Genomic DNA, 57671 nt, shown 5'->3' with positions numbered 1-57671 from the left:
CTCCTACTTGTTTTCCGAAAGTTTTCGGATTTCCAAAAGCATCTAAATAATCGTCTTGTAACTGAAATGCTAATCCTAGATTTAAACCAAAATCATAGATTAATTTTCCGTTCTTTTTAGGAGTTTCAGCAATAATTGCACCCATTTTCATAGCCGCCGCAACTAAAACTGCCGTTTTATATTCGATCATTTTCATGTATTCAGGAATAGTTACATCCTGACGCACTTCAAAATCCACATCCATTTGCTGACCTTCACAAACCTCTAATGCCGTTTTACTAAACAACTTTGCCAGTTTTCTAAAAATAACAGGCTTGTAAAATTCGAAATATTGGTAAGCCAAAATCAACATTGCATCTCCGGATAAGATAGCGGTATTAGTATTCCATTTTTCATGAACGGTAACACTTCCTCTTCTTAAAGGCGCATCATCCATAATATCATCATGAACCAGAGAAAAATTATGAAAAACCTCAACAGCCAGCGCCGCAGATAATGCTTTTTTATAGGAAGTTCCAAAAATCTCCGCACTCATTAAAGTTAAAACAGGACGAATTCTTTTCCCGCCAAGACCTAATATATAATGTATAGGTTCATATAAATTTCTTGGTTCTTTTAATTCTATTTGTGTTTTAAGATAATCGGTTACAAATTCCTGATATTGACTTACGGAGTGCATAAATTTAATTTTCGGGCTAATTTACAGCATTCACATTGGATTACAAACTTCGTTTATGATTGAAATGTTAAATTATCAAAAAAAACAATGGAAACTATTTTGGTATTCAAAGTTTCCAATCTATATTTGCATCAGAATTTAACAATTAAATTCGGAGTCGCTCTAGAACAAAATTGATTGGAAGTTATAAAATGCACAAAGGATTATGAAAACAAAATGGAAAGTTAATTCGAACCAATCTGATGTATTAATCAGAATGAGACATTCAATAATTGCTTATTTAGGAGGAAACTTCAATAGCTTTCAAGGTCATGCCGACTTTAAGAACAATGAAATTCAGGATGCAACCATAGCATTTTCATTAGACGTAAAAAACAGGGAATCAAAACTGGAACAATTTAGTAATTACCTAAAACTAAATGATTTTTTTGATGTGAACCAATACCCTACTATTAGTTTCAAATCGACTTCTTTTCAAAAAATCAACAAAAACATCAATTTCTTAAAAGGCGATTTAACTATCAAGAATATTACTAAAACAGTAGAACTTGATGTGGAACTGATAGAAACTGATTATTTAGACGGCGAAAAAAAAGTAGCATTTGAACTTACTGCCGATATTAACCGAAAAGATTTTGGATTAGCATCGAATGCATTCAACACTAATAACGGATTAACCACAGGACAAGACATTAAACTTGTCGCTAATGTTGAATTCAGCATTTAATGCAATGCTACTTATAACAATAGAATTAAAAATAAAATGAAAGAGAAGATTATTTCTAAGGCAAGCGAAATGTTTTTAAAACTAGGTTTTAAAAGTATCACTATGGACGACATAGCAGGAGAAATGTGCATTTCTAAAAAAACAATCTACAAATATTTTTGTAATAAAGAAATTTTAATTGAACAGAGCGTACAATTAATTCACACAAAAGTTCATGAACTTATAGATGAAGTAATTTCAAAAGATTATAACGCAATTCAAGAAAATTTTGAAATCAGACGCATGTTTGGTGAAATGTTTAAATCCTCAGACACATCACCTATATATCAGCTAAAGAAACATTATCCTGAGATTTTTACCAATGCATTAAAATTTCAAATTGAAGAATGCGAGTTTTGTTTTAGACAAAATATGGAAAAAGGAATTGCTCAAAATTTATACCGAAAAGATCTAAACATTGAAGCATACGTAAAATTTTACTATTATCTCATTTTCAATATCAACGAAAACACACAATCTGAAAGAGAAGCATATCAATTAGAACTTGACGCTTTAGAATACCATACCAGAGCTATGGCTACCGCCGAAGGAATTATCGAATTAGAGAAAAATTTACTAAATATAACTAAATAATGAAGCAACTACTAATATTAACTATTCTATCATTTGTAACGATTACAAATGCACAGGAAAAAAAGACGCTTACTCTCAAGGATGCGATACAATATGCACTTGAGAACAAAGCCGAAGCGAAGAAAGCACAATTAAAAGTCGAAAACAGTGAATACCAAATTCAGGAAGTTCGCTCGAGAGCTTTACCACAAGTTTCGATAAACGGCAACATGACTTACAATCCTATTTTGCAACTAAATGCTTTACCAGGAGACTTTTTTGGAGCTCCGGGAACTACACTTTTAGCGCCATTAGGACAAAAATGGACTTCTACCGGAGGAGTTTCTTTAACACAGGCTTTGTTTGATCAATCGGTTTTTACAGGTTTAAAAGCAGCAAGAACAACACGTGAATTTTACCAAATAAACAATCAGCTGACAGAAGAACAAGTTATTGAAAGAGTAGCTAACAATTACTATCAGGTTTATGTTTTACGTCAAAAACTAGCATTGATTGAAAGTAATTTAAAAACAACTTCTAAGGTTCGTGATATTGTTAAAGGGCAATTTGATAATGGACTAGCTAAAAGAATTGATTTAGATAGAATGACGGTAAACTTATCTAACATCAATACTCAAAAACAGCAAATCATTAATTCAGTACAATTACAGGAAAATGCTTTGAAATTCTACATCGGGATGCCTATTGATACTGAAATTGATATACCTCAATCAGAATTTGAAGTAACTCCAACTGCTTTTACTGATATTCCAAATTCAGCCAACAGAAGTGAATTTTTAATTCTGAAAAAACAAGAAGAGTTATTGGTATTGCAAAAAAAATCAATACTTGCCACTTATTATCCTACACTTTCACTTTCGGCTAACTATAACTACATTGGTCAGGGACCTCAAATGCCTTTGTTTGCAAAACCTGCTGATGGAGTATATTGGTCTGATTTCTCATCTATAGGATTGAATTTAAGAATTCCGGTTTTTACAGGATTTGGAACCAGAGCTAAAGTAAGACAAGCTGATATCGAATTGAGAACAATTCAGGAAGATATTAAAGACACGCAATTGTCTTTGGATTTAGATTATAAAAATGCTAAAACTCAAATAGAGAACAGCATTATTACAATAGAAAATCAAAAAGAAAACATGCGATTAGCTGATGAAATTCTAAAAAACATCAACAACAATTACGCACAAGGTTTAGCTTCATTAACTGACTTACTGGATGCTGAAAATGCTTCTATTGAAGCACAAAATAATTATACAGCAGCTGTTTTAGATTACAAACTAGCCGAAATAAAACTTATCAAATCGAAAGGAGAACTTAAAAACTTAATAAATAACTAAAATGAAAAAGAACATAATATATGCCATCGTAGCAGCTGTTTTAATAGGACTGGCAGCTTATAAAATTGGAAATAATAAAGAAAAGCAGCAACAAGAAGTAGCCGAAGTTGCTAAACAAGTAGATAAAATCAACGTAAATACAATTACTGTTTCCAGAGAAAATATTAATACTGGTTATGTTGCCAATGGTACTTTTCTTCCAAAACAAGAAATGAATCAAGCTGCTGAAATTTCAGGGCGTATTCTAAGTGTTCTTGTAAAAGAGGGCTCAAGAGTTTCTGCCGGACAAACCTTAGCTACTATCAAAAGAGACGCTATTGAAGTTGATGTAACTCAGGCACAAAACAATTTACAAAATGCCATTGCTGATAATCAACGTTATGAAAACGCTTATAAAACCGGTGGTGTTACTAAACAACAGCTTGATAATTCAAGATTGCAGTTAAAAAACGCTCAGGCTGCTTTAAAATCGCAAAATGTAAAAGTAAATGATACCCGAATCAAAGCCGGAATTAGCGGTACCATCAATAAAAAAATGGTTGAGCCTGGAATGGTAGTTTCACCAGGAACTCCTTTGTTCGAAATCGTTAATATTAATTCGTTAAAACTTTCAGTTTTAGTTGACGAAAGCCAAATAGGAAAAATTAGCGTAGGTCAAAATGTAGCAATTAATGTAAATGTTTTAGCTGACGAAAACTTCAGCGGAAAAATTACTTTTATTGCTCCTAAAAGTGATGCTTCATTAAATTTTCCAGTTGAAATCGAAGTTCAAAACAAAGGAAATTTAAAAGCAGGTATGTATGCTACAGCTAATTTTAAAACCAGTAGCGGTGCTGAAACTCAAAATATGATAACTGTTCCTGCAACAGCATTTGTAAACGGAGTAAGTTCAGGGCAATTGTTTATAATAAACAATGGAACTGCAAAATTAATTAAGGTACAAACTGGAAAAGTGTACGGTGATAAAGTTCAAATCTTAGACGGATTAAATGAAGGAGAACAAGTAGTTACTTCTGGACAAATCAACCTGGACAACGGTTCTAAAATTAACATCATAAAGTAATACAAAAATGAAGTTAGCAGAAATATCTATTAAAAGACCATCCCTGGTAATCGTATTATTTACGATACTTACCCTGGGAGGTTTGTTAAGTTACTCCTTAATGGGGTACGAATTAATCCCGAAGTTTGAAACTAATATGGTAACTATTTCTACGGTATATCCGGGAGCTTCGCCAAGTGAGGTAGAAACTTCGGTAACCCGAAAGATTGAAGATGCCGTTGGTGCTTTGGAAAACGTAAAGAAAGTAGAAGCTTCGTCATACGAAAGTTTATCAGTTGTAATGGTTCAGTTAAACACTGGTGCCGATGTAAACTACGCTATGAATGATGCACAAAGAAAAGTAAATGCAATTTTGGGAGATCTTCCTGAAGATGTTGATGCTCCGTCACTTCAAAAATTCTCATTAGATGATCTTCCTATTATCACCATGAGTGTTTCCAGTGATAAATTGAATAATAAAGAATTATACGATCTTTTAGATAAAAAAATCGAACCAATATTCTCTCGTGTAAACGGAGTAGCTCAGGTTGATCTTGTAGGTGGTCAGGAAAGAGAAATTCAGGTTAATTTAGATGAAAAGAAAATGCAAGGGTACGGTCTTTCTATAGGCGATGTACAACAGGCAATTTTAACATCTAACCTTGATTTCCCTACTGGTGCTTTAAAAACAAGAACATCAAGAGCCACTATCCGACTTTCCGGAAAGTACCAAAACATTACGGAAATGAATAATCTTGTGGTTTCTAATAAAAACGGAGCACAAGTAAGACTTTCAGATATTGCAACCGTTTTTGATTCTCAAAAAGATACCGAAAAAGTAGCAAGATACAATCAGTTGCCTACTATTTTAATGCAGGTTAAGAAACAATCAGACGCTAATGCTGTAACGGTTTCTGAATTAATCGAAAAAACAGTTGCTCAGGTAGAGACTGATTATAAAACACAAGCGGTAAAAGTAAAAATTGTAGATAACACTACCGATTTTACATTAGAAGCTGCAGATCACGTAATCTTCGATTTGTTCTTAGCAATTATTTTGGTAGCAATTGTAATGCTATTATTCCTTCACAATATCCGAAATGCCTTTATCGTAATGGTTTCTATTCCAGTTTCGTTAATCGCAACCGTAATTGGGATGTACTTAATGGGATACACCTTAAACTTAATGAGTTTATTAGGACTTTCATTAGTAGTTGGTATCCTGGTGGATGACGCAATTGTGGTTTTAGAAAACGTATACCGTCATATGGAAATGGGTAAAAGCCGAATTCGTGCTGCTTATGATGGTGCTTCAGAAATTGGATTTACAGTAACGGCTATTACATTGGTAATCGTGGTCGTGTTCTTACCAATTGCAATGAGTTCCGGATTAGTAGCTGATATTTTAGCTCAATTTTGTGTGACTGTAGTAATCGCGACAATGTTCTCATTATTGGCTTCTTTTACCATTATTCCATGGTTATCTTCAAGATACGGTAAATTAGTTCACCTTACCGGAAAAAATATTTTCGAAAGATTTATTCTTGGTTTTGAAGCACAATTAGATAAATTCACACACTGGATTTCAGGAATTTTAGAATGGTGTTTAAAAACAACTCTAAGAAGATTTCTTACTGTATTTTTAACATTTGTCCTGCTAATTGTAACTACAATGGGATTACTTGGCGGTGGATTCATCGGTGGAGAATTCTTCCCTAAAACCGATAGAGGTCAGTTTTTAGTTCAAATGGAATTAACGAAAGATGCTTCGGTAGAAAAAACCAATCAATTGACTTTAGAGGTTGAAAAATTCCTTAGAAATGATAAAGAAGTAGTAGATATGATTACGACTGTAGGGCAACAATCTACTGGTTTTGGTGCTGCACAGGCTACTTTATATCAATCTGAAATTCAGGTAAACTTAGTCGATAAATCATTACGTAACGAAAGTACTGATATTAAAGCCGCTAAGATAAAAAGAGCATTAGAAGAAAAATTCACTGGAGTTGAATTTAAAACCGCTCCTATCGGATTAATGGGTGCAGATGCTGCGCCAATTGAAATGGTAGTTACAGGTCCGGATAATGCAACAGCTAACAAAGAAGCAAATCGAATTCTTGAATTGCTTAAAAAAGTACCCGGATCAGTAGATGCTGAATTATCATCAGATGGTGGTAGCCCGGAAGTTCAGGTAAATATCGATAGGGATAAAATGGCTTCCTTAGGTTTAAACTTAGGAAGTATAGGACAAACCATGCAAACGGCTTTCAGCGGAAATACCGATGGAAAATTCAGAGCTGGTGAATATGAATATGATATCAATATTCGTTTTGGTGATGCCAATAGACAATCCATTGAAGATGTTAGAAACTTAATGTTTACAAATTCACAAGGACAACAAATTAGATTAAGTCAGTTTGCTGATGTAAAAATGGGCTCTGGACCAAGTTTGTTAGAGCGTAGAGACAAATCACCATCTGTAAAGGTGAAATCAAAAGTAGTAGGTCGTCCTATTGGTGACGTTGCTAATGAATGGGCAGCTCAGTTTATGGATAATGAAAAAACGAAACCAGCTGGTGTAAATTACATTTGGAGTGGAGATATGGAAAACCAAACTGAAGGTATGGGTACCTTAGGAATTGCGTTATTAGCTGCTATCATATTAGTTTATTTGGTTATGGTATCGTTATATGACTCATTTGTATATCCTTTTGTGGTATTGTTCTCAATTCCGTTAGCATTGATTGGAGTAATGGTAATTCTGGCATTAACAGCAAATTCATTAAACATCTTTACTATGCTTGGTATGATTATGTTGATTGGTCTGGTAGCCAAGAATGCAATTATGATTGTCGATTTTGCGAATATGCGAAAAGCTGAAGGAGAAACTACTCATGATGCATTGATTCAGGCAAACCACGCGCGTCTTCGTCCGATTTTGATGACTACCATTGCGATGATTTTTGGTATGATACCAATTGCAATTGCAAAAGGAGCCGGAGCAGAAATGAATAACGGTTTGGCTTGGGTAATTATTGGTGGGTTGACATCATCATTATTCTTGACTTTGATTATCGTACCTGTAGTTTACTCACTATTTGATTCTATTTTAAGAAGAATGGGCAAAGATGAAAAAGTAGATTACGATGCCGAAATGAAAGCAGATTATGAACATCTGGAAATGAGTGAAGACGGATTTACCCCAAAACACAATCATTAATCAAGATATAATTTCAGAATTGAAAGAGCCTGTTCATTAATTTGGACAGGCTTTTTCAATTTTGTAAAAAACAATTCCGAATGGCTTAGCATTTTATTTAGAACAAATTAAAATAATTTGGTTTATATGTATTTAGCATTTACTTTTGCACAATCAAAATTTATTCTAAATAACATGAAAACTAAATTAACCCTATCCTTATTCAGTTTATTGTTTACTTTACTATTTTCTACTACTTCCTGGTCTCAGGAAAAAGGAACTATTAAAGGGCAAATTACAGTAAACGACAATCAATCTCCTGAAAATATCACTGTAATCCTAAAAGGAACCCGACTAGGAACAACTACTGATGAAAAAGGAAATTACAAGATAAAAAATGTTAAAGCTGGAAATTATACGCTAAAAATATCAGCAATTGGGTATAATGGAAAAGAACTAAAAATTAGTATTGCCGAAGGTCAGGAATTGATTCAAAACGCAAATATTAGTTCAAACTCTGAAGAATTAAATGAAGTTCTTATTAATAGTGGAAAAAAGAATCACTTAGCAAGAAAAGAGAACGTTCAAATTTCAAGACTACCACTTAAAAATCTTGAAAACCCACAAGTTTACACCACAATTTCTTCAGAATTATTAAAGGAACAAGTAGTTACTAATATTGATGATGCCTTAAAAAATGCACCAGGAATACAACCTCTTTGGACATCAACTGGACGTGGATCAGACGGAGCCGGATATTTTTCATTACGTGGATTTTCAGTTCAGCCAAGAGCTCTAAATGGATTACCGGGACTTTCTAATGGAAGTTTAGATCCTGCCAACATTGACAGAATTGAAGTAATTAAAGGTCCATCAGGAACTTTATTTGGGAACAGTATTGTTTCATACGGAGGATTAATCAATATTACAACTAAAACTCCATACGATCGCTTTGGAGGCGAGGTAAATTACACTACTGGCTCTTATGGATTAAACCGTGTAACAGCAGATATCAACACGCCTTTAAACGAAGAAAAAACAATTAATTTCAGAATCAACACAGCTTACCACAACGAAAATAGTTTTCAGGATGCAGGATTCAGAAAAGCTTTTTTTGTTGCTCCTTCATTATCTTACAAAGCTTCAGACAGACTTTCGTTCTTAATTAATACTGAAATTTTAAATAACGAAGCAACTAATGCAACTATGTTGTTTTTAGCCCGTAGTTTTCCGTTACGTGTGAACAATATTGATGAATTAGGCTATAACAACAAACGTTCTTATACAAGCAATCAATTATCAATTAAAACACCTTCTTTCAATTTGCAAGGACAAATGTTTTATAAAATAAATGATTCATGGAAATCTCAAACAGCTATTTCCAGAACATCAGCTAAATCTGAAGGATATTATAGTTATTTATTTGATAATACTGACCAACTTGTAACTGGTACTACCACAAGAAGATTTCCAGGAATTGACAATGGGCTAGTTTTTGACAGATTGTTAAACTATCAAAACTCAACAACTTTAGCTACAGACATCCAACAAAACTTCATTGGCGATTTTAAAATTGGAAACCTAAGAAATCGTATCGTGGTTGGAGTTGATTATTTTAATCGTCAAATTGTTGATAATGGAACTGGTTATGTACAAAATGGATCTGTATATATTGGAAATGATGATTTACAAACGGTTAATGAAGTTGTTTTTAAAGTAACAAATCCGGCACAATACATTAGAACTGGCGACAATGGTAAATTGAGCAAAAATGCTACTGATGCTTTATTAGTTGGAGCAACAGTTAATAATAGTAAACAAAAACAAGAAATTTACAGCGCTTATGTATCTGATGTGATCAATGTATTGCCAAATTTATCTGCTATGGCAAGTTTACGTGTAGATCGCTATATGAATGCTAAAAACGGTGGTTACAATCAAACAACTCTTTCTCCAAAATTTGGAATTGTTTACCAACCTATATTAGATGAAATATCTCTTTTTGCTAACTACATGAACGGATTTACAAATGTAGCTCCTGGAGAAGACATTAATGGTGCTGTCAGAACTCCTCGTGTTTTTGATCCTGAACATGCTGACCAATTAGAATTTGGAACTAAATTAAATTTATTTGAAGAAAAATTATATGCTACTTTTAGTTATTATAAAATTAAAGTAACAGATCGTGTTTACAGCATTCGTAACTCAGCTACTGATGTTACTAATTTCCAGGATGGAGCTCAAATCAATGAAGGATTTGAAGCTGAATTTATAGCTAATCCTATTCAAGGTTTAAACATTGTAGCAGGTTATAGTTATGTAGATTCTAATGTTACTAAAGGAGATATAAACACTATTGGCTACAGACCAACAACAGCAGGAGCTTATAATTCTGCTAATCTTTGGGCTAGTTACCGTTTCCAAAACTCTGCTTTAAAAGGATTTGGTCTAGGATTTGGAGGTAATTATTCAGGTGAAAATAAAGTGGTTAACGGAAGAGTAACCGGTGCCTTCACTATCCCTGAATATACTGTATTAAATTCGTCTATATTTTATGGAAATGACAAATTTACTTTGACATTAAAATTAGACAATATCGCTAATGTAGATACTTATGATGGATGGAGTACTGTTCACCCAAGAAACATGAGAGCTGTTGCAGCTAGTTTCGGTTACAGATTCTAAATAAATATAAACAAAAAACAGCTTTCTTAAAATATAAGAAAGCTGTTTCTTAATTTAAGAAACATGATTACATTAGTAAGTTTAATCGTTTTTTTAGCTTTTTTTGTTTTGTACAATACTTCTAAAAAAGCCACTTTAGCTACCAACTTTCAAGCAGAAAGATGGATTCAGCAAAACCCAAAGCCTTCACGATTTATAGGTTTGGGTCTGTTGTTGATCGCTTATATTCTATTACTTTCAATAAAAGCAGCTGGGGTTTCTAGCTTTTTATTTTTAATCCAAATCATGACTATAGGAAGTCTTGTTGTAATTTTAGCACCTTTAAAAATAATTAACTATAAATTGATTATCGGAATTATTTGTATCAGCACTTTTCTTGAAATCTATTTGTAAGTACATAAATTTAATTCATGCCAGCAAATCCAAAATACCTAACTCAGTCCAAATGGCAACGTTTTTCCAAAATTACTGCTGCAATTCTAGGTGGCTATTTAGTTTCTGTTAGTTTTCATTTAGCCCTGGCTTCTTGGTTTAACAGAGCAAACATTATGATAACTATGGCTTATACTGGTTTTATCCTTTGGGTTGCACTAATGGTTATAGCATTTCTTGCAAAAAAAGCCTGGAAAATCTGGCTTATTTATTTAGGTATGACTCTGGTATTTTCGGCATTAGTTTATTTAGGTCAAATCTATAATCCGATAGCAAAATAAATTATGAATAATAGAAATTACAATATTTTTTTTCACACACATACCGTAAGCGGAATTGTAATTAGTGTTGTTCTATATGTGATTTTTTTCGCAGGTTCTTTTGCTTTTTTTAAAGACGATATTACTAACTGGGAAAAAGGAGATGCACTTGTAACAAACCAAGAAATCCATTTAGATTACAATCAGGCTTTAAAAAAACTAGATCCGGAATTTGATCTGCAAGGCAGAAACATTAGTTTTTATCAATCGCCAGGAAAAAAAAGTGTTTCAGTTAGTTTAGGCGCATCCAAAGATACCTTAGCTTCCAAAAAAGCAAAAGAAGGTCAGTACTTTTATCTGGACACAAGCACCTATAAAACAAAAACGTATGATGAATCTTATTCGTTAGGAGAATTCATTTATAGATTACACTTTTTAGCACAAATTCCTTATCCTGTTGGTTATTATCTGTCGGGATTTATAGCTTTATTTTTCTTATTTGCCATTGTAACAGGAGTATTATTGCACTGGAATAAAATTGTATCAAGCTTTTATGTTTTTAGACCTAAAGAAAAACTAAAAACGCTGTGGACAGATGCTCACACTTCTTTAGGAATGTTAGGTTTACCATTCCAGTTTGTATATGCCGTTACAGGTACTTTTTTTATGATCAAATTAGTAATTGTAGCTCCTAGTGTTCAATTTTTATACCAAGGCGATCAAAAAAAGTTATACAAAGAACTTGAATATTCAGAAACCGAATATGACTACCAATATAAGCCATTAACTAAAACTTTTAGCATCAATGAAATGGTTACTGTTACAAAGAAAAATTGGGATGACTTTGAAATAACTCAGGTCGAGATTCAGAATTATGGCGATGCAAATATGCATGTTTCAGTAAAAGGAGAAATTGCTGTAGATAAGAAATTCACAGGAATTGGAAAAATGGTATACAATGTTGCCAATGACAAAGTGGTTCTTAAAAAAGATCCTAATACACAAAACTCTTTTTTAGATATTAGTAAAAACGTATTGTATCGCATCCATTTTGGCGATTACGGAGGTTATGGTTTAAAGATAATTAGTTTTGTTTTAGGTATTCTTTCCTGTTTTGTAATTATTTCAGGAGTTATGATTTGGCTTGTTGCCCGAGACAAGAAAAACATGCCTGAAAAGAAAAGACGTTTTAATGAAACCGTTGTTCGTTACTACTTAGCCATTTGCTTAAGTATGTACCCAGTTACGGCACTAACATTTATTATCGCTAAAATCTTTTATCCTCTAGGGAGAGAAAATCTTTATTCGGTTTACTTTATAAGCTGGTTAATTCTTTCTCTATTTTTTATACTTAAAAAGAATAATAATTTTACAAACCGATTGTGTTTACTTTCAGGAAGTATTCTCGGTTTTTTAATTCCAATTACCAACGGATTAAAATCAGGAAATTGGTTCTGGATTTCCTTTAGCAAACATCATTTCCAACTCTTTTTTGTAGATGTATTTTGGATTGTTCTTGCATCAATAAGTTTATATGTTTGTTTCAAGCTGAAAAAATCTAAAACCAACAAATAATAAATCATAAAAAAAGGCTTCCCGAATGAGAAGCCTTTTTTTATAACTAAATTCTAAAATCAATATTAATACATATTAACTATTGCTTCTTTTTTCCAGTGTTTTACTGATGCAATTTTATTATTAGCATAATCTACTTCACTTAAAGTCGAATCTTTCCAGAAAAACCATTTTCCTACTTTCTCTCCTTTTTGGTATTCAGCAACTGCTAATTTGTTTCCGTTTTTGTCATACGAAGTCCATTTTCCGTCCAGCTTTCCGTTTTTATAAAAACCTTCTTGTTGAACTTGTCCGTTTTCATAAAAATAAGTCGCTTTTACTTTGTTACCTACCGCTTCTAATTGCGGTTTTGGCGCTTGAGCAAAAATCATTCCTGTGATTAAAATTGCTCCAATAATCATATATTTTTTCATAATGTGAAATTTTACTTAGTTTGTTTTATCAAATTTAGATATTAATTTACATTTAAAAAACAATTTGGTAACAATTTAATAACATAGAACGAAAACTTAACATTGGAAATTAAAACCTCAGAATATTCGAATCATTAAAAAATCAATTTTCTCAATTCAATGTACATAATTAGTTCTAAATTTGCAGCCGGGTCTTTTTTTGACTTATAAACCAAATAATTAAAATTTTCGAAATGTACAGAAGTCATAATTGTGGCGAGTTAAACGCCTCACATATCAATACCGAAGTAACACTTGCAGGTTGGGTTCAAAAATCACGTGATAAAGGATTCATGAATTGGGTCGATTTAAGAGACCGTTATGGAATAACACAATTAATTTTTGACGAAAGTCGTACTGAAAAATCAGTATTCGAATTAGCAAAAACTCTTGGACGCGAATTTGTAATTCAAGTAAAAGGTATTGTAATCGAAAGAGAAGCTAAAAACAAAAATATCCCAACAGGTGAAATCGAAATTTTAGTTTCAGAACTAAACATATTAAATAGCGCTTTGACACCTCCGTTTACTATTGAAGATGAAACTGATGGTGGTGAAGATATCCGAATGAAATACCGCTACCTTGACATTAGAAGAAATCCTGTAAAAAACAGTTTATTATTCCGTCATAAAGTAGCAATGGAAGTTCGTAAATACTTATCTGATTTAGATTTTTGTGAAGTTGAAACTCCGTATTTAATTAAATCAACTCCGGAAGGTGCCAGAGATTTTGTTGTCCCTTCCCGAATGAACGAAGGGCAATTCTATGCTTTGCCACAATCTCCACAAACTTTCAAACAATTATTGATGGTAGGCGGAATGGATAAATATTTCCAAATTGTGAAATGTTTCCGTGACGAAGATTTACGTGCCGACCGTCAGCCGGAGTTTACTCAGATAGATTGCGAAATGGCATTTGTAGAGCAAGAAGATGTTTTAAACATTTTCGAAGGACTAACACGTCATTTACTAAAAGAAATAAAAGGAATTGAAGTAGATAAATTCCCCCGCATTACTTATGAATATGCGATGAAAACCTATGGAAATGACAAACCGGATATTCGCTTTGGGATGAAATTTGGTGAATTAAACCAATTGGCACAACACAAGGAATTCTCTGTTTTCAATGCTGCCGAATTAGTAGTAGGAATTGCTGTACCGGGAGCTGGAAATTATACCCGTAAAGAAATTGACGCCTTAATCGAATGGGTAAAACGTCCGCAAGTAGGAGCATCAGGAATGGTCTATGTAAAATGCAACGAAGACGGAACATACAAATCATCTGTAGATAAATTCTATGATCAGGAAGATTTAGCAAACTGGGCAAAAACAACAGAAGCAAATCCTGGCGATATGATTTTTGTACTTTCAGGACCAGCTAATAAAACCCGCACTCAATTAAGTGCATTACGTATGGAATTAGCCACTCGTTTAGGATTACGTAATCCGGAAGTATTTGCTCCATTATGGGTTGTTGATTTCCCACTTTTAGAATTCGACGAAGAAAGCGGTCGTTACCACGCCATGCACCATCCGTTTACATCTCCTAAACCAGAAGATATAGCCTTATTAGAAACGAATCCGGGACAAGTTCGTGCCAATGCTTACGATATGGTTTTGAATGGAAACGAAATTGGTGGAGGTTCTATCCGTATTCACGATAAAGCAACTCAACAATTGATGTTTAAATATTTAGGATTCAGCGAAGAAGAGGCAAAAGCACAATTTGGATTCCTAATGGATGCATTCCAGTTTGGAGCTCCTCCACACGGTGGATTAGCTTTTGGATTAGACCGTTTAGTTGCTATTTTAGGAGGTCAGGAAACCATTAGAGATTTCATTGCTTTCCCTAAAAATAACTCAGGAAGAGACGTGATGATTGATGCTCCGTCAGCTATTGACAATGCTCAATTAAGCGAATTACACATCCAGTTAGATTTGCAGTAAATACCTTTCGAAAAGCCTTGAATAGACTGAATATCAATTATTTTATGAAAATTTTTAATATTAATCATTTTCGTATTATATTAAACCTTACATTTGCCTTATTATAAATTATTATTACTATTACAATGCGTACAGGTACAGTTAAATTTTTCAATGAATCAAAAGGTTACGGATTCATTACAGACGAAGAAACAGGAAAAGACATTTTTGTTCATGCTTCAGGAATCAGCGCGGAGGAATTACGCGAAGGTGATAGAGTTAGCTATGAAGAAGAAGAAGGAAGAAAAGGAAAAGTTGCTGCTAAAGTTGCAGTAATCTAAACAAAATATTTTTTTTGTTACAAATGTTCAAAGCGTCCCGATTATCATCGGGACGCTTTTTTTTATGATTAATTGTTAAATTTTCACTTATTTTTAAGAAAAGTACAAAAAGCTTATTTATAATCATTAAAAACTACAGAAAAACCCCTTAAAACCAACCACTAATTTTGATGGTCTTCTTGTGTTTTATAACATTGAAGTATATCTTTGTGACTTATTCTAGCACAAAATTCATCATTATGCAATCTGATCAATACGATTATCTGCCAATACTTATGCAAGCGCTGCTCGCAATTGGTTTTGTAGTAGCTACTATTATCATTTCAGGAAAACTAGGACCTAAAAGAAATTCAGCCATAAAGGATAAAAACTTTGAATGCGGAATTGAGTCTGTAGGTAATGCACGTATTCCGTTTTCAGTCAAGTATTTCCTTGTAGCCATCTTATTTGTATTGTTTGATATCGAAGTTATATTCCTGTATCCTTGGGCTATCAATTTCAAAGAACTTGGAATGGAAGGAATGATCAAAATGGTGGTATTCATGTCTTTACTGTTAGTTGGTTTTTTCTATATCATCAAAAAGAAAGCATTAAAGTGGGAATAAAAAGAGATTCCAGATTTTAGACTTCAGATTTAAAATCGAAACTCTTAAACAATACAAAATTGATTTTAAATTTAAGTTATGAACTCATAACTCATAACTCATAACTTTTAATAAGATGAGCGATTCAAAAGTAAATATGGTTGCACCGCCGGAAGGAGTTGTAGGTGAAGGCTTCTTCGCTACAAAACTTAATGATGTTGTTGGTTTAGCAAGAGCCAATTCATTATGGCCACTTCCTTTTGCAACTTCTTGTTGTGGTATCGAATTCATGGCAACCATGGCATCTCACTATGACTTGGCACGTTTCGGTTCAGAACGTGTAAGTTTCTCTCCTCGTCAGGCCGATATGCTACTGGTAATGGGAACTATTTCTAAAAAAATGGCTCCTATTTTACGTCAGGTTTACGAGCAAATGTCGGAACCTAGATGGGTAATTGCAGTAGGCGCTTGCGCATCATCAGGAGGAATATTTGACACTTACTCTGTACTTCAGGGAATTGACAAAGTAATTCCGGTAGATGTTTATGTTCCCGGCTGTCCGCCTAGACCAGAACAAATTGTTGATGGTGTAATGAAATTACAGGAATTAGTAAAAACAGAATCGGTAAGAAGAAGAAGTTCGCCTGAGTATCAAGAATTATTAGCTTCTTATAATATCAAATAAAATGGCATTAGAAAACACAGCTATTCAAGAAAAATTAGTATCGACATTTGGTGACGATGTTTTTAATTTTCAGCAGGAAAGAGATATCTTTTCATTAGAAATTAATGCTAACAATAATACTGCTATCATTTTATTCTTAAAAAACGATCCTGAATTACGTTTTCATTTTTTAACAGATTTGTGCGGTATCCATTATCCTGAAAATCCAGCAGACAGACAATTTGCAGTAATTTATCACATGCACAATTGGTACGAAAACAAACGCATTCGAATCAAAGCTTTTCTTAACGGAGAAAATCCTGAAATAAAAACATTATCTACTATTTTCTTAACATCAAACTGGATGGAAAGAGAAACGTATGATTTCTTTGGTATCAATTTTATTGGTCATCCACAACTGAAACGTATTTTGAATATGGATGAAATGATTTCTTTTCCAATGCGTAAAGAATTCCCAATGGAAGACGGCGGAAGAACGGACAAAGACGACCGTTTCTTTGGAAGAACAGTAGACAATTGCTAAAAAAACAATATATAATTTTTCACATTCTATAAATGTCAGAACTATTATTACCACCAGAGCATCGCTATGCTAAAATAATAAAGGAACAGCTAAATGAAGACGGAAACGAGCTTTCTATCCTGAATTTAGGCCCTACTCACCCTGCTACTCACGGAATTTTCCAAAACATTCTGTTGATGGATGGGGAACGAATTTTAGATGCTGAACCAACCATTGGTTACATCCACCGTGCTTTTGAAAAAATTGCCGAAAATCGTCCGTTTTACCAAATTACTCCGCTTACTGACCGTATGAACTATTGCTCCTCTCCTATTAATAATATGGGATGGTGGATGACTTTAGAAAAATTATTAGGTATCGAAGTTCCTAAAAGAGCGCAATATTTACGTGTAATTGTAATGGAATTAGCCCGTATTACGGATCACTTGATTTGTAATTCGATTTTAGGTGTTGATACTGGTGCTTATACTGGTTTCCTTTATGTTTTTCAATTTAGAGAGAAAGTTTACGAAATCTACGAAGAAATTTGTGGTGCTCGTTTAACAACAAATATGGGAAGAATTGGTGGTTTTGAAAGAGACTGGTCTCCAGAAGCTTTTAGAAAACTGGATATTTTCTTAGAAGAATTCCCAGTAGCCTGGAAAGAATTCGAAAACTTATTCGAAAGAAACAGAATTTTTATTGACCGTACTGTTAATGTAGGAGCTATTTCGGCCGAAAAAGCAATGGCTTACGGTTTTACTGGTCCAAATTTACGTGCTGCAGGTATTGATTACGATGTTCGTGTTGCACAACCATATAGTTCATACGAAGATTTTGATTTCAAAGTTCCGGTAGGTAAATCAGGTGATACTTATGACCGTTTTTGTGTTCGTAATGCCGAAGTTTGGGAAAGTTTAAGTATCATTCGTCAGGCATTAGACAAAATGCCGGAAGGAAATGAATACCATGCTGAAGTTCCTGATTACTATTTGCCTCCAAAAGAAGATGTTTACAATAACATGGAGTCTTTAATTTATCACTTCAAAATTGTAATGGGAGAAGTTCCTGTTCCGGTTGCCGAAATCTACCATCCGGTAGAAGGAGGAAATGGAGAAATTGGTTTCTATTTAGTTACTGACGGAAGTAGAACACCATACAGACTTCACTTTAGAAGACCTTGTTTTATTTATTATCAGGCTTATCCAGAAATGATTAAAGGTGCATTGTTATCAGATGCAATTGTTATTTTATCAAGTTTAAATGTAATTGCTGGAGAATTAGACGCATAAATTATGGAACGTATACATTACAAACAAGAAATAAACATGACTGAAACATTGATGAACCGCATCAATGAATTGATTAGTCATTATCCTGAAGACAAAAGAAAATCAGCTTTGTTACCAGTTTTGCACGAAGTTCAGGATGCTCACGACAACTGGCTGAGTATCGAACTAATGGATAAGGTAGCCGATATTCTTGGAATTTTACCTATTGAAGTTTACGAAGTTGCTACTTTCTATACCATGTACAACCTAAAACCAATTGGGAAATACATGTTTGAATTTTGCCAAACTTCATGCTGCTGTCTAAACGGAGTAGAAGATTTGATGGATTACACCTGTGAGAAACTAGGTGTCGGCATTGGCGAAACTACTGCTGACGGACTTTTTGAAGTAAGAGGTGTAGAATGTTTAGGAGCTTGTGGTTACGCTCCAATGATGCAATTAGGAGATTTCTACAAAGAGCATTTGACCAGAGAAAAAATCGATCAGTTAATTGCTGATTGCCGAGATAATAAAATAATATTACACGATAAATAAGATGTCAAAGAAAATATTATTAGACAAAATCAACGTTCCGGGCATTAAAACCTACGAAGTGTATCGCCGAGAAGGTGGTTATGCATCTGTAGAAAAAGCCATAAAATCAATGACTCCTGATGAAGTGGTTGAGGAAGTAAAAAAATCAGGACTTCGTGGTCGTGGAGGTGCGGGTTTCCCTGCCGGAATGAAATGGAGTTTTATTGATAAAAAATCAGGTAAACCAAGACATTTGGTTTGCAATGCCGACGAATCAGAACCGGGAACTTTCAAAGACAGGTATTTGATGGAATTTATTCCTCATTTATTGATCGAAGGAATGATTACTTCCAGTTTTGCTTTGGGAGCAAACCGCTCGTATATCTACATTCGTGGAGAATACATGTGGGTTTTTAAAATATTAGAAAGAGCCATTGCCGAAGCAAAAGCAGCAGGCTGGTTAGGAAAAAATATCTTAGGTTCAGGTTACGATTTAGAATTACACGTTCACTGTGGTGCCGGAGCTTATATTTGTGGAGAAGAAACCGCTTTAATCGAATCATTAGAAGGTAAAAGAGGAAATCCACGTATCAAACCACCGTTCCCGGCTGTTTCCGGACTTTGGGCAAACCCTACAGTAGTAAATAACGTAGAAACTATTGCAGCAGTGCCGTGGATTGTAAACAATTCCGGTGATGATTATGCAAAAATAGGTATCGGAAGATCAACAGGAACTAAATTAATTTCAGCTTCAGGAAACATTAAAAACCCAGGAGTTTACGAAATCGAATTAGGTTTAAGTGTTGATGAATTCATGAATTCTGACGAATATTTAGGAGGAATGAGTTCAAACAGACCTTTGAAAGCTTTGGTTCCGGGAGGTTCATCTGTGCCGATTTTACCAGCTGATTTAATTTTCAAAACGGCTAATGGTGAAGATCGTTTAATGACTTACGAATCATTGAGCGACGGTGGATTTGCAACAGGTTCCATGTTAGGTTCAGGAGGGTTTATTGTTTATGACGACACTGCGTGTATTGTACGTAACACCTGGAATTTCTCCCGTTTCTATCACCATGAATCCTGCGGACAATGTACCCCTTGTCGTGAAGGAACAGGTTGGTTAGAAAAAGTATTACACAGAATCGAAAATGGTCACGGACGTGAAGAAGATATCGATTTATTGTGGAGTATTCAGTCTAAAATTGAAGGAAATACTATTTGTCCTCTTGGAGACGCGGCTTCATGGCCGGTAGCAGCAGCTATTCGTCATTTTAGAGATGAATTTGAATACCATGTTCGTTTCCCTGAAAGAATAAAAAACAGAGATCATTTTGTTAACGAGCCTTTTGAAAAAGTAAAACATTTGGCTAGTAAACAAACAGTATAAAAGTTGAAGGATGAAAGTTGAAAGTTGATGCTAAAGCCAAAGACTGACAACTACAAACCAACAATCAACAACTATAAAAATATGAAAGTAACAATAGACGGTCAAAGCATAGAAGTAGAACCAGGTACAACTATTCTACAAGCGGCACGTATGATAGGAGGAGAATCTGTTCCGCCTGCAATGTGTTATTATTCTAAACTAAAAGGTAGCGGTGGAAAATGCCGTTGTTGCTTAGTTGAAGTTTCCAAAGGAAGTGAAGCTGACCCAAGACCAATGCCGAAATTAATGGCATCTTGTGTAACAGGATGTATGGAAGGTATGGAAGTAAACAGTAAAAATTCAGACAGAGTTCGTGAAGCACGTCAATCAGTTACTGAATTTTTATTGATCAATCACCCGCTAGATTGTCCTATTTGTGATCAGGCAGGAGAATGTGATTTACAGGATTTAAGTTTTGAACACGGAAAATCAAAAACCCGTTTTATAGAAGAAAAAAGAACATTTGAACCTGAAGATATTGGTCCGAATATTCAATTGCACATGAACCGTTGTATTTTATGCCAACGCTGTGTGCAGGTGGCTGATCAATTGACTGACAAACGAGTTCACGGAGTTTTAGACCGTGGAGATCACGCTAATATTTCGACTTGTATTTCTAAAGCTATCGATAATGAATTCTCAGGAAATATGATCGATGTATGTCCTGTAGGAGCATTGACTGATAAAACATTCCGTTTTAAATCGAGAGTTTGGTTCAACAAACCTTTCAATGCGCACAGAGAATGTACTACTCCGGGATGCTGTGGAAAAACTACGGTATGGATGTTTGGAAATGAAATCCAACGTGTTACCGGTAGAAAAGATCAATACCACGAAGTAGAAGATTTTATTTGTAACGAATGCCGTTTTGACCATAAAGATCCAGCGGATTGGGTGATAGAAGGTCCTAGAAAATTTGATAAGGATTCGGTTATTAACCAAAATAATTATACCCGAAAATTAGATACAGTTCATATTGCAACCGAAGAAGGAATTCTAAAAGGAAGAGAGCAAGATCGTAAAAAGATTAGTATGACTGCTATCCCGTTAAAAAAAGAAGAGCAGGAAGAATTTAAAAATGGTAATCTATAAAAAATGGACAGTACAATTATTATAGAAAAAAGTGTTATCATTCTTGTTGTCTTTGCCATTACTATGGTTATGGCAATGTATTCTACACTGGCAGAAAGAAAAATTGCAGCCTGGTTACAAGACCGTGTAGGTCCTAACAGAGCTGGAAAAGGAGGTATTTTACAACCTCTTGCTGATGGTTTAAAATTATTTTCGAAAGAAGAATTTGAACCTGATACTCCTAATAGATTTTTGTTCTTTACAGGTCCGGCAATCGCAATGAGTACAGCCTTAATGACGAGTGCTGTAATTCCGTGGGGAGATAAATTTCATCTTTTTGGAAGAGATATTATCCTGCAAGCTTCAAATATTGACAATGCCTTGTTATATATTTTTGCTATTCTTTCTATTGGAGTTTACGGCATCATGATTGGTGGATGGGCATCAAACAATAAATTCTCTTTAATGGGAGCTGTTCGTGCAGGTTCTCAAATGGTTTCTTATGAAATTGCGATGGGATTATCTATGATTGCCTTATTGATGATGACAGGAACGTTGAGTTTAAGAGAAATTAGTTTGCAGCAGGAAGGAATGCAATGGAATGTTTTTTATCAACCGCTTTCGTTCTTAATCTTCTTGATTTGTTCATTTGCTGAAACTAACAGAACTCCTTTTGACTTAGCGGAATGTGAAAGTGAATTAATTGGAGGTTATCATACAGAATATTCTTCGATGAAAATGGGATTCTATTTATTTGCTGAATATGCGAGTATGTTTATCTCTTCTACTATTCTTGCGGTATTATTCTTTGGAGGATATAACTATCCAGGAATAAGCTGGGCTGTAGAAAACTGGGGAGTAAATATTGCAAACCTTATAGGAATAGGAGTTTTATTTGCAAAAATATGTTTCTTCATCTTTTTCTATATGTGGGTAAGATGGACTATTCCAAGATTTAGATACGATCAATTGATGAATTTAGGATGGAAAATATTAATTCCGTTATCGATTGTAAATATTATGATTACTGGAATTGTAATTTTAAGACACGAAATAGCAGTATTTTTAGGATTTTAAATAAGCAAAAAAGTAGCCTAGCCCTGATTGAAGCGGCATCCTTTAATTTTTTTCTTTAAAAAATTAAAGATAGAGCGGAAAGCAGGATTAGCTTCAAATAAAAAAATAAAATAAAGATGTCAATAGAAACCATATCCTTATCGGGAAGAAAAGTGCAAGTCTCTAATAAAGAGATGACTTTTTTAGAGCGTTTATACCTTGTTGCGATTGTAAAAGGATTACTTATTACATTGAAACACTTGTTTTCAAGAAAAGTTACAATTCAATATCCGGAACAAGTGCGTACAATGAGCCCGGTGTATCGCGGACAACACATGTTGAAACGTGATGAACAGGGAAGAGAAAACTGTACTGCCTGCGGTTTATGTGCATTGTCTTGTCCTGCAGAAGCCATCACTATGAAAGCTGCCGAACGTAAAGCAAATGAGAAACATTTATACCGTGAGGAAAAATATGCCGAAATATATGAGATTAATATGTTGCGTTGTATTTTTTGCGGATTGTGTGAAGAAGCTTGTCCTAAAGATGCTATTTATCTGACTACTTCAAAAGTATTAGTTCCTTCTAGTTATGAAAGAGAAGATTTTATTTTTGGAAAAGATAAATTAGTGATGCCTCTTGAAATGGCTATGAAAAATGCTCAACTTAATAACGCTAATTAAATGATACATATTCCTGATTTTGCACACGCATCGACTGTACAAATTATATTTTGTTTTCTGGCGTTTATTACATTGCTTACTGCTTTTCTAGCTATTTTTAGCCGAAATCCTATTCATAGTGCATTGTATCTTGTTATTAGTTTCTTTTCTATAGCGGGACATTATTTATTATTGAACTCACAGTTTCTAGCTATTGTTCACGTTATTGTTTACTCTGGAGCGATTATGATTTTGTTCCTGTTTACGATTATGTTGATGAATTTGAACAAACAAAATGAAGTTCATAAACCTCGTATTACAAGACTTGGAGCTATTGTTTCCTTCTGTTTAATTTGCATTGTTTTGATCATGATTTTCATCAATTCGAAACCTATCGAAGGAGAATACATTGCAACTGGTGAGGATTATCAATCAATAAATGTTTTGGGACGTGTTTTATTAAACGAATATATGGTTCCTTTTGAATTTGCTTCTATCTTGCTTTTAACAGCGATGATTGGCGTAGTATTATTGTCTAAAAAAGAAAAAACAGAGAAATAAAATGACTAATATTTTAAATGAAATAGGCATTGAGAACTATATTTTCCTTTCTGTAATACTTTTTTGTATTGGAGTATTTGGAGTTTTATACAGACGAAATGCTATTATCGTATTTATGTCTATCGAAATTATGTTAAATGCGGTAAACCTTTTATTTGTGGCATTTTCGACTTATCATCAGGATGCACAAGGTCAGGTTTTTGTATTTTTCTCTATGGCTGTAGCTGCTGCCGAAGTTGCGGTAGGTTTAGCGATTTTAGTATCTATTTTTAGAAATTTAGGTTCGATTGATATTAATAATTTAAAAAACTTAAAAGGATAAACAATAATGAATACGAATTTAGCTTTACTCTTATTATTAGCTCCTTTTTTAGGATTTTTATTTAATATCTTCTTTGGAAAACAGATTGGTAAATCAGCTTCCGGAATTATTGGAACATTAACTGTTGCTGTTTCATTTGTTGCTACTGTTGTTTTTTTCCTGCAAATAAACGAAAACAAAGAAGCCATTGAAATTGAATTATTCAATTGGATTCAAATTAGTAATTTCCGTGTGAATTTTGGTTTCCTTTTAGACCAATTATCCATTTTGTGGTTACTATTTGTAACAGGAATTGGTTCTTTAATTCACCTCTACTCTATCAGCTACATGCATGATGATGAGAATATGCACAAATTCTTTGCTTACCTGAATTTGTTCATCTTTTTCATGATTACTTTAGTTATAGGAAGCAACTTATTAGTACTATTCATCGGTTGGGAAGGCGTTGGACTTTGTTCTTACTTACTTATCGGATTTTGGCATAAAAACCAGGATTATAATGATGCAGCTAAAAAAGCTTTCATCATGAACAGAATAGGAGATTTAGGATTGTTGATCGGTATCTTTATCATCGGTTCTTTGTTCTCAACTTTAGATTACACTACTTTAAAAACGGCTATTGCAACATCAAGTAATTTAGACATTACAATGATTTCGATTGCTGCCTTTGCTCTATTCATTGGAGCTTGTGGTAAATCGGCACAAATTCCGTTGTACACTTGGTTGCCTGATGCGATGGCGGGACCAACACCGGTTTCGGCCTTGATTCACGCTGCAACTATGGTAACTGCTGGTATTTTCATGATTACAAGATTGAATTATGTATTTGATTTAGCTCCCGAAGTACAAAACATCATCGCTATTATTGGTGCTGTAACTTCTTTAGTTGCTGCAACAATTGCTTTGGTTCAAACGGATATCAAAAAAGTATTGGCTTATTCTACCGTTTCACAATTAGGATTAATGTTCTTAGCCTTAGGTTTTGGAGCTTATGAAATTGCGGTTTTTCATGTAATCACTCATGCTTTCTTTAAAGCTTGTTTGTTCTTAGGTTCAGGATCGGTAATTCATGCTTTGCACGGAGAACAGGATATGCGTAGAATGGGTGGATTGAAAAAAGTAATGGGAATCACTTTTATTACATTCTTGCTTTCGTCATTAGCCATTTCAGGAATTCCTCCTTTTTCAGGATTTTTCTCTAAAGATGAAATCTTAATGACAGCTTTTCATCATAATATAGTGCTTTGGGTTATTGCTTCGTTAGCTTCATTAATGACAGCCTTTTATATGTTCCGATTATTGTATTTGACTTTCTTTAAAGAATTCAGAGGAACTGAACACCAAAAATCGCATTTACACGAAAGTCCGGGATTAATTACTTTCCCGCTTATTGTATTGGCCATTTTAGCAACTATTGGTGGATTGATTAGTTTGCCAACAAATAGCTGGCTGAATCATTATTTAGCACCATTATTTTCGAAAGAAGCACACGAAGCTCATCATTTTGGAACTACAGAATATACATTAATGGCGATTGCTGTACTTGGTGGAATCATCGGGATTACAATTGCTTTTGTAAAATACATCAAGCAAAACCAAGTTCCTGCTGAAGATGCCGAAATTACCGGTTTTTCAAAAGTGCTTTACAATAAATATTATGTAGATGAAATTTACGATGCCGTTTTTGTCAAATCAATCAATGGCTTGTCAAGATTCTTTAGAGATTATGTAGAAACTTCTCTTTCTGCGGCAGTATTTGGATTAGGAAAAGTAACCAACGAATTAAGTTATCAAGGAAAGAAATTACAAACAGGAAGTATTGGTTTTTACTTGTTTGTGTTTGTTTTAGGACTTAGTGCCATATTAACTTATTTATTTTTAGCTCAATAATTTTATATCATGAACGTATCACTACTATTAATTATACTACTTGTTGGCGCATTTACTACTTATTTTGCTGGCGATAAACTGGCTTCAAAAGTGGCATTATTATTCAGTTTAGTTGCTTTAGGACTATCAATTGCTTTATTAAACGCATATAATGCAGGAGAAAACGTTAATTTTTTCAAATATTGGATTAACAAACCTACCGTAGTATATTCATTAACTGCCGATGGATTATCATTAATCATGTTGTTATTAACGACAGCCTTGACGCCTTTGATTATCTATTCATCTTTTGGTAACGAATACAAAAATGCTAAATCATTTTATGCTTTGATTTTGTTTATGACATTTGCTATGTCAGGAACATTCTTAGCATCAGATGGACTTTTATATTATATCTTCTGGGAATTGGCTTTAATTCCTATTTATTTCATTGCTTTAATTTGGGGTAATGGCGATACAGAAGAACGCAAAAAAGCAGTAGTTAAATTCTTTATTTACACGCTTGCCGGATCTTTATTCATGCTAATCGCTTTTGTTTATTTGTACCAAAAAACAGGCAGTTTCTTAATTCAGGATTTATACAAAATCGAGTTAACTCAAACGGAGCAATTCTGGATATTCTGGGCATTCTTTTTAGCTTATGCTATTAAAATCCCAGTTATTCCTTTCCATACTTGGCAGGCAAAGGTATATCAAAAAGCACCAACTGTTGGAACCATGCTTTTATCTGGTATCATGTTAAAAATGGGATTGTATAGTGTATTGCGTTGGCAAATACCAATTACTCCGGTTGCATCAAGAACTTATTTACCAATATTAATCGGTCTTGGAATTGCAGGTGTAATCTATGGTTCAATTGTAGCTTTAAGACAAAAAGATTTGAAAAAATTACTGGCTTATTCTTCATTGGCACACGTTGGATTAATCGCAGCAGGATGCTATACTTTAAATATTGACGGATTGCGTGGAGCAGTTTTACAAATGCTGTCGCACGGTTTTGTAGTAGTGGGATTGTTCTTTGCTGCCGAAATCATTCACAGAAGATTTGACACCAGAGAAATTGCTAACATGGGAGGCATTCGCACACAAGCTCCAAAATTTGCTTCATTATTTATGATATTAGTTTTGGCATCGGTAGCGTTGCCTACTACATTTAACTTTGTTGGAGAATTCACCGTTTTATATAGTTTGTATCAAATCAATGTTTGGTTTGCCGTATTAGGTGGAACAACTATTATATTAGGAGCTTATTATATGTTGAAAATGTATCAACAAGTAATGCTGGGAGAAACAAACAAAAAAGTATTTGCTGATGTTACTTTGCATGAAACTATAGTATTAGTTCTTATTATTGCCGTTATTTTCTTTTTTGGATTGTATCCAAGACCAATTAACGAATTAATCAATCCAAGTTTGGATCAAATTTTAAGAACTGTAAACCGAATTCAATAATAGTATAAAATTAAATTCAACTTATAGATTTAAGTGTTTTTAGCATCTAAAAAATTCGAAATCACTGAATCCTGAATCACAAAATAAAATATGAATACATTAATAGCAATAATAGGATTAGGTATTTTATGCCTTTTATTTGAAATTTTTGATGCTAGAAAAGCCATCATTCCAATAGTTGTTATTGGTTTGTTAGCCGTACTTGGATTAGATATTTCTGAATACAATGCTGCTCCTACTTATCATTACAACAATATGATTGTTGTGAGTAAATTTTCTTCAGCATTTTCAGGCTTGTTTATCATATTAACGATTTTCTTAGTGAGTTTAGGAAATAAATTCTACGAAAATCATTCAACAAAAATCTCCGATTTTATTGCCATAAAAATATTTTTATTAGCCGGAGCTGTAGCGATGGTTTCTTTTGGAAACTTAGCGATGTTCTTTTTAGGAATCGAAGTATTATCTATTGCATTATACGTTTTGGCGTCAAGCAACCGTTTGAGCATTAAAAGCAACGAAGCCGGATTAAAATATTTCCTGATGGGTTCTTTTGCCTCTGGAATTATCTTATTTGGAATTTGCTTAATTTACGGAGCAATGGGAAGTTTTGACATTGTTGAAATTAGCGAATTATCTCGTTCAGCCGAATTACCTGTTTGGTTTCCTATTGGTATTGTGCTGCTTTTTATTGGAATGTTATTCAAAATTGCCGCTGTACCTTTCCACTTTTGGGCACCAGACGTATACGAAGGTTCGCCTGCTTTAACAACTGCAGTTATGAGTACTCTGGCTAAAGTTGTTGCTATCGCGACTTTATACAAGTTAGTTAAAACCATGAATGCCGATATTTCTCCTGCATTTCAATTGATCATCGTGATTGTATCTATTGCCTCAATGACTGTTGGAAATATTATGGCTTTACGCCAAATCAACGTAAAACGTATGCTGGCTTTTTCCGGTATTTCTCATGCCGGTTTTATGTTGATGACGTTGTTAAGTACAGCAAAATCTTCCGGAACATTATTGTATTATACATCGGCTTATGCCTTAGCCGGAATCGCAGCTTTTGCAGTAATACTATATGTTTGCAAAACCAGAGAAAATGAAGACATTACTAATTTTCACGGTTTAGGAAAAAACAATCCTTTAATGGCGGCTATCTTAACTGCTTCGTTATTGTCTATGGCGGGAATTCCAATTTTTGGAGGTTTCTTTGCTAAATTGTTTTTATTCTCTCAAACTATCGAATCTGAATTTGTTGTATTAGTTGTAATTGCAGTAATCAATTCGATTATAAGTGTGGGTTACTATTTCAAATTAATCCTTGCAATGTATACTAAAGAGCCTAATGAAGCTAAAATTCCAACTCCAGCAGTTTATTATGCTGTTGCTGTAATTGCAATTGTTTTAAATATTGCTTTAGGTATTTTCCCATCCTTTGTATTAGATCTTTTATAACAAACTTTACACACATTATACGAAAACCATCAAGAGAAATCCTGATGGTTTTTTGTTTTAATCCACTTATTGCCAACTCATTCTTTCTTAATAAAAACATAAGAGTAGAATAATTTTACTGATTTATAATTACATTTGTATATACAAACATAATCACTCTTTAAAAAAATAAAGATGGAAAATAAACTTAAAATACAAATTTGGTCGGACATTATGTGTCCGTTTTGTTATATCGGAAAAAGAAGATTAGAAGATGCCATCACGCAATTTGGTCATCAGGATGCTATCGAAATTGAATGGAAAAGCTTCCAGTTAGATCCTAATTTCATTGCTTCAGAAGATGATAATTTAGTCGATCATCTTGCCGAAAAATATAGAAAAGATAAAGACTGGGCGATTGAAATGTTAGAAAACATGACTCAAAATGCCGCTAATTCAGGATTAGAATTTCATTTTGAAAAATCGATTATGGCTAATTCACTAAATGCACATCGTTTATTGCATTTGGCAAAGCAAAATCAGCTTGGATCAGAACTGAAAGAATTACTTTTTAAAGCTTATTTTACAGACGGAGAAGATGTAAATGATAAAGCTACCTTACAACGATTAGGAACTGAGCTTGGTCTTGATGCTAATAAAGTAGAAGAAGTGTTGAACTCTAATGCTTTTACAAAAGAAGTAGAAGAAGACATTTTAATGGCTCAAAAAATAGGTGTTCAGGGTGTGCCGTTTTTTGTTTTCGATAATAAATATGCTATTTCGGGAGCGCAACATGTAGAGACATTTACAAAAACCTTAGAAAAAGTTTGGGAAGAAGGACAATTCGAATCTAAAATTACTATCTTGAACGCTACTTCAGAAGATAGCTGTGGTATTGATGGTTGTAATTAATTCAAATAATAATGAGTGCTTTAGATAAAGAAAATAAAATTATTCGTTGGGGAATTATAGGTTGTGGCGATGTAACCGAAAAGAAAAGCGGTCCTGCTTATCAAAAAACCACAGGATTTGAAATTGTCGCTGTGATGCGAAGAGATGCCGAAAAAGCAGCAGATTATGCTAAGAGACATGGAATACAAAAATTCTACTCCGATGCTGATGCCTTAATTAATGATCCTGATGTTGATGCCGTTTATATAGCTACTCCACCCGATTCTCATAAACTATACGGATTAAAAGTTGCTGAAGCTGGTAAGATATGTTGTATCGAAAAACCATTGGCTCCAAGTTATGAAGACAGTAAAGCTATTTATGAAGCTTTTGAAAGTAGAAACATTCCACTTTTCACCGCATACTATAGACGTTCTTTACCAAGATTCAAACAAGTTAAAAAATGGCTTGAAGCCAATAGCATTGGAGAAATCCGCCATATCAACTGGCATTTAAGTAAACCTGCTTCTCAACAGGATTTATCAGGCTTGTACAATTGGCGTACCGATGCTAAAGTGGCTAAAGGAGGCTATTTTGATGATTTAGCCAGTCATGGATTAGATTTGTTCAATTATCTATTAGGAGACATCAAAGAAGTATCAGGAATTAGTAATAATCAGCAAAACTTATATTCAGCTAAGGATGCGCTTGTAGCCTGCTGGATTCACGAAAACGGAATTACAGGAACAGGAAGTTGGAATTTTGGTACTGCTAACCGTGAAGACAAAGTAATCATTTACGGAAGCCAGGGAACTATTCAATTTTCTATTTTTGATGAAAATCCAATAGAACTTGTCAACGAAAATGGGCCAATTAGCTTAACAATTGAACATCCGGAAAATGTACAGTTAAACCATGTTGGTGAAATGAAAGAGCAACTATTCGGTACTGGAAATCATCCTTCAGACGGAAAAACAGCAACTCATACCAGTTGGGTCATGGATCGAATTATGGGTGTGATATAAAAACAAAAAAAAGCTTCAGAACCACCTGAAGCTTTTTTTATTAACTACACAAACTAATTAATTACTAACAAATAGCAAAATTTCTAACCACAGAGTTAATATCATAATTCGTGCCAAAAATCAATATTGATTTAAATAATTGAAAAATATTTTTCATCCTCACGAATTTTCTTTTATCAAACTTCACTACTACTTATCTGTTTTCATTATTTCATCAATATTGATTACAAATTTACCCTCCAAAAAAATCACAAATAGAAACAATTACAAATAGTAAATTTGATTCTATATGCTATCTTACCGCTTATCAAAACATTAGCTATATATTTAGTTAATATTACACATATTTTCATTATCTTAGTATTAACCAACTTAAAACCAAAATAAATGAAATCCAACCTACCAACACTTAAAATTATCGAACCCTCTTTTGGGAGTTCCTTTACTTTAACCAAATACGACATTAACTACAACTCCCATTTTTGGCATTATCATCCCGAAATCGAATTGATTTATGTAAATGGCGGGGCAGGTAAACGCCAGGTAGGAAGCCATATTTCTTATTATACGAATGGCGATTTGACTTTAATAGGAAGCAATTTACCTCATTGCGGTTTTACCGATGAGACTACCGGTAATAAAAATGAAATTGTAATCCAGATGAAACCTGATTTTTTGGGAGAACATTTCTTTGAAATCCCGGAAATGCGAAACATAAAAGACTTACTCCAACAGGCAAAATCCGGAATTACCTTTGGTGGCAAAACCAAAAGAAAAATTGGTAAAAAAATAGCCAAAATGGAAGACAAAACACCATTTGAAAGGCTATTAAGTATTATCGAAATTTTTAACGAATTAGAATTAGCTACCGAAGATGCAACAGTCTTAAACGCCGAAGGTTTTAGAATGGAAATGCATGTTCAGGATAATGAAAGAATCAATTCTATTTTTAATTATGTAAAAGACCATTTCAAAGAACCCATCCGTTTAGAAGAAATTGCAGAAAAAGTAAGCATGACCGTACCTTCGTTTTGCCGATATTTTAAAAAAATAACCCATAAAACATTTACTAAGTTTGTAAACGATTATAGATTAGTACATGCCTGTAAATTATTAGCTGAAAAGCCCATCAGTATATCGGCCATAGCTTTCGAAAGTGGTTTTAACAATTTCAGTCATTTCAATAAAACATTCAAAGAGTTTACAGGAAAAAATGCATCTGAGTATCGTTATGAACTGAAATCGTTTTTAGAGTAAATTAAAAAGTTCTGTATCCTTAAAAAAAGAATACAGCACTTTTAATCATTATATCAGATTACTATCTTATAGTTAGCATTACTTCCTTTTTTATATCTCTGGAAGAATTCCCTATTTTCAAAGTATATTTCCCAGGCTCAACAGTCCATTTTTTATTAGTAACATCATAATAAGCTAATTCTTTAACAGGAACATCTATAATTACTTTTTGAGTTTCTCCAGCTTTTACCAAAACCTTCTTAAATCCTTTTAATTCTTGTGCCGCACGATTAATTTTAGAATCTGTTTTGGAAGAATACAATTGTACTACTTCTTTTCCATCTAGTTTTCCTGTATTTTTTACATCAACAATAATCTTCATTATATCATTAATTCCATATGTAACATAATCAGAAGAAGCATTTTTGAATTCGAAATTAGTATAAGACAATCCATAACCAAAAGGATACATTGGCGAAGTATTTTTGGTATCAAACCATCGGTATCCTACTAAAATACCTTCATCATAACTAACAGTTTTGTCTCCCGGAAAACTATTTGTAGCATGAGCCGGAGAGTCCATCAATTTTTCAGGCATTGTCCAAGGCAACTTTCCTGACGGATTTACTTTTCCTAACAACACATCTGCCAAGGCATTTCCTCCTTCAGAACCATTAAACCAACTCCAAACCAAAGCATTTGTTTTCTTATTGATTTCTTGCATTTCAAAAGGAGCACCAGCAATCATAACAACAATTGTATTAGGATTTATTTCCAGTACTTTTTTGATTAATTCTTCCTGACCAAAAGGTAATTTCAAATCTTTACGATCTGAAGCTTCGGTTTCATAATCACGGTTTGATCCGGCAAAAACAATTGCAACATCAGAATTTCTAACAGCTTCTAAAGCCTCTTCTAATTTAGCAGGATCCAGTTGATCAATAGTTACCGGACCTCTTGCAGTAATATTTCCTAAATTCCCTTTATTTTTTTTCTCATAACGTTCTAAATAACCCTCAGCATAATTAATTTTTATTGATGCTGGTAATCTATTTTTTAATCCCTCTAAAGGTGTAATTTCTCTTTTGGTTTTTACTCCAGCGCCAAATCCCCCAAGAGCATTTTTCTTTGTTGCATTATTTCCAATTACAGCAATAGATTGTATTCCTTTTAGTTTTAAAGGCAAAGCATTCTTATTATTTTTTAACAATACTACAGCTTCAGATGCAATTTTATAAGCATCCTGATAATGTACTTCTGTAGCAAGACTTCCCTTTAGACGATCTTTAACTCCTGTTCCCATAGCTTTTATCTGAAACAAAACATGTAAAATCCGTCTTACATGTTTATCTATTTCCTTCTCCGAAACTTCTCCTGCTTTAGCCGCAGCAATTAACTTATCTGCTAGAAAATATTCACTAAAAGTTTTTTTAGTTCCCATTTCGATATCTAAACCATTTTCTAATGACTTTACTGTCGAATGAACCGCAGCCCAATCAGAAACCACAACTCCTTTAAAACCCCATTCGTCACGTAAAACCGTATTAAGCATATGATCGTTCTCACAAAGATATTCGCCTCTAAATTTATTATAAGCCCCCATTATACTATACGCTCTAGCCTCTTTTACAGCAGCTTCGAATGCCGGTAAATAAATTTCTCTCAATGTACGTTCATCAATTTGAACGTCAACAAAATCGCGATTAGTTTCCTGATTATTTGCTGCAAAATGTTTAACACAAGCCATAACATCGTAATCTTGAAGCCCAACAATCAATTCTACTGCCATTTTTTTGTTCAAGAAAGGATCTTCGGTCATGTACTCGTAAGTTCTTCCCCCAAGTGGTGTTCGAACAATATTAATTGCCGGCGATAGTAACATATCCTTGTCTCTGGCACGCATTTCCTGCCCTACACTATTCCCGAACAAGTAAGCCAATTGAGTATCCCAGGTAGCCGCCAAAGCACCACTTGCCGGATAATAGGTTGCAAAATCATTGTCTAATCCTGCGGGTTTCCAGCTATCACGAGAGATTTCCTCACGAACGCCCAAAGGTCCATCTGCCATTTTTAACTCAGGAATACCTAAACGAGGAACTCCGCCATTAGCAAACATACTATTTCCATGCAACATGCCTACTTTTTCCTCAAGGGTCATCTGTGAGATGAGTTTTTCTATTTCAGCATCAAAATCTGCATTTAAATACTTCACAGGTCGCGCATTTAATAAGCTCAAATTATTAACTGTTTGAGAATTTACATTATTTACAGTAAACAGTAATATTGAAAAAATAGAAAAAGTGATTATTTTACTTTTCATTATTGGTTTTTATTTTTGATAGTTGGTTTTTAGAACTAATCTGCTTTGAAGGACTTATTACATTTTTTTAAATCGAATGGCTGTTCCTCCGGCACCACCCAATTGTAACTTTAATACATCTGTAGATTTTACAGTTTTCTTAGAAATAGCTATGGCTGATGGATTGTGTTTTTCATCAGTACCTTCGGCATCTGCATAAATTTGAGCTTCGTAAGTAGCATTCGAATCCAAAAATGATAAAGAAACTTCTAAATCTCTAGATTTTTCATTGGTAATACTTCCTAAATACCAATCGGCACTATTGCGGTCTTTTCTAACTGTGGTAATGTATTCTCCTATTTTTCCATCCAAAACTTTAGTGTCTTCCCAATCTGTTGGTACATCTTTTAAAAATTGCAAAGCTGGTTTTCCTTCATAATTCTCAGGAAGATCTGCCATCATTTGAATAGGCGAATAAATAGTCACATATAATGCCAGTTGTTGTGCTGCTGTTCCGTGAACTCTTCTATCGGCATAACCTTGCTTTACTTCCACGTCAAAAATTCCCGGTGTAAAATCCATTGGTCCCGAAAGTAGTCGGGTAAAAGGAATAATAGTTAAATGACTAGGCGGGTTTCCTTCGCTCCACGCATTGTACTCTTGCCCTCTTGCAGCTTCTCTCGAAACCATATTGGGAAAAGTTCTACGCTCTCCTGTATCTTTTATCGATTCATGATATAATACTGCCAAATCGTATTGGGCTGCTTTTTCTAAAACATATCTGAAATAATTCACACCAAATTGCCCAAAATGCCATTCTTTCATATTCAATTTTGATCCTACATGACCGATTTTAACGGTATGAATCCCTAACTTTTTATACAATGCGAATCCTTCATCAATTTCTTTTAGATAATTAATTAGATTTGAACCTGTTTCATGATAACCTATAAGTTCAACTCCTTTTTCTTTAGCGTATTCTGCTACTTTTTCTAAATCAAAATTATCTGCCGACTTGGTAAAACTAAACATGTGCATATGATTCTCATACCATTTACGTGTCCAGCCTTTATTCCAGCCTTCAATTAACAAATGATGAAATCCTTCTTTAGCTGTAAAATCAATGTATTGCTTAGCACGTACGGTAGTTGCACCTTGTTTATTACTTTCCCAAAAGGTGTATTTTCCAATGTGCATTCCCCACCAAATTCCAAAATATTTATAAGGTTTAAAATAATTTGTATTGGCTAATTTGTTAGGTTCATTTAAATTTAAAATTAAATACGAAGTAATTAAATCGGTTGGTTTTTCGGCAATTTGTAATGTTCGCCAGGAAGAAGTAAAAGAATCTTTGACTCTTACTTTTACACCATCAGCCCAAGGTACAAGATCTGATTTAAGCTGATTTCCTATAGTATTAACCAAAGTCATACTTGCAAAATCAATTAAATTGGCTTCATGAAAACTCAATGCCAGTCCGCTTTTACTTTCGATAGTTAATGGTGTAAGTACCGTATCCAGAGTACTTACTGCAGCTTCTTGAAATAAATATTCATCCCGGTTTTCTCTATTAGCAGGAATCCACCATGCTTTTCCATCTTCTTTTAAATTAAAAGTAGTTTTTTCATCCATGATAAAAATACTGTCTTTTGTTTTTTGTTTTGGATACACATATCTAAACGCAATTCCATCATCATAAGCACGAAACTGAATTTCTAACTTTCGTTTATTACCACTTATTTGCTGTAATTGAACCACCATTTGGTTGTAATGGTTTCGAATTTGTTTTTTCTCTCCCCAAACCTGATTCCAGGTTTCATCAAAAGTAGTATTCTCTACTTTTTTTATTTCGAAATTAGTACTTAAATCTTCATTTCCTTTTAGAGCAAATCCCATATCAGATGGAGAAATCAGCTGAATATTTCCGTGATTAACTGCATATTTTGGAGCGTTATTAACTAATTGAAATTGAATTTTGTTTTTTCCTTCAGGAGAAATTAATTCATACGATTTTGATTTTTTGCTTTGTGCATTACTAATCATCACAGTAAGCAAGAAAGGTAATAATAGTAGTTTTTTTAACATTTATGGTCGGCTATTTTTAATTAAAAATGGTTCAAATAATATAATAACACTCAAAATCTTATTTAAACTAAAGACTTTTATTATTTTATCCTTTCATTTTACAAATAGCATTCAGCATTTTAAGGCCTTTCCACAATAAGAGTGCAAAGGTTAAAGATAATTTTTTTTTCGAATTATTGATTTACAATCGTAACTTGAATTTGAACCCAAAAAAAAAGACTCCTAAAAAGGAGTCTTTCTTACTACTAACCAATCTTAATTATTTAACAGCTACCATTTTGTTAATTTCTACATAAGGATCTGACATGATTGTTGCAGTTCCATCTACTACAAGAATTTCATATTTCACCGTTTTAGTTTTTGAATCAGCAACTAAGTGATAAACTCCGTCAGCTAATGGATTCAAATCGTAAGTTTTAACGATTTTGTCACTTGATTTTAGTGGATTCAAATTTAGAGTATACACTTTTTCTGTGTGTAATAATTTATCATTTGCATCATAAATAGAAACATTAGCTTTATTAATATCATTTAGAGCAAAAGTTACCGTCTTTTTTGAACTAGCTTTTTCTTCTTTAGAAATTTTCACGCCAGTTGCACGAGTATTTATAGCAATTAGGATTACCATTAATACGATACTAAGTTTTAAAATCTTTTTCATAATTAGAATTTTTAGATTTATAATTCTTTTAACTGAGACAAAGATACTGTGCCAATATGCATTTAAACTACAGTGGTTTTTCATATTTGTATGCTATATTACCTTTTACGAAAACGTTTTAGTTGAAAAATGACAATATTAAATACTTTATAGGTAAAATAGCATAGTTGCTACTGCATTTCGTCGTTTCAGCAAAATTCTAAAAACTCAAAAATTTAACTTTACAACGAAACAGTATTCCGTAATTTTGTACCATGTATGCCTTAGTCGATTGTAATAATTTCTATGCTTCCTGCGAACGTGTTTTCCAACCGGAACTCAACGACAAACCCGTTGCGATTTTATCTAACAACGATGGCTGCGTGATTTCCAGAAGTTATGAAGCCAAACTAGCCGGAATTCCTATGGGCGCTCCGGCATTTCAGATTAAAGACTTAGTAAGAGAAAAAAGCATTCAACTATTTTCGTCTAATTATGCACTCTATGGCGATTTAAGCCGTCGTGTGATGGAAATTCTGAACCAATTTACACCTCATGTTGAAATTTACAGCATTGATGAAGCCTTCTTAAATTTTGACGGACTAACTATAGTAGATTACCACAATTATGGTCTTCAGATGAAGAATCGTGTTCGAAAGTGGATTGGTTTACCAATATGCATCGGATTTGCTGAAACCAAAGCCTTATCAAAAGTAGCCAATAAAATTGCTAAAGAATTCCAGGAAAAAACTCAAGGTGTTTATGTAATTGATTCGGAAGAAAAACGTATCAAAGCATTGAAATGGACTAAAATTGAAGATGTTTGGGGCATTGGTTACCGAATGACAAAAAAAGTAAAACTAAGAAACATCTATACCGCACTCGATTTTATACAACCACAGCATGAAGCCTGGATAAAACGAGAAATGGGCGTTACCGGTCTTCGATTAAAAGCGGAATTGGAAGGAAAATCGGTCTTGGATTTAGAACCTATTCCTGATCAAAAGAAAAGTATTGCCATTACCCGAAGTTTCCCTAAACAAATCGCCGATTTTGATTTACTGCGCGAACGCATCACCACTTTTGCAGCGGTTTGTGCCGAGAAATTACGCAATCAAAAATCCTGCTGTCATACCATAATCGTGATGCTCGTGATTGACAAACACAGCGTAAAAACATCAAAATACTATTTTAATACAGCCATTACTTTACCGTATGCCACTAATTCGACATTGACAATAGCAAACACCGCCATTCATTTATTAAAACAATTGCATCAGGGCAACGAACATTTGAAATTTAAAAAAGCGGGAGTAATTGTCAGCGAACTCATTGGCGAAAGTCAAAAACAACTGCAATTATTCGAAGAAGAAAATCCGAAACATTTGGCTTTGATGAGAGCAATGGACAATCTCAATAAAAAAATTGGTGATACTAAAGTAAAATTGGCAAGCCAAAATTTAAAGCTTACCTGGGATATGAATCAGAAACTTTTATCTAACAAATACACTACCAATTTTAAAGAAATTCTTCAAATAAGCTGCGAATGAAAAAAGATCCAAAACTTAGTTTCTACAAACCGGATTTCGAAAGCGAATTACGAATTCCTTTCATTCCTGATGGTGTTTCGGCAGGATTTCCTTCTCCCGCAGCTGACTTTATGGAGAATAATATCGATTTGAATAAAGAATTGAGTGAAAATCCGCTGGCAACCTTTTATATCAAAGTAAAAGGAAACTCGATGATTGATGCCGGGATTGAAAATGAAGATGTATTGATTGTAGACCGAAGTATTGAACCGCAGGACAACAAAATTGCCATTTGCTTTATCGATGGAGAATTCACCGTAAAACGTATTAAATTACAAAAAGACTGCCTTTACTTAATGCCCGAAAATAGCAATTACACTCCCACAAAAGTAACCGAAGAAAATGAACTTATCATTTGGGGAATTGTAACTTATGTGATAAAAAAAATGTGAATTTTCAGGTTTAACCACAAATTATCAGGATTAAGTTTTTGCTTTTTAGAAAACTATAGCTTTATTTTTTTCAAACACTCCTAAAATAAATAATTGCAAAACACGTTTTACATTCTTGTTTTAAAAAAAATAGAAAAGAAAATGAAAAAATTATTTTTTACAGCTATGGCTGTTTTAGCATTTGGTTTTGCCAATGCACAATCGCAAATTTCTAAAGGAAGTTGGTTAATTGAAGTAAACACTGGTTTTGGCGAGAAAGTAGGAAACACTTCAATAGGGTTATGGTCAGAAGATGGCCGAACAGATTATAATATTGGTGCCGAAGCAGGATATTTTGTTGATGATAAACTAGCTTTAAAATTTGGATTAGGATTTGGAGAAACTTCTTTTTACGATGATGCTTTTGGCGAATATTACTCTGCAAGTAACTTTGCTTACAAATTAGGACTGAAGTATTATGCTGCTGGTAAATTCCCTTTAGAAATCTCTTATAATGGAGTGAATTATGAGGATTTGGATGAAAATCCTTCCTATTTAGGTTTACAAGCAGGTTACGCTATTTTTCTAAATAAAAACGTTTCAATCGAGCCAGGAATCCGTTATAATGTATCATTAAACGATGATTTTTATGATGATGTTTTTCAATTAAACATTGGATTTGCATTACACTTCTAATATAAAATTAGCTTTCAATTTAAAACCTTCTCTTAACAGAAGGTTTTTTTATGCTTTATTTTTTTCCGATGTTTCGGGTTTAACTAAAAAAAGTGGAATCAGACAAATCCGATTCCACTTTTCTACATTTAAAACTATTATTTTCTCTTACCAGAACTTCACGTATAAAGCAGCGATAATTAATAAAGTGATAATGATTAATACTGTAGTTTGAGGTTTTACCTTGAACATTTCAGTATCTAATTCGAATGCTTTAGGGTTTACTTTTGGTCCTGCAAAACTGATTCCAATCATCAACAACATCGTAAACAAGAATGATAATCCCATACAAATGTGGAACGGAATTTCGAAACCACCTTTACCATTTGGCCAGGCTGTGTATAAGAATGTTTCGTTTCCAAACAATGCCGGAGCAAATTCGTTGAATAAAACAGATAATAAGAAACCTGCAATTACACCCACAATAGCTGCTGTTCCTGTTGTTCTTTTCCAGAACATACCTAAGAAGAACATAGCGAATACTCCAGGACTAATGAATCCTGTATATTTCTGGATATAAGTAAATCCTCCTACTCCACCAATTCCTAAAACGTCATTCCAAGTAAACAATACTGCCAAAACCATTGAAGCAAAAACCGCATAACGACCAATGTTTACCTGAGCTCTGTCTGAAGCTTCTTTTTGAATGTATTTTTTATGAACGTCTAAAGTATAAATAGTCGAAATACTGTTTACTTTACCCGCTAATGAAGCTACAATAGCAGCAGTTAAAGCCGCAACTGATAATCCTTTTAATCCTGTTGGTAAGAACGTCAACATTGCTGAATAAGCTCCGTCTTTTCCTCCAACTAATTGTGGTAAATGTCCTCCTTCGTATAAAACGTAAGCAGCAATTCCTGGCAACATTACAATTACAGGCATTAATAATTTCAATAAACCTGCAAATAAAATACCTGTACGAGCCGTTGTTAAATCAGCTCCAAGAGCTCTTTGCGTAATGTATTGGTTACATCCCCAATAGTTTAAGTTGATGATCCAGATACCCGCTAAATAAGATAATACTCCTGGGAAAGTCAAATATTTATCAATCTCTAATTGAGAAGAATTTTCATTTGGTCTTGGAATAATCATTTTGAAATGTTCCGGTGCTTTTTCCATCAAAACATTGAATCCTGCAATCGCGTCCTGACCCACTCCAAAATACTGACCAACAGTTGTTAAAGCGATATAAGAAGTTACTAAACCTCCAATAATCAAAACCGCTACCTGAATAACATCAGTATAAGCTACTACTTTCATACCTCCAAGAGAGATAATCAAAGCAAAGATCGCCAATCCTAACATAATTACATGAAGGTAATCTCCACCGGCTAATCCATTAATAGCAACCGCCCCTAAGTATAAAATTGAAGTTAAGTTTACAAATACATACAAGAACAACCAGAAAACAGCCATAATCAAAGCTGTTGACTCATTATAACGTGTTTTTAAGAACTGTGGCATGGTGTAAATCTTGTTCTTCAAATAAACAGGAATAAACCAAATAGCAATAATAATCAAAGCAATAGCAGCAACCCATTCGTAAGCAGCAACAGCAATTCCTAAGAAGAATCCTTCTCCACTCATTCCGATAAACTGTTCTGCTGAAATATTTGAAGCAATAAGTGAAGCTCCAATTGCCCACCAGGTTAAAGTTCCTTCGGCTAAGAAGTACGCCTTAGCATCGTGTTCGTTTTTCTCGCGTTTGCGATAAACGATATATCCGTAAATAGATACAATTAAAAAATAGATGATAAATACTGCATAATCTGCAAATTCGAGACTTGAGCTCATAGGTTTTTATTTAAAATTATTAATCTGGTTAAGGTCTAGCTTCTTATTTTTTGTTCCCATTTCCAGGCACTTTCCATCGCTTGTTCCAAGCTTAATTGAGTTTTCCAACCCAATACATTATTAGCCTTATCGGTATTGGCGTAAGCCAAAGTAACATCACCTTCTCTTCTGTCAACGATTTGATAAGCCAGTTTTTGACCGCTTACTTTTTCGAAAGCATTAATTACTTCTAATACTGAACTTCCTACTCCGGTTCCTAAATTGAAAGTTTCTACTTTTTCTTCGTTCTTTTTATTCAATAAACGTTGTAAAGCGATAACGTGTGCTTTCGCCAAATCTACTACATGAATGTAATCGCGGATACAAGTTCCGTCCGGTGTTGGATAATCATTACCATAAACCAATAATTCTTTACGTAATCCGATTCCGGTTTGAGTAATGAAAGGAACTAAATTTTGCGGAACACCTATTGGTAACTCTCCAATTTCAACTGATGGATGTGCTCCAATTGGGTTAAAATAACGCAATAGAATAGCGTTGATTCCACTTACTTTAGCCACATCGGTAATAATTTCCTCTCCTATTTGTTTAGTGTTTCCGTAAGGAGACATCGCTGGCTGTACAGCTGAATTCTCGTTGATAGGCATTGTTTCGGCCTGACCATAAACCGTACAAGAAGAACTGAAAATAAAATTAGCATTTTCTTTTTTCTCTAATTCCTGAAGTATGTAAACCAAGGCATTGATGTTGTTTTCATAATACAACAACGGATTCCCCACACTTTCTCCTACTGCCTTAGAAGCTGCAAAATGAATTACTCCATTCACATCAGCATGACGTTTAAAAAAATCCTGAACTACCGCTTTATCTCTTAAATCCAGTTTTTCAAAAAGTGGTTTTTTCCCTGTTATAGCTTCAATTCCTTTTAAAACGTCTTCAGATGAATTGGATAAATTATCAATAACCACCACCTCAAAACCTTCGTTTTGTAATTCGACTACAGTATGAGAACCTATGAAACCTAAACCTCCCGTAACAAGTATTTTCATAATTTCGTTTTTATTTTTGTTTGTAATGTACCTCAGATAAGTTTCTCAACATTTCAGCACTTTTCTCCGGCGTGATATCTCTTTGAGATTCGCCCATCATTTCGTAACCAACCATGAATTTTTTCACTGAAGCCGAACGCAACAATGGCGGATAAAAATGCATGTGGAATTGCCATTCCTGATGCGCTTCACCATCTGTTGGAGCCTGATGAATTCCTGATGAATAAGGGAACGATGTTTCGAAAAGATTATCGTATTTAGTTGTCAATCTTTTTAAAACATCAGCAAAAGCTGCTACCTCATCTTCGGTAAAATCAGTAATTTTAGTGATGTGACGCTTGCTGATAATCATAGTTTCAAAAGGCCAGATTGCCCAGAAAGGAACAATGGCTGCAAAATGATTGTTCTCCACAACAACGCGCTCTTTTACTTTTAATTCTTCTTTTAAATAATCCTGTAAAAGATTCGTTCCGTTTTTTTCGAAATAAGCTTTCAGGTTATTTTGGGTTTTCTCCACCTGCGTAGGCAATGAAGACTGCGCCCAAATTTGTCCGTGTGGATGCGGATTACTACATCCCATCACACTTCCTTTATTTTCAAAAATTTGTACGTGATTGATGTAATCAACATTACCTAAATCAGTGTATTCTTTTTGCCATGTATGAATAATATTTACAATACCATCCACATCCATTTCAGGTAAAGTCAAATCATGTCTTGGTGAAAAACAAACCACTCTCGAAATTCCTCTTTCTGGTTGCGCTTTAAAGAAGCTTCCTTCTTCGTTTCCACCAAAATCAATTGGTTCCTGTTTTAGCGCAGCAAAGTCATTTTCGAAAACAAAACTACTTTCGTAAGCCGGATTTACTTCGCCATTAGCACGAACATTTCCTGCACATAAATAACACTCCGGATCATATTGTGGCAAGGCAACAGTATTTACTGCTTCTTTTTGTCCCTGCCAAGGTCTTTTTGAACGGTGTGGCGAAACCAAAACCCATTCGTTAATCAAAGGATTATACCTTCTGTGCGGATCTTCATTAATATCAAACTTTCTCATGCTCATTATTTAGTGTATAGTGATGTACCGTTACTTACTTTAACATCGTAAATTTTCAATTCGATTCCGAAAGCTTCGGTATATAATTTTGAGAATTTATCTTTAATTTGTTGTTCGTGTCCTTTCTTAACCAGGTTGATAGTACAACCTCCAAAACCACCTCCCATCAATCGGGAACCGATAACTGCCGTTTCTTCTTTAGCCAAATCAACTAATAAATCCAACTCTTCGCAACTTACTTCGTAGTCTTTAGACAGACCATCGTGAGTAGCAAACATTAATTCTCCTAAGAATTCAATTTTTCCGTTATCCAAAGCCTCACAAGCCTGAATCACACGATTGATTTCTTTTACCACAAAAAGAGAACGTCTGAAAACTTCATGACTCATTTTGTCTTCCAAATCAATAATTGTTTGTTCAGTACAATCTCTGAAACTTTTTATCTCAGGGAAATTTGCTTTTACAATGGCAATTCCTTCTTCACATTGTTGTCTTCTTTCATTATAAGCCGAAGTCATCAACGAGTGTTTTACATTCGAATCAAATAAAATCAACGAATAATCAGCAAAATTAGCATCGTGATAGCTATATTCTAAAGTGCGGCAATCAATTTTAATTACTTTATCTTCTAGTCCCATTACACTAGAGAACTGATCCATAATTCCGCATTTGATTCCTACCCAATGTTCTGCTTTTTGACCTAACAAAGCAATGTCAACTGGTTTGATATTCAAATTGAATAAGTCGTTCATCCCGAATAAGAAACCACATTCTAAAGCTGCCGAAGAAGATAAACCTGAACCCACAGGAATGTTACTGCTGAAAACACAGTTCACTCCCTCAAACTGGAATCCGTTAATTTTTAATTGATTGATTACGCCTCTAATGTAATTTGTCCACGAATTATCGTCTAGTTTTACCTCAGCCGTAACGTCAATTTCAAAAGAATCATTCAAATCTAAAGCAATTACTTTAGAAGTATTGGTATTGTTTTTTGCAAAAGCAAAGCAAATAATCTTATCGATAGCAGCTGGCAAAACATATCCGTCATTGTAATCGATATGTTCCCCGATGATGTTAATTCTCCCTGGAGAAAGCACAACTTTTGTTGGCTCAGAACCAAAAGCCTCCTTAAAAGAGTTTACGGTTTTATTAATTAAAATATCATTCATTATTTAGAAATTGAATAGTGTTAGTTAGTCTTTTATAGTGATTCGAATTTATACACCGTTTTTTGCTCATAAGTATCTCCTTTTTTCAAAACAGCATTTGGAAAATGAGCGTGATTTGGTGCATCAGGGAAATTTTGAGTTTCAAAACAAATTCCGCTTAAGGCGTGATACGTTGCGTTTTCTTTTCCTTTTAAGTCAGGACCACAATTTCCTCCCACATAAATATGAACTCCCGGCTGATCAGTATACACATCCATTTTTAAATTCGTCTTAGGACTAAAAAGCGTTGCTTTTACTTCGTTGTTATCCTCAACAACAAAAGTGTTATCTATAGATTTCGGACATTTTTTAGCTGTTCTATAATCGAATGAAGTATTGGCAACTTCCAGAATATTTCCTGTTGGAATACAATCTTCTCTAGTTTCTACCACTTTTTGTGCATGAACAATTAAATCCTGTCCCGAAACATCCGATTTGTGCCCGTCAAGATTAAAATAACTGTGATGCGTTAAATTGATAATGGTATCTTCGGTAGTGGTTGCTTTGTACTCAAGAATCAGCTCATTTTCTTCTGACAAAGTATAAGTCAAACTTACTGAAAACTCGCCCGGAAAATTTTCTTCACCAGCCGCACTCACATAACTCAAAGTAATCGATGGATTTTCTCCTGTAGTTACAGCATCTACATTCCAGTTTTTTTGACTAAAATTGTCTATTCCGCCATGTAAAGAGTTGGCGTTATTATTTATATTTAATTGGTAATTTTTACCATTCAATTCAAATTTCCCTTCGCTGATTCTTCCTGCATAACGCCCAACAGTAGCTCCCATATAAGGAGAACCGTCTAGTTGAAATGATTTTTCATAACCTTCAACAGTATCAAATCCTAAAACTACATCCACTAATTCTCCATTCTTAGTTGGAATTTTCAATGAGGTAACTGTAGCTCCAAAAGGAATTACTTTTAGTTTTGCTCCGTTTTTATTCGTTAATTCATAGTGAGATAAATTATTTTCAGAAGTCGACATAATTTGGTTTATTTGTTATTGTTGGTTACGAAAGCAAAAATAGAAATAAACACCAATAAACTATACCACTACCCACCAGTTTTTAAAATTAGCCACTAGATAAAAATAGCCCAACAAACAAAATAAAATTAAGGCATAAATGAATTTCTCCATTTATACCTTATTTACACACACCCTATTTATCTTATTCTATATTAATTACTAGGTAATCCATCTACTTTCATGCCTTGCAATATTAAAGCATTCATGATGTAAAGAAAATCGCTTTCGTCATCCTCATGCGCTCCATTAACTCCATAAGGCCAAAAGTGCATCCCATCTCCTTTTACAACTGCACTAGGATCATTGGTCATCATTTGTAAAATTTCGTTGGCTCGTTTTCCTTGCCAAGTGCCTTTCATTAATTCAGTATATTTTGAATGTTGCCCCACTCCCACCACATGTGCCATTTCGTGCATTGCAGTTCCAGCCTTTTGATAAGATACATTGGCTCCCATATTAATCCAACCCGAAAAATTAGCATCAGCTGTAGGTGTTCCCGGTGAATAATTTACCGTGACATGCTTTACAATAGAAGTAAAATTATTATAGTAAGTTGTAGCCAAATCAAAAGCTGCTTTAATACGATTTACAGTTGCTGCATCGGCACCATTTTGATTGAACGAATAGGTAAAATTCCCTTTTTTAATAGTGCTTATCACAAATTCTTCTCCATACAAAACTCCACCTGGTGTTATTGCATAAGGTCTAACATAGTATAATGTTTCTGGTTTTAAATTGCGAATACGCTCTTTGAATTTATCTTCCACTTTAATTCTGGCTATTTTATTATCAATTATTGTTGACTTAGTAACGGAATTATAAACCAAGCCTATTTCCTGAATTGTTAAATCGCCGTGCTCTTTTAAAACCACATCTAGAAAAAGGTCATGAGCTCCGGCTATTTTTATCTCGCCAACAACTAAAAATGGAAAAATTAATTTGACATCTTTTGCAGACTTCTCTTTAAAATCTTTATTTGATGAAATACTAAAAGATGAAAAACAAATAACCAATAACAACATTGTTAATGACCTAAAATGAATATTATTCAATTTCATAATTCTTTAATTCAATTTTGCATGATGAAACATCAAGATATTAGAATTGATAAAAAATGGCATGTAATTTAAAACTACACACCATTTTTAGTAATTAACACAAACTAATTATTTTTCTTAACCAAACCGAAAGATAAAAAATGACCATATCTTTCATTTCCTTGTGTCGTTGAAATACCTAATGTTATTTGTTGAGATTGTGTAATAGTAAATGTAATAACTGCACTTTCCGAATTCATTGTATTTACTATTCTTTTAAATCCTAAAGTTGAAGAATCCGTTTCAAGAACTCCGCCACTAGAATCAGGCAATGTAGTACCTTTCGCAACTGCTAAATATACGTAATCTGATAAAGTATATCCACTATTTAATCCGCTTCCAGATGCTAATAAAGGAGCATTAAAAATATAAGTTCCCGCATCCAAAGTTATCGTTTGATATATCTTACCATTCGTAATTACTGGAGCTCCCCAACCTGATTCTAAATTTATTGTACCTGGAGGATTATCACAACAGCCACCATCCCAACCACCATAACCACCGTGATTTTTACAGGCAGCATTAGTTGTCCAATCTGCTAATGTCCCCCATCTGCCCCCATCTGTTGACGATGTTAAAAATGGACGTTTATTATTCTTAATCAAATAAGTCAGATCAATAACCTGAGGATCTTTAGACACAAAATCAGTATAAAAAGTATCTATAGCAGTTTTAACAGGCAAGAATAACGATCGTTGCTTAAATTTACTTCCTATTTTATAATTAGGAACAACCAGCTGATTTTGAGTAACAGGTACTGTTACCGTATGTTCTACATCTAAATTATCTATGTATATAATTTCAGTTGCAAAAGCACCAGTAGTTAAATCCATAGCAGCAAAATCAATTGTAAGAGATAAATTACTGGATAAACTACTATTAATAATTTTTCTATCTACTAAACTTGCCTGGTAACGTACACCAAAAGTTTGTGCAGTAACATTTTGCGAAATAGAACTATTCCCTTTTATATCAAAAGTCCTTACCTCAAAATTATAAATATTCTCTGGAAGATTTTCTACTAAAGTCGCAATCTGATCAATACCAGATGTTCTATTTATAGGCACTACAACAGAATCTCTTTTAGCATTCCAATACATTCTTAATTCTGACACTTTCGGATCAGAGATTATAAGTCCCTGAACTTTAACTCGGTTACGACCAGAGAATATCTTTAAAGAATCTATCTTTCCAGTATAAGAAATTGCCCCACCCTCTACATGCTTCAAATAATCATCTGCATTACTTGAGCAAGAATGCATTAGTACAACTAAAGCTATAACAAAATTTGTTATTAAAATATTCCTTAAATTTTTCATAGTTTTTATATTTTAAAAATTAGGATTACCATAAACATGAACCTCTGAAACAGCCATAAATTTGCCTCCAATCCAGTTCTCCAAACATTCTATTCTAAGGTAACGAACAGCTGGTTTATCTAAAGAAACCTCATAATCAGCTCCATCTCTTGCAGCTAATAAATCATCATTATTCTCTTGTCCATAAGGCAACCCAGAAGGTTTTTTAATTTCATATTCTCCTAATAGAGTCCAATTACTATCCAATGTTCCATCATTTAAGGTATTACTTCCCCAAATTCTAAATTTCTTCATAGCCCCCAAATAATAATACAGCCTTTGGCCTCCAATAGGTTCAGAAAAATTCCAAATTCTCAAACGACTTAACTTTGTCGTTTTTCCAATATCAAAAGTCACTAGATGATTTCCCACATCAACAGTTCTATCTGTAAAATAGGATCCCCAATATTCTAAAAACTGACCATCAAATAAATTTGAAACAGGATAAGTACCTATCACCTTAGTATCATTAGCAAGATGTATACCTGTAAAACCAGATTTAGGCATTAACTGCTCGAAAAATGGTTCAATTTTAGTGTACAAAGTATCTGTGTAGTTCAACCATTTATCTCTTACAACTATTGCAAAATCTTGTGGCACTGCTTCAAACCCTCTTAAACTTTGTTTAATTTCATCAACAGAAGTATAAATACTTGTACTAAGTGGCTCCCAATCCCCTTGAATATTCTTTTGCATTACTAAAATACCTATTTCCTCTTTAGTAGGATTATCAGCAGTAATACGAATACCTCCAAAATCAGGTTGAGCAATTAATGATTCATAAATGTTATAAATTGGAGCCTTATCAGGAGCTACTGTAATAGTAACAGCTTTAGACTCTGTCTCACTCCTATTTACTGCATATATTTTAACTTCACTAGTTGATTGACCAGTAAATCCCTCTAAAAGCAAAGAATTAGAATAATATGAGGCTTTCGCTTCCATAGCTCTGCCATTTTCTAATTTATAACGTGCTACAACATACAATAAATCTTCATCAGATGGTAAAGTATAAGTAAGCCTCACTTTGCCTGGTAAGTTTTCAACTGCAACATTTGTCACCTCAGCTGGTGGTGTAGTATTTTTTTCCAAAGGCTGAGGACCTTGATCTTCACTACAAGCTACAAAAGTTGTAAATAAAGACACTATAAATATCCTTATGGATGTGATTATAAATCGTTTCATAATTTTCTTTTTTTATTATTACCAACCTGGATTCTGAATCAGATTCGGATTTTGAATAAGTGTTGTTTCATCAATTGGCCAGAAATAATCTCTAGGAGACACAAAACGTTGCTGAAACAAAGTAACTAACTGATAATAACCAGCTTCAGTTGAACCAAAAACATTCCATCCTTTTACAGCCTCATTGAATTCTTGAGTTGCTTTTTTCCAACGTCTAATATCCCAATAATTTTTACCTTCAAAAGCCATCTCAATACTACGCTCTCTATGAATAATTTCGCGTAATCCATCTTTAGTCGTATACTTATTTGGATTATTAGAAAAATTAGTCCACGACTCTACAACTCCTTTTAAACCAGCTCGGGCACGAATAGCATCAACATATTGTAATACCTCGTTAGTAGATCTTCCATCAACTTCATTAAGCGCTTCGGCATACATCAAATACAAATCAGCCAAACGCAACTCAGGCCACGCATACTCTTTATACAAAGTACCTCCTCCAAAATGTTGCTCCCAGTTAATTAATTTTTTTATATAATATCCCGTTACATTAAAATCAAATGCATCAGAACTTCCTGCATAATCCTGGTACTTTGCTTTTATGTAATATTTTGTCTCATCAGAACCACTATCGTATTTATAGAAAATAGCTCCGTCAAAACCTAAATCTGCATAAAAACGTGGTTCACGATTAAAGTTTATTACTGATGTTCTATGACCTTCCTTTATATTAAATTTATCTGCAGCCGTAGCTTCTTTTAGCTCAGTAATATCTCCAAATGTTAAGGTTCTGTCTTCTTCAATTGGAACACCATTTTTAGTATAAAAATTCATAGCCGATTCTAAAGTAGGCGAAAGCACTTTTCTTGCCTGAGTATGAGCAATTGTAGCATCTAAAGGCATCATACAAATACGCTGTAATTCATAAGTACGACTATTAGGATTTGCCCATATTAACTCATCATTCCATCTTTCAGTTACCGCTTGAGTAATATCTAACTTTGTTTTTGTTGTTTGAGAAATAGTAAATGCAACATCATTTTTATAGAATATTTTATGTCCATTAGCCTCTGCTGCATCAATAGCTTCCTTTGCAGCATCAGAAGCTCTTTTCCATTTTGTTGCATCATAAACGGTATTAAAAAATGGTGTCCCATCTTTAGTATTAAAACCTGCCATATCAGAATTCCCATTAAACAAAGGACTAGCTGCCATTAACAATAATTCGGCCTTAATACCCAAAGCTATTGGCCTTGTAATTCGGCCTAATTCATTTTGAGTATCAGAAATTTGTGGAGGCAATGCTACTGATGCTTCATCTAATAAACTAACTAAATAATCTACAGTTGGATCAATTGGTTCCCTTGAAACTTGGATTTGATCTTCGGGAGCATCAATAGGAACATTAACTTTAATAACAGGAATAGGTCCATACATTCTCATCAAATAGTAATGATAATATGCCTTTAGAAACTTAGCTTCTGCTATCCATCTTAAACGTTCTCCTTCGGTTAAATCCGGAACTTTTGTTCGATCTTCTACATTTTCTAAAAAAACATTACAATGTCTTATTCCATCAAAAATTGGATAAAGATCAGAAGGGCCAGCAGCTTGGTAACGTCCCTCCCAGGCATTCATGTAAGGTTGTGCCTTTCTTTGTGTTCCTGTAGCAATATTAAATGCATAACTCGTTACAGCTGCACGATTGGCTGCTACCCATGTTTCATCACCCGCCAGCATACCTATATTGTATACTGCATCTCCATTTTTAGGAATATAAGAATAACAGGTAAATAAATACTTTTGAGCTTCATTTCTTAATTTAAATGCATTTTCTAAGGTGGTCACATTATCTGGAACTACATCTAAAAAACTATCTTCACATGATTGTAATCCTAATAGACAAAGCATCACCATTACTGTTCCAAAAACCTTTTGCAGTTTTTGGAAACTTTTATTTACTATAATTATATTTTCAGTTTTCATACTTTTCATTTTTTAAAAATCAACTTTTAACCCCAAATTATAAACTGACTGAATTGGATATCCTAAACCACTACCTCCCATCTCTGGATCCCATAATTTGAATTTACTCCAAACAGCCAGATTATTTCCACTGAAATATAATCTCAAACTTTTCACTCCTATTTTTGTATTGAATGATTCAGGAGCATTATATCCTAATTCTATTGATTTTAATCTCAAAAAAGCTCCATCTCTCATCCACCAATTTGACACTTTATTATTGTTCTCAACAAACGTATTACTCAATCTTGGCCAAAAAGCATATAAATCTCTATTATCTTCTGACCAATGATCTTGAGCTACTACATTTAATAAATTATTTTGATAAGAACCATTTAATACAAAGGGAGCAATGTTCTCTGGATTAATAAAAAATGATGTACGAGCAACTCCTTGGAAAAAAATACTAAAATCAAATTTTTTATAACCTACCGTTCCCCCAAAACCATAAACAATTTCCGGAGTAGTCGGATTTCCCATAGGAACCATATCATTTTCAGTTATCTGTCCATCTCCATTAATATCACGGTATTTAATATCTCCTCCTGTATAGTCTCCAAACTGGATTGGCGAGTTATTAACTTCATTTTGATCAACAAATAAACGTTCGGCTACATAGCCATACATCTGATTAAAATTTTGACCTATTCTGGAACGATAAGCCAGCTCATCTGGATAATTGATTTCATCATATACTAAAACTTTATTAGTAGCATAAGTAAAATTTCCTCTTAATTGTGTATACCAATCATTATTAAACTGCTTATTATAGGTTACAGCCAAGTCCATACCTTTACTTTCTATTTCTCCAAAATTAGTTGCAGGTATTGCCGTAAGCCCCATTGTAGACCCAATATTAGTTCTTGTTTGAAGAATATTGGTACGATTTTGTTTATACACATCTAATACAAAATTTAACGAATTAAACAAACCTAAATCCAAACCTAAATTAATCTGTTTTGATTTTTCCCATCCAATATTTTCATTAGCATAACGCCCAACATATACTCCTGGTCTAGTAAATCCATATTGTTCCCCAAAAGTAGCTCCATAATTATTATCTCCTATAGTTACATTCGACAAGTAAAAGAAACGATCATTAACATTACCAATCTGATCATTACCTACTAAACCATAAGTAGAACGTATCTTAAAATTGGTAACCACATCTTTGATGGGTTCCCAAAATTTCTCATTAGAAATATTATATGCCAAACCTACTGAAGGAAAAAAACCATAACGATGTCCTTGAGCAAATCTTTCAGAACCATTGTATCCAAAATTAAATTCTGCCAAATATTTATTATCAAAACCATAAGTAAACCTTCCTGAAACACCCTGATTTCTAGCTGGCAAAGAACTCTGAACAGTACCTGAATTTCCTTGTTCAAAACTTGACAACAAATTAGTTAACATACCTGTTACTGCATGTTTTTCATTAAAAGTCCTATTATAATTAAGAGTAGTTTGAAGATAAACACGAGAATCTAAGGTTTTATCTCCTTGAGCATATCCTAAAAACTCCGTACCTACTGTACCTACAGATCCTTGTCCTCCATCATTCAATACTCTTAATGCAAGTTCACCTGTTTCCGGACTTATATAAGATTGATAATAAAACGGATTGTATTGTCTTGCTACATCAAAATAAGAATACCTTCTTACATATGCCATAGCATTTACATTAAGTCCTGGTGTAATTGCTTTTAAATCTTGCTGCAACTCAAGTTGTGCCTGTATTGTTGAAGCTTTAGAAACTTGATATCCTTTAACCATTTCGGCATATGGATTTATCAAAATTGATCCTGTTGTTCCTCCAGATAAAGCGCCACCAAATAAAGGGTGGTCTATAAATGGCAAATAACTTGAAGGATAAACTTTAGCAAATGCAACAGGATTAGACCACATAGTCAAATTAAAAATATGAGCCCCTCCGCCTACTTTGTTTGAAGACCCATCAATAGGACCATTATAATCATCAAACTGTCCATAAAAACGAACAATAGCTTTTGTGGTAGGAGTCAAAGTCATATCAACATTGGATCTTAATGAATAATTTCTTAATTTAATATTAGAATTAAAATTATTCAATCCATCAACTTTTAATACCCCATTGTCTATATTATAAGTCCCAGCTACATAATATCTTGCTTTTTGTCCTCCTCCGCTTACACTCAGGTTATATCCCTGATTAATCGTATTATCTTTTATTAATTCGTCAATCCAATTGTTACTTGGATACAAATAAGGATCATCGCCTGCAGCAGTTCTGTCAATTTTATTTTGATTATAGATGTCTCCAAGCTCAGGATTTCGAGTTCTTCTAGCCTCATTAGCTAATTTCATGTAGGTGATATTATCTGCAAAATTGAAGTTTCTAGTATTAGATGACATTCTTGTCTCAGTTCTAAAATTAAATTTCGTTATACCATCTTTACCCATCTTAGTGGTTATTAAAACTACTCCGTTAGCACCACGAGCTCCATATACAGCAGCAGCAGCGGCATCTTTCAACACAGAAAAAGTCTCAATATCATCAGGTTGTAATCTTGCCATATCTGTAGAACTAGATTCAATACCATCAATTAATATTAATGGATTAGAAGCACCTGAACCAAAGGTTCCTAGTCCGCGAATAAAGAAATTTGCATTATCACGACCTGGTTCTCCACTTCTTTGATAAGCAACCATACCTGCGATTCTTCCCGCTAACATATTAGTTAAGTTACTCGTAGGTCCTTTCAGTTCTTTAGGGTTAATTGTTGTAATCGAACTCACCATACTGGCTTTTTTCTGAGTTCCAAAACCAACAACAACTACTTCTTTTAATCCTTCTGAACTAGGTTTTACATTTATTTCAAAAACAGATTTGTTTAGAATTGAGACTTCAGTAGATTCATAACCTACAAAAGACACGACTAATATCTTGTCTCCATCGTTAATTTTTAAAGTAAATTTTCCGTCAAAATCTGTCATGGCAACATTTTTACTGCCTTTGACAAAAACACTAGCTCCCGGAAGCGGCATTCCATTCTCATCTGTTACTTGCCCGCTAATCGTTCTCTGCTGTTGCTGAGTTTTTAGTTTTGTTACACTTGTAACATAAGAAACATGTGCCTGAACTTGGGATAAAGAAACTAATATCAGCATGGAAGTAAGTTTCATTTTTAAATCAAATTCTAAAACGCGATGAGTCTTTTTCTTTATTTTAATAAAGTTTGTCATGTGTGGTTTTTTAATTTTAATGGTTAGTTAAATTATTCTTATCTACTTAATATTATTTCGTAGATAAATTAGTTAGTAGTGTGATTAAGATTATTTCATAATGATTAATAATTTAAATTAGTTAGTTAATTGGTTAGTCCATTTGTGAAAAATCGATAACTAATAAAAACAAATGTTTTTTTAACACTTACAAAAAAAGACATGCATATTCCTAAAATATTTTTTTTTATGAGAACGCAATGATTATAAAAACCTATTCAAATCCAGAATATGATCTTTTATTCTCTTTGAAAGATATTTGATGCAAATGATTTTATATTAACAAATAATTCACATTACAAATCTAACAGAAGCTTAGGTTAATATAGGGGGGAATAATAAGATTAATAGAGGGGTAAATTAGTATTAGTTATTAAAAATTAAGATATTTTTAAATCTATAATAAAAATATATTGGTATAATTACAAAATAACTAATTATTTAAGAAGAACAACATCATAAAACAGAAACGCTTTATATACAAATAAAAGTTAAAAAAAGTCGGTATAGATTCATATGAATCTATACCGACTTTTATATAATTAAATAAAATCTACATTATTTTACAAAACGGTACATCTCTGACGCCGCTAGTAAAAAAGCCCCAACACCAAAATCAGCAGTAGAGTTTTTATCAACCACCTGACCAGGAATTGCTTTTTCTCCTATCGGCTGAACATACCCAACTGTACCATTTTCCTGAAGAGCAAAATTTATCAAATAATTCCATGACTTTTCAACCACAGGCAAATATGTCTTTTTATCCAAAACTCCATTATTGATTCCCCATAAATAGCCATAGGTAAAAAATGCCGTACCACTAGTTTCCGGCCCTGGCGCATGCTCAGGATCTAAAATACTTCTTGTCCAATAACCTTCTTTTTGCTGAACAGCTGCCAATGCTTTCGCCATGTCTCTAAATCGATTAATATACTCCTGTCTATGCTTTGCATTTTTGGGCAAATCCTGAATAATTTTGGCATAGCCGGCAAAAATCCACCCATCGCCTCTAGCCCAAAAATCTTTTTTACCGTTGGCACTTTTATGTTTAGGATAAACATATTTAGCGTCACGGAAATACAGTTTTGATTCTTCGTCATACATAATACTATTAGCATAGCTTAAATAAGTATGTAGTTTTTCTAAATACATTTCGTTTCCAGTTACATGATACAACTTTGTCATCACAGGCATTACCATATACAAACCATCAACCCACCACCAGTAATCATTAGCGGCGGTACTCATTTGATATTCCATTACCTCACGGGCGCGGGCAATTTTATAGTCATCCTTTTTTCCTGTAAAATTGTATAAATCAATATACGTTTGAAAACAAATCTGCCAATCACCGAACAATACATACTTATCCGTTTCACCATAATTGTATTTCCATTCAGACTTATTATTTGATTTGGCTCCCATCCATTGATTTTTCTCTGCCCAAGCATTCGAATAATCCACATATTTTCTATTTTTTGTAACCTTATAAGCTTCTATATTTCCTGTATGATAAGCCGCTACATGCCAGAAAGAATTACCCAATTCAGGATGTGTATCCTGCCAACGATTATTAACCTTATCAATAATAGCTAAGACTTCTGCTTTAGATTCCTTGATTTTTTTATCATGCTTAACTGTAACACTTTTACAATTCCCAAATAATAAAGAAATAAAAATTGTTAAGACAAAAAATGAGTTTTTAAGATTCATAGGTACTATTTTTAGAGATTCCAATATTAACTAAAAACAATAAATTACGCAGTAAAAAATCAATTTAATTGATGGTATAAAATAAAAAAAGCCTCTTCTTTCGAAGAGGCTTTTGTACCCGGAGCCGGAGTCGAACCGGCACGGTTTCCCACAGGTGTTTGAGACCAGCGCGTCTACCAATTCCGCCATCCGGGCTTAGCAGACAGAAATAACAACAGTTATTTCACGCAATAAAGAGACATTTAATGGTAGTTAAATGTCTTTTCCTTTAACACGGTGCAAATGTAGAAAATATTCTCAAACATTCTAAGAAAAAATCTTAAAATTTTACTTTCACAGTCAAATTAATTTTCTAAATTTGCAGCTCGTTAAAACAGCACATACTAACTAACTCCATCCGAGGTATTTATACATATATAAGACTTTAAAAAAACATTCAAGTCATATTGTTACAAAGCACAGCGGAATAAAACAACAAATTAAATGTCACAAAAAGAACCAGAAGCTAAAATTTTTGCTTGTTCACAAAGTGTCTATCTAGCTGAAAAAATTTCTAAAGAATACGGCATTCCATTAGGTAAAGTTTCTATGTCACATTATAGTGACGGCGAATTCCAACCATCCTACGAAGAGTCTATCAGAGGTTTACGCGTATTTATTGTTTGCTCTACTTTCCCTAATACGGATAATTTAATGGAGTTATTATTAATGATTGACGCAGCAAAACGCGCTTCAGCAAGACATATTACAGCAGTTATGCCATACTTTGGCTGGGCAAGACAAGATCGCAAAGACAAGCCCAGAGTACCAATTGGAGCAAAACTAATTGCTAAAATGCTGGAAGCTGCCGGAGCAACAAGAATCATGACAATGGATTTACACGCTGATCAAATCCAGGGATTCTTTGAAAAACCAGTAGATCATCTTTTTGCTTCAACAATATTTCTTCCTTATGTAGAAAGCTTAAAGTTAGAAAACCTAACTATTGCTTCTCCAGATATGGGAGGTTCAAAAAGAGCTTATGCTTATTCTAAATTCTTAGAATCTGATGTTGTTATTTGCTACAAACAACGTAAAGAAGCTAACGTTATCGACACCATGGAATTAATTGGTGAGGTAAAAGGAAAAAATGTAATCCTTGTAGACGACATGATTGATACAGGAGGAACATTAGCAAAAGCTGCCGATTTAATGATTGAAAGAGGGGCATTAAGCGTAAGAGCTATTTGTACTCACGCTATTTTATCAGGCAAAGCTTATG

At 33.7% G+C, this 57671-nt stretch carries 48 protein-coding genes and 1 tRNA gene (2 of these 49 running past the window's edge); 32 read left to right on the top strand and 17 right to left on the bottom strand.

Annotated features, from left to right (window positions below; genetic code table 11):
• On the bottom strand, positions 1-679 hold the 5' portion of the coding sequence (locus tag FEM21_RS00825; RefSeq protein ID WP_035656758.1) for a polyprenyl synthetase family protein. It extends 296 nt beyond the left edge of the window; only the first 679 of its 975 coding nucleotides appear in the window; it begins with the start codon at positions 677-679; its stop codon lies off the left edge, out of view.
• A 205-nt stretch (positions 680-884) separates the two neighbouring features.
• Between FEM21_RS00825 and FEM21_RS00820 the strand changes: the two genes are divergently transcribed.
• The 9 genes from FEM21_RS00820 to FEM21_RS00780 all read left to right on the top strand — a co-directional run bounded on the left by FEM21_RS00820 (position 885) and on the right by FEM21_RS00780 (position 12572).
• On the top strand, positions 885-1406 hold the full coding sequence (locus FEM21_RS00820) for a YceI family protein (protein ID WP_035656757.1): 522 nt from the start codon (positions 885-887) through the stop codon (positions 1404-1406).
• Between the two features lie 36 nt (positions 1407-1442).
• Positions 1443-2039: a TetR/AcrR family transcriptional regulator gene (locus FEM21_RS00815; RefSeq protein ID WP_035656755.1), complete on the top strand. Its 597-nt coding sequence runs from the start codon at positions 1443-1445 to the stop codon at positions 2037-2039.
• Entirely contained in the window at positions 2039-3379 is a 1341-nt protein-coding gene (locus tag FEM21_RS00810; protein WP_035656753.1) for a TolC family protein, read from the top strand. Before FEM21_RS00815 ends, FEM21_RS00810 begins: the two co-directional genes overlap by 1 nt.
• A 1-nt stretch (position 3380) precedes the next feature.
• Positions 3381-4442, top strand: coding sequence for an efflux RND transporter periplasmic adaptor subunit (locus tag FEM21_RS00805; RefSeq protein ID WP_035656752.1), 1062 nt, complete (start codon positions 3381-3383; stop codon positions 4440-4442).
• A 7-nt stretch (positions 4443-4449) separates the two neighbouring features.
• A complete protein-coding gene (locus FEM21_RS00800) occupies positions 4450-7641 on the top strand; it encodes an efflux RND transporter permease subunit (protein WP_035656750.1) in 3192 nt (1063 codons plus the stop codon).
• A gap of 174 nt (positions 7642-7815) precedes the next feature.
• Entirely contained in the window at positions 7816-10305 is a 2490-nt protein-coding gene (locus FEM21_RS00795; RefSeq protein WP_035656746.1) for a TonB-dependent receptor, read from the top strand.
• A 63-nt stretch (positions 10306-10368) separates the two neighbouring features.
• Positions 10369-10698 (top strand): hypothetical protein, encoded by a 330-nt coding sequence (locus FEM21_RS00790; RefSeq protein ID WP_035656744.1) that lies wholly within the window; start codon positions 10369-10371, stop codon positions 10696-10698.
• A gap of 17 nt (positions 10699-10715) precedes the next feature.
• Positions 10716-11018, top strand: a complete 303-nt coding sequence (locus FEM21_RS00785; protein ID WP_035656742.1) for a hypothetical protein — start codon at positions 10716-10718, stop codon at positions 11016-11018.
• Positions 11019-11021: 3 nt separating this feature from the next.
• The gene (locus tag FEM21_RS00780) at positions 11022-12572 is read left to right on the top strand and encodes a PepSY-associated TM helix domain-containing protein (protein ID WP_035656741.1); all 1551 of its coding nucleotides are present in this window, start codon (positions 11022-11024) and stop codon (positions 12570-12572) included.
• 65 nt (positions 12573-12637) lie between these two features.
• On the opposite strand, the gene FEM21_RS00775 is transcribed toward FEM21_RS00780, so the two are convergent.
• Complete coding sequence (locus FEM21_RS00775; protein ID WP_035656739.1) at positions 12638-12985, bottom strand: toxin-antitoxin system YwqK family antitoxin; 348 nt, start codon at positions 12983-12985, stop codon at positions 12638-12640.
• Positions 12986-13218: 233 nt separating this feature from the next.
• On the opposite strand from FEM21_RS00775, the gene aspS reads away from it, so the two are divergent.
• From aspS to FEM21_RS00680, 19 genes are all read left to right on the top strand, one after another.
• Complete coding sequence (gene aspS, locus FEM21_RS00770) at positions 13219-14970, top strand: aspartate--tRNA ligase (protein WP_035656737.1); 1752 nt, start codon at positions 13219-13221, stop codon at positions 14968-14970.
• A gap of 125 nt (positions 14971-15095) precedes the next feature.
• Positions 15096-15290, top strand: a complete 195-nt coding sequence (locus FEM21_RS00765; RefSeq protein WP_035634121.1) for a cold-shock protein — start codon at positions 15096-15098, stop codon at positions 15288-15290.
• 239 nt (positions 15291-15529) lie between these two features.
• Positions 15530-15895 (top strand): NADH-quinone oxidoreductase subunit A, encoded by a 366-nt coding sequence (locus tag FEM21_RS00760; protein WP_035656736.1) that lies wholly within the window; start codon positions 15530-15532, stop codon positions 15893-15895.
• 115 nt (positions 15896-16010) lie between these two features.
• A complete protein-coding gene (locus tag FEM21_RS00755; protein WP_035656734.1) occupies positions 16011-16559 on the top strand; it encodes an NADH-quinone oxidoreductase subunit B in 549 nt (182 codons plus the stop codon).
• A 1-nt stretch (position 16560) separates the two neighbouring features.
• Positions 16561-17082 carry an NADH-quinone oxidoreductase subunit C gene (locus tag FEM21_RS00750; RefSeq protein ID WP_035656732.1) on the top strand — a complete coding sequence of 174 codons (522 nt, stop codon included), beginning with the start codon at positions 16561-16563 and terminating at the stop codon, positions 17080-17082.
• Between the two features lie 32 nt (positions 17083-17114).
• Entirely contained in the window at positions 17115-18353 is a 1239-nt protein-coding gene (locus FEM21_RS00745) for an NADH-quinone oxidoreductase subunit D (RefSeq protein WP_035656731.1), read from the top strand.
• Between the two features lie 3 nt (positions 18354-18356).
• On the top strand, positions 18357-18887 hold the full coding sequence (locus FEM21_RS00740) for a complex I 24 kDa subunit family protein (protein WP_035656729.1): 531 nt from the start codon (positions 18357-18359) through the stop codon (positions 18885-18887).
• Between the two features lies 1 nt (position 18888).
• The gene (gene nuoF, locus FEM21_RS00735; protein WP_035656727.1) at positions 18889-20256 is read left to right on the top strand and encodes an NADH-quinone oxidoreductase subunit NuoF; all 1368 of its coding nucleotides are present in this window, start codon (positions 18889-18891) and stop codon (positions 20254-20256) included.
• Between the two features lie 81 nt (positions 20257-20337).
• Positions 20338-21387 carry a 2Fe-2S iron-sulfur cluster-binding protein gene (locus FEM21_RS00730; RefSeq protein WP_035657086.1) on the top strand — a complete coding sequence of 350 codons (1050 nt, stop codon included), beginning with the start codon at positions 20338-20340 and terminating at the stop codon, positions 21385-21387.
• Positions 21388-21390: 3 nt separating this feature from the next.
• Complete coding sequence (nuoH, locus tag FEM21_RS00725; protein ID WP_035656725.1) at positions 21391-22443, top strand: NADH-quinone oxidoreductase subunit NuoH; 1053 nt, start codon at positions 21391-21393, stop codon at positions 22441-22443.
• Between the two features lie 116 nt (positions 22444-22559).
• A complete protein-coding gene (locus FEM21_RS00720; protein ID WP_035656723.1) occupies positions 22560-23105 on the top strand; it encodes a NuoI/complex I 23 kDa subunit family protein in 546 nt (181 codons plus the stop codon).
• Positions 23106-23645 carry an NADH-quinone oxidoreductase subunit J family protein gene (locus FEM21_RS00715; protein ID WP_035656721.1) on the top strand — a complete coding sequence of 180 codons (540 nt, stop codon included), beginning with the start codon at positions 23106-23108 and terminating at the stop codon, positions 23643-23645. It begins immediately after the preceding gene.
• A gap of 1 nt (position 23646) precedes the next feature.
• Complete coding sequence (nuoK, locus tag FEM21_RS00710; RefSeq protein ID WP_026712543.1) at positions 23647-23967, top strand: NADH-quinone oxidoreductase subunit NuoK; 321 nt, start codon at positions 23647-23649, stop codon at positions 23965-23967.
• A 6-nt stretch (positions 23968-23973) separates the two neighbouring features.
• A complete protein-coding gene (gene nuoL, locus FEM21_RS00705) occupies positions 23974-25857 on the top strand; it encodes an NADH-quinone oxidoreductase subunit L (RefSeq protein WP_035656720.1) in 1884 nt (627 codons plus the stop codon).
• A 9-nt stretch (positions 25858-25866) separates the two neighbouring features.
• Complete coding sequence (locus tag FEM21_RS00700; protein ID WP_035656718.1) at positions 25867-27309, top strand: complex I subunit 4 family protein; 1443 nt, start codon at positions 25867-25869, stop codon at positions 27307-27309.
• Positions 27310-27399: 90 nt separating this feature from the next.
• Positions 27400-28770 carry an NADH-quinone oxidoreductase subunit N gene (locus FEM21_RS00695; RefSeq protein WP_035656716.1) on the top strand — a complete coding sequence of 457 codons (1371 nt, stop codon included), beginning with the start codon at positions 27400-27402 and terminating at the stop codon, positions 28768-28770.
• Between the two features lie 174 nt (positions 28771-28944).
• Positions 28945-29661: a DsbA family oxidoreductase gene (locus FEM21_RS00690; protein ID WP_035656715.1), complete on the top strand. Its 717-nt coding sequence runs from the start codon at positions 28945-28947 to the stop codon at positions 29659-29661.
• Between the two features lie 11 nt (positions 29662-29672).
• On the top strand, positions 29673-30665 hold the full coding sequence (locus tag FEM21_RS00685; RefSeq protein ID WP_035656713.1) for a Gfo/Idh/MocA family protein: 993 nt from the start codon (positions 29673-29675) through the stop codon (positions 30663-30665).
• A gap of 387 nt (positions 30666-31052) precedes the next feature.
• A complete protein-coding gene (locus tag FEM21_RS00680) occupies positions 31053-31922 on the top strand; it encodes an AraC family transcriptional regulator (protein WP_035656712.1) in 870 nt (289 codons plus the stop codon).
• Positions 31923-31983: 61 nt separating this feature from the next.
• Here the strand turns inward: FEM21_RS00680 and FEM21_RS00675 are convergent, their stop codons facing one another.
• The 3 genes from FEM21_RS00675 to FEM21_RS16100 form a co-directional block, all read right to left on the bottom strand.
• Complete coding sequence (locus FEM21_RS00675; RefSeq protein ID WP_035656710.1) at positions 31984-34221, bottom strand: glycoside hydrolase family 3 C-terminal domain-containing protein; 2238 nt, start codon at positions 34219-34221, stop codon at positions 31984-31986.
• Positions 34222-34278: 57 nt separating this feature from the next.
• A complete protein-coding gene (locus tag FEM21_RS00670) occupies positions 34279-36285 on the bottom strand; it encodes a glycoside hydrolase family 97 protein (protein WP_035656709.1) in 2007 nt (668 codons plus the stop codon).
• Between the two features lie 259 nt (positions 36286-36544).
• Positions 36545-36946 carry a hypothetical protein gene (locus FEM21_RS16100; protein ID WP_152547349.1) on the bottom strand — a complete coding sequence of 134 codons (402 nt, stop codon included), beginning with the start codon at positions 36944-36946 and terminating at the stop codon, positions 36545-36547.
• A gap of 254 nt (positions 36947-37200) precedes the next feature.
• On the opposite strand from FEM21_RS16100, the gene FEM21_RS00660 reads away from it, so the two are divergent.
• From FEM21_RS00660 to FEM21_RS00650, 3 genes are all read left to right on the top strand, one after another.
• Complete coding sequence (locus tag FEM21_RS00660) at positions 37201-38475, top strand: Y-family DNA polymerase (protein ID WP_035656707.1); 1275 nt, start codon at positions 37201-37203, stop codon at positions 38473-38475.
• Entirely contained in the window at positions 38472-38906 is a 435-nt protein-coding gene (locus FEM21_RS00655) for a LexA family protein (RefSeq protein ID WP_035656705.1), read from the top strand. The genes FEM21_RS00660 and FEM21_RS00655 overlap by 4 nt, the downstream gene beginning before the upstream one ends.
• Before the next feature lie 141 nt (positions 38907-39047).
• Positions 39048-39581 carry a porin family protein gene (locus tag FEM21_RS00650; protein ID WP_035657082.1) on the top strand — a complete coding sequence of 178 codons (534 nt, stop codon included), beginning with the start codon at positions 39048-39050 and terminating at the stop codon, positions 39579-39581.
• Positions 39582-39728: 147 nt separating this feature from the next.
• Here the strand turns inward: FEM21_RS00650 and FEM21_RS00645 are convergent, their stop codons facing one another.
• The 12 genes from FEM21_RS00645 to FEM21_RS00590 all read right to left on the bottom strand — a co-directional run bounded on the left by FEM21_RS00645 (position 39729) and on the right by FEM21_RS00590 (position 56605).
• Entirely contained in the window at positions 39729-41414 is a 1686-nt protein-coding gene (locus FEM21_RS00645; protein WP_035656703.1) for a sodium/sugar symporter, read from the bottom strand.
• A 35-nt stretch (positions 41415-41449) separates the two neighbouring features.
• Entirely contained in the window at positions 41450-42463 is a 1014-nt protein-coding gene (gene galE, locus FEM21_RS00640; RefSeq protein ID WP_035656701.1) for a UDP-glucose 4-epimerase GalE, read from the bottom strand.
• Positions 42464-42473: 10 nt separating this feature from the next.
• On the bottom strand, positions 42474-43523 hold the full coding sequence (locus tag FEM21_RS00635; RefSeq protein WP_035657080.1) for a UDP-glucose--hexose-1-phosphate uridylyltransferase: 1050 nt from the start codon (positions 43521-43523) through the stop codon (positions 42474-42476).
• Positions 43524-43528: 5 nt separating this feature from the next.
• Positions 43529-44695 carry a galactokinase gene (gene galK, locus FEM21_RS00630; RefSeq protein ID WP_035656700.1) on the bottom strand — a complete coding sequence of 389 codons (1167 nt, stop codon included), beginning with the start codon at positions 44693-44695 and terminating at the stop codon, positions 43529-43531.
• A 32-nt stretch (positions 44696-44727) separates the two neighbouring features.
• On the bottom strand, positions 44728-45723 hold the full coding sequence (locus FEM21_RS00625) for an aldose epimerase family protein (RefSeq protein ID WP_051627425.1): 996 nt from the start codon (positions 45721-45723) through the stop codon (positions 44728-44730).
• 194 nt (positions 45724-45917) lie between these two features.
• Complete coding sequence (locus FEM21_RS16095; protein ID WP_152547348.1) at positions 45918-46823, bottom strand: hypothetical protein; 906 nt, start codon at positions 46821-46823, stop codon at positions 45918-45920.
• A 104-nt stretch (positions 46824-46927) separates the two neighbouring features.
• Entirely contained in the window at positions 46928-48124 is a 1197-nt protein-coding gene (locus tag FEM21_RS00615) for a DUF4998 domain-containing protein (RefSeq protein WP_160171302.1), read from the bottom strand.
• Positions 48125-48193: 69 nt separating this feature from the next.
• Positions 48194-49405, bottom strand: coding sequence for a DUF4959 domain-containing protein (locus tag FEM21_RS00610; RefSeq protein ID WP_035656694.1), 1212 nt, complete (start codon positions 49403-49405; stop codon positions 48194-48196).
• 18 nt (positions 49406-49423) lie between these two features.
• Entirely contained in the window at positions 49424-51394 is a 1971-nt protein-coding gene (locus FEM21_RS00605; RefSeq protein ID WP_236353476.1) for a RagB/SusD family nutrient uptake outer membrane protein, read from the bottom strand.
• A gap of 12 nt (positions 51395-51406) precedes the next feature.
• Positions 51407-54658: a SusC/RagA family TonB-linked outer membrane protein gene (locus FEM21_RS00600; RefSeq protein WP_236353475.1), complete on the bottom strand. Its 3252-nt coding sequence runs from the start codon at positions 54656-54658 to the stop codon at positions 51407-51409.
• Between the two features lie 597 nt (positions 54659-55255).
• Positions 55256-56410 carry a glycoside hydrolase family 88/105 protein gene (locus FEM21_RS00595; protein WP_035656693.1) on the bottom strand — a complete coding sequence of 385 codons (1155 nt, stop codon included), beginning with the start codon at positions 56408-56410 and terminating at the stop codon, positions 55256-55258.
• A gap of 115 nt (positions 56411-56525) precedes the next feature.
• Positions 56526-56605, bottom strand: a tRNA-Leu gene (locus FEM21_RS00590).
• 288 nt (positions 56606-56893) lie between these two features.
• On the opposite strand from FEM21_RS00590, the gene FEM21_RS00585 reads away from it, so the two are divergent.
• A protein-coding gene (locus FEM21_RS00585; protein ID WP_035656692.1) for a ribose-phosphate pyrophosphokinase crosses the window boundary here: on the top strand, positions 56894-57671 show its 5' portion. The gene runs 164 nt beyond the window's last position; 778 of the gene's 942 nt are visible here — the first part of the coding sequence; the start codon lies at positions 56894-56896; the stop codon falls past the right edge of the window.

The organism is Flavobacterium seoulense, assembly GCF_000695795.1.
GTDB classification, from domain to species: Bacteria; Bacteroidota; Bacteroidia; order Flavobacteriales; family Flavobacteriaceae; genus Flavobacterium; species Flavobacterium seoulense.
The sequence above is the reverse complement of the archived record's forward strand: the minus strand, read 5'-3'. Positions and strand labels throughout refer to the sequence as shown.

What these genes read in the sequence shown, in the direction of transcription:
- FEM21_RS00750 (WP_035656732.1), top strand. Translation starts at nt 16,561, where the DNA reads ATGGCATTAGAAAACACAGCTATTCAAGAAAAATTAGTATCGACATTT.
- FEM21_RS00785 (WP_035656742.1), top strand. Translation starts at nt 10,716, where the DNA reads ATGCCAGCAAATCCAAAATACCTAACTCAGTCCAAATGGCAACGTTTT.
- FEM21_RS00700 (WP_035656718.1), top strand. Translation starts at nt 25,867, where the DNA reads ATGAACGTATCACTACTATTAATTATACTACTTGTTGGCGCATTTACT.
- FEM21_RS00655 (WP_035656705.1), top strand. Translation starts at nt 38,472, where the DNA reads ATGAAAAAAGATCCAAAACTTAGTTTCTACAAACCGGATTTCGAAAGC.
- galK (WP_035656700.1), bottom strand. Translation starts at nt 44,695, where the DNA reads ATGAATGATATTTTAATTAATAAAACCGTAAACTCTTTTAAGGAGGCT.
- FEM21_RS00670 (WP_035656709.1), bottom strand. Translation starts at nt 36,285, where the DNA reads ATGTTAAAAAAACTACTATTATTACCTTTCTTGCTTACTGTGATGATT.
- FEM21_RS00695 (WP_035656716.1), top strand. Translation starts at nt 27,400, where the DNA reads ATGAATACATTAATAGCAATAATAGGATTAGGTATTTTATGCCTTTTA.
- FEM21_RS00800 (WP_035656750.1), top strand. Translation starts at nt 4,450, where the DNA reads ATGAAGTTAGCAGAAATATCTATTAAAAGACCATCCCTGGTAATCGTA.
- nuoK (WP_026712543.1), top strand. Translation starts at nt 23,647, where the DNA reads ATGACTAATATTTTAAATGAAATAGGCATTGAGAACTATATTTTCCTT.
- FEM21_RS00745 (WP_035656731.1), top strand. Translation starts at nt 17,115, where the DNA reads ATGTCAGAACTATTATTACCACCAGAGCATCGCTATGCTAAAATAATA.
- FEM21_RS00720 (WP_035656723.1), top strand. Translation starts at nt 22,560, where the DNA reads ATGTCAATAGAAACCATATCCTTATCGGGAAGAAAAGTGCAAGTCTCT.
- FEM21_RS00685 (WP_035656713.1), top strand. Translation starts at nt 29,673, where the DNA reads ATGAGTGCTTTAGATAAAGAAAATAAAATTATTCGTTGGGGAATTATA.
- galE (WP_035656701.1), bottom strand. Translation starts at nt 42,463, where the DNA reads ATGAAAATACTTGTTACGGGAGGTTTAGGTTTCATAGGTTCTCATACT.
- FEM21_RS00815 (WP_035656755.1), top strand. Translation starts at nt 1,443, where the DNA reads ATGAAAGAGAAGATTATTTCTAAGGCAAGCGAAATGTTTTTAAAACTA.
- FEM21_RS00595 (WP_035656693.1), bottom strand. Translation starts at nt 56,410, where the DNA reads ATGAATCTTAAAAACTCATTTTTTGTCTTAACAATTTTTATTTCTTTA.
- FEM21_RS00600 (WP_236353475.1), bottom strand. Translation starts at nt 54,658, where the DNA reads ATGACAAACTTTATTAAAATAAAGAAAAAGACTCATCGCGTTTTAGAA.
- nuoL (WP_035656720.1), top strand. Translation starts at nt 23,974, where the DNA reads ATGAATACGAATTTAGCTTTACTCTTATTATTAGCTCCTTTTTTAGGA.
- FEM21_RS00755 (WP_035656734.1), top strand. Translation starts at nt 16,011, where the DNA reads ATGAGCGATTCAAAAGTAAATATGGTTGCACCGCCGGAAGGAGTTGTA.
- FEM21_RS00795 (WP_035656746.1), top strand. Translation starts at nt 7,816, where the DNA reads ATGAAAACTAAATTAACCCTATCCTTATTCAGTTTATTGTTTACTTTA.
- FEM21_RS00820 (WP_035656757.1), top strand. Translation starts at nt 885, where the DNA reads ATGAAAACAAAATGGAAAGTTAATTCGAACCAATCTGATGTATTAATC.
- FEM21_RS00610 (WP_035656694.1), bottom strand. Translation starts at nt 49,405, where the DNA reads ATGAAACGATTTATAATCACATCCATAAGGATATTTATAGTGTCTTTA.
- FEM21_RS00715 (WP_035656721.1), top strand. Translation starts at nt 23,106, where the DNA reads ATGATACATATTCCTGATTTTGCACACGCATCGACTGTACAAATTATA.
- FEM21_RS16100 (WP_152547349.1), bottom strand. Translation starts at nt 36,946, where the DNA reads ATGAAAAAGATTTTAAAACTTAGTATCGTATTAATGGTAATCCTAATT.
- FEM21_RS00810 (WP_035656753.1), top strand. Translation starts at nt 2,039, where the DNA reads ATGAAGCAACTACTAATATTAACTATTCTATCATTTGTAACGATTACA.
- FEM21_RS00625 (WP_051627425.1), bottom strand. Translation starts at nt 45,723, where the DNA reads ATGTCGACTTCTGAAAATAATTTATCTCACTATGAATTAACGAATAAA.
- aspS (WP_035656737.1), top strand. Translation starts at nt 13,219, where the DNA reads ATGTACAGAAGTCATAATTGTGGCGAGTTAAACGCCTCACATATCAAT.
- nuoF (WP_035656727.1), top strand. Translation starts at nt 18,889, where the DNA reads ATGTCAAAGAAAATATTATTAGACAAAATCAACGTTCCGGGCATTAAA.
- nuoH (WP_035656725.1), top strand. Translation starts at nt 21,391, where the DNA reads ATGGACAGTACAATTATTATAGAAAAAAGTGTTATCATTCTTGTTGTC.
- FEM21_RS00660 (WP_035656707.1), top strand. Translation starts at nt 37,201, where the DNA reads ATGTATGCCTTAGTCGATTGTAATAATTTCTATGCTTCCTGCGAACGT.
- FEM21_RS00730 (WP_035657086.1), top strand. Translation starts at nt 20,338, where the DNA reads ATGAAAGTAACAATAGACGGTCAAAGCATAGAAGTAGAACCAGGTACA.
- FEM21_RS00645 (WP_035656703.1), bottom strand. Translation starts at nt 41,414, where the DNA reads ATGAGCTCAAGTCTCGAATTTGCAGATTATGCAGTATTTATCATCTAT.
- FEM21_RS00790 (WP_035656744.1), top strand. Translation starts at nt 10,369, where the DNA reads ATGATTACATTAGTAAGTTTAATCGTTTTTTTAGCTTTTTTTGTTTTG.
- FEM21_RS00740 (WP_035656729.1), top strand. Translation starts at nt 18,357, where the DNA reads ATGGAACGTATACATTACAAACAAGAAATAAACATGACTGAAACATTG.
- FEM21_RS00675 (WP_035656710.1), bottom strand. Translation starts at nt 34,221, where the DNA reads ATGAAAAGTAAAATAATCACTTTTTCTATTTTTTCAATATTACTGTTT.
- FEM21_RS00760 (WP_035656736.1), top strand. Translation starts at nt 15,530, where the DNA reads ATGCAATCTGATCAATACGATTATCTGCCAATACTTATGCAAGCGCTG.
- FEM21_RS00690 (WP_035656715.1), top strand. Translation starts at nt 28,945, where the DNA reads ATGGAAAATAAACTTAAAATACAAATTTGGTCGGACATTATGTGTCCG.
- FEM21_RS00775 (WP_035656739.1), bottom strand. Translation starts at nt 12,985, where the DNA reads ATGAAAAAATATATGATTATTGGAGCAATTTTAATCACAGGAATGATT.
- FEM21_RS00780 (WP_035656741.1), top strand. Translation starts at nt 11,022, where the DNA reads ATGAATAATAGAAATTACAATATTTTTTTTCACACACATACCGTAAGC.
- FEM21_RS00635 (WP_035657080.1), bottom strand. Translation starts at nt 43,523, where the DNA reads ATGAGAAAGTTTGATATTAATGAAGATCCGCACAGAAGGTATAATCCT.
- FEM21_RS00605 (WP_236353476.1), bottom strand. Translation starts at nt 51,394, where the DNA reads ATGAAAACTGAAAATATAATTATAGTAAATAAAAGTTTCCAAAAACTG.
- FEM21_RS00680 (WP_035656712.1), top strand. Translation starts at nt 31,053, where the DNA reads ATGAAATCCAACCTACCAACACTTAAAATTATCGAACCCTCTTTTGGG.
- FEM21_RS00615 (WP_160171302.1), bottom strand. Translation starts at nt 48,124, where the DNA reads ATGCATTCTTGCTCAAGTAATGCAGATGATTATTTGAAGCATGTAGAG.
- FEM21_RS16095 (WP_152547348.1), bottom strand. Translation starts at nt 46,823, where the DNA reads ATGAAATTGAATAATATTCATTTTAGGTCATTAACAATGTTGTTATTG.
- FEM21_RS00765 (WP_035634121.1), top strand. Translation starts at nt 15,096, where the DNA reads ATGCGTACAGGTACAGTTAAATTTTTCAATGAATCAAAAGGTTACGGA.
- FEM21_RS00805 (WP_035656752.1), top strand. Translation starts at nt 3,381, where the DNA reads ATGAAAAAGAACATAATATATGCCATCGTAGCAGCTGTTTTAATAGGA.
- FEM21_RS00650 (WP_035657082.1), top strand. Translation starts at nt 39,048, where the DNA reads ATGAAAAAATTATTTTTTACAGCTATGGCTGTTTTAGCATTTGGTTTT.